At 54.1% G+C, this 57671-nt stretch carries 49 protein-coding genes, 1 tRNA gene and 3 rRNA genes (2 of these 53 only partly in view); 45 read left to right on the top strand and 8 right to left on the bottom strand.

What is annotated here, in order from left to right; all coding sequences use genetic code 11:
- From M2118_RS07350 to M2118_RS07370, 5 genes are all read left to right on the top strand, one after another.
- Positions 1-223, top strand: a 16S ribosomal RNA gene (locus M2118_RS07350) (it extends 1298 nt beyond the left edge of the window).
- A 424-nt stretch (positions 224-647) separates the two neighbouring features.
- A 23S ribosomal RNA gene (locus M2118_RS07355) occupies positions 648-3763 on the top strand.
- 133 nt (positions 3764-3896) lie between these two features.
- Positions 3897-4013, top strand: a 5S ribosomal RNA gene (rrf, locus tag M2118_RS07360).
- Together the 16S, 23S and 5S rRNA genes form the textbook arrangement of a ribosomal RNA operon.
- Positions 4014-4124: 111 nt before the next feature.
- Positions 4125-6290 carry a primosomal protein gene (locus M2118_RS07365; RefSeq protein ID WP_280795291.1) on the top strand — a complete coding sequence of 722 codons (2166 nt, stop codon included), beginning with the start codon at positions 4125-4127 and terminating at the stop codon, positions 6288-6290.
- A complete protein-coding gene (locus tag M2118_RS07370; RefSeq protein ID WP_280795292.1) occupies positions 6287-7366 on the top strand; it encodes an HAD-IIA family hydrolase in 1080 nt (359 codons plus the stop codon). Before M2118_RS07365 ends, M2118_RS07370 begins: the two co-directional genes overlap by 4 nt.
- A 58-nt stretch (positions 7367-7424) precedes the next feature.
- On the opposite strand, the gene M2118_RS07375 is transcribed toward M2118_RS07370, so the two are convergent.
- From M2118_RS07375 to M2118_RS07385, 3 genes are read right to left on the bottom strand one after another with little or no spacing between them, the layout of a single operon-like run.
- Complete coding sequence (locus M2118_RS07375) at positions 7425-9074, bottom strand: solute symporter family protein (RefSeq protein ID WP_280795293.1); 1650 nt, start codon at positions 9072-9074, stop codon at positions 7425-7427.
- Entirely contained in the window at positions 9071-9424 is a 354-nt protein-coding gene (locus M2118_RS07380; RefSeq protein WP_280795294.1) for a DUF485 domain-containing protein, read from the bottom strand. Before M2118_RS07380 ends, M2118_RS07375 begins: the two co-directional genes overlap by 4 nt.
- Positions 9425-9477: 53 nt before the next feature.
- Positions 9478-11409 (bottom strand): propionyl-CoA synthetase, encoded by a 1932-nt coding sequence (locus M2118_RS07385; protein WP_280795295.1) that lies wholly within the window; start codon positions 11407-11409, stop codon positions 9478-9480.
- Between the two features lie 240 nt (positions 11410-11649).
- On the opposite strand from M2118_RS07385, the gene M2118_RS07390 reads away from it, so the two are divergent.
- The 34 genes from M2118_RS07390 to M2118_RS07555 all read left to right on the top strand — a co-directional run bounded on the left by M2118_RS07390 (position 11650) and on the right by M2118_RS07555 (position 44457).
- Positions 11650-12312: a GntR family transcriptional regulator gene (locus tag M2118_RS07390; protein WP_280795296.1), complete on the top strand. Its 663-nt coding sequence runs from the start codon at positions 11650-11652 to the stop codon at positions 12310-12312.
- A 32-nt stretch (positions 12313-12344) separates the two neighbouring features.
- A complete protein-coding gene (locus M2118_RS07395) occupies positions 12345-13868 on the top strand; it encodes an MmgE/PrpD family protein (RefSeq protein ID WP_280795297.1) in 1524 nt (507 codons plus the stop codon).
- Positions 13868-14779 (top strand): methylisocitrate lyase, encoded by a 912-nt coding sequence (gene prpB, locus M2118_RS07400; RefSeq protein WP_280795298.1) that lies wholly within the window; start codon positions 13868-13870, stop codon positions 14777-14779. Before M2118_RS07395 ends, prpB begins: the two co-directional genes overlap by 1 nt.
- A gap of 22 nt (positions 14780-14801) precedes the next feature.
- A complete protein-coding gene (locus M2118_RS07405; RefSeq protein WP_280795299.1) occupies positions 14802-15926 on the top strand; it encodes a bifunctional 2-methylcitrate synthase/citrate synthase in 1125 nt (374 codons plus the stop codon).
- Positions 15927-16009: 83 nt separating this feature from the next.
- Positions 16010-16174 (top strand): hypothetical protein, encoded by a 165-nt coding sequence (locus M2118_RS07410; protein ID WP_280795300.1) that lies wholly within the window; start codon positions 16010-16012, stop codon positions 16172-16174.
- Positions 16122-16967 carry a TlyA family RNA methyltransferase gene (locus M2118_RS07415; protein WP_432418391.1) on the top strand — a complete coding sequence of 282 codons (846 nt, stop codon included), beginning with the start codon at positions 16122-16124 and terminating at the stop codon, positions 16965-16967. The genes M2118_RS07410 and M2118_RS07415 overlap by 53 nt, the downstream gene beginning before the upstream one ends.
- A 2-nt stretch (positions 16968-16969) precedes the next feature.
- Positions 16970-17881, top strand: a complete 912-nt coding sequence (locus tag M2118_RS07420) for an NAD kinase (protein ID WP_280795303.1) — start codon at positions 16970-16972, stop codon at positions 17879-17881.
- The gene (recN, locus tag M2118_RS07425; RefSeq protein ID WP_280795304.1) at positions 17878-19566 is read left to right on the top strand and encodes a DNA repair protein RecN; all 1689 of its coding nucleotides are present in this window, start codon (positions 17878-17880) and stop codon (positions 19564-19566) included. Before M2118_RS07420 ends, recN begins: the two co-directional genes overlap by 4 nt.
- 14 nt (positions 19567-19580) lie before the next feature.
- Positions 19581-21257: a CTP synthase gene (locus M2118_RS07430; RefSeq protein ID WP_280795305.1), complete on the top strand. Its 1677-nt coding sequence runs from the start codon at positions 19581-19583 to the stop codon at positions 21255-21257.
- Position 21258: 1 nt separating this feature from the next.
- Positions 21259-21924 (top strand): NUDIX hydrolase, encoded by a 666-nt coding sequence (locus M2118_RS07435; RefSeq protein ID WP_280795306.1) that lies wholly within the window; start codon positions 21259-21261, stop codon positions 21922-21924.
- A gap of 18 nt (positions 21925-21942) precedes the next feature.
- Positions 21943-22866, top strand: coding sequence for a site-specific tyrosine recombinase XerD (xerD, locus tag M2118_RS07440; protein WP_280795307.1), 924 nt, complete (start codon positions 21943-21945; stop codon positions 22864-22866).
- 108 nt (positions 22867-22974) lie between these two features.
- Positions 22975-23835, top strand: a complete 861-nt coding sequence (locus M2118_RS07445; protein ID WP_280795308.1) for a ParA family protein — start codon at positions 22975-22977, stop codon at positions 23833-23835.
- A complete protein-coding gene (locus M2118_RS07450) occupies positions 23822-24661 on the top strand; it encodes a segregation and condensation protein A (RefSeq protein ID WP_432418392.1) in 840 nt (279 codons plus the stop codon). The genes M2118_RS07445 and M2118_RS07450 overlap by 14 nt, the downstream gene beginning before the upstream one ends.
- Positions 24651-25283, top strand: coding sequence for an SMC-Scp complex subunit ScpB (scpB, locus tag M2118_RS07455; RefSeq protein ID WP_280795309.1), 633 nt, complete (start codon positions 24651-24653; stop codon positions 25281-25283). Before M2118_RS07450 ends, scpB begins: the two co-directional genes overlap by 11 nt.
- Positions 25267-26154, top strand: a complete 888-nt coding sequence (locus M2118_RS07460; protein WP_280795311.1) for a pseudouridine synthase — start codon at positions 25267-25269, stop codon at positions 26152-26154. Before scpB ends, M2118_RS07460 begins: the two co-directional genes overlap by 17 nt.
- Positions 26154-27242: a prephenate dehydrogenase gene (locus M2118_RS07465; RefSeq protein WP_280795313.1), complete on the top strand. Its 1089-nt coding sequence runs from the start codon at positions 26154-26156 to the stop codon at positions 27240-27242. The genes M2118_RS07460 and M2118_RS07465 overlap by 1 nt, the downstream gene beginning before the upstream one ends.
- Positions 27242-27910 (top strand): (d)CMP kinase, encoded by a 669-nt coding sequence (gene cmk, locus M2118_RS07470; RefSeq protein WP_280795314.1) that lies wholly within the window; start codon positions 27242-27244, stop codon positions 27908-27910. Before M2118_RS07465 ends, cmk begins: the two co-directional genes overlap by 1 nt.
- 20 nt (positions 27911-27930) lie before the next feature.
- Positions 27931-29457, top strand: a complete 1527-nt coding sequence (der, locus tag M2118_RS07475; RefSeq protein WP_280795316.1) for a ribosome biogenesis GTPase Der — start codon at positions 27931-27933, stop codon at positions 29455-29457.
- 9 nt (positions 29458-29466) lie between these two features.
- Complete coding sequence (locus M2118_RS07480) at positions 29467-29964, top strand: NUDIX hydrolase (RefSeq protein ID WP_280795317.1); 498 nt, start codon at positions 29467-29469, stop codon at positions 29962-29964.
- Positions 29965-29991: 27 nt separating this feature from the next.
- Positions 29992-30597: a TMEM175 family protein gene (locus M2118_RS07485; protein ID WP_280795318.1), complete on the top strand. Its 606-nt coding sequence runs from the start codon at positions 29992-29994 to the stop codon at positions 30595-30597.
- A gap of 70 nt (positions 30598-30667) precedes the next feature.
- Positions 30668-30741 (top strand) — tRNA-Pro (locus tag M2118_RS07490).
- A gap of 184 nt (positions 30742-30925) precedes the next feature.
- Positions 30926-31702 carry an LPXTG cell wall anchor domain-containing protein gene (locus M2118_RS07495; protein WP_280795319.1) on the top strand — a complete coding sequence of 259 codons (777 nt, stop codon included), beginning with the start codon at positions 30926-30928 and terminating at the stop codon, positions 31700-31702.
- Between the two features lie 54 nt (positions 31703-31756).
- Positions 31757-33085 carry an MFS transporter gene (locus M2118_RS07500; protein WP_280795320.1) on the top strand — a complete coding sequence of 443 codons (1329 nt, stop codon included), beginning with the start codon at positions 31757-31759 and terminating at the stop codon, positions 33083-33085.
- Positions 33060-33437 carry a DUF2200 domain-containing protein gene (locus tag M2118_RS07505; RefSeq protein ID WP_280795321.1) on the top strand — a complete coding sequence of 126 codons (378 nt, stop codon included), beginning with the start codon at positions 33060-33062 and terminating at the stop codon, positions 33435-33437. Before M2118_RS07500 ends, M2118_RS07505 begins: the two co-directional genes overlap by 26 nt.
- 129 nt (positions 33438-33566) lie before the next feature.
- Positions 33567-35297, top strand: a complete 1731-nt coding sequence (locus tag M2118_RS07510; RefSeq protein ID WP_280795322.1) for an amidohydrolase — start codon at positions 33567-33569, stop codon at positions 35295-35297.
- A gap of 28 nt (positions 35298-35325) precedes the next feature.
- A complete protein-coding gene (locus tag M2118_RS07515) occupies positions 35326-36849 on the top strand; it encodes an MFS transporter (protein ID WP_280795323.1) in 1524 nt (507 codons plus the stop codon).
- A 208-nt stretch (positions 36850-37057) separates the two neighbouring features.
- Positions 37058-37636, top strand: a complete 579-nt coding sequence (locus M2118_RS07520; protein ID WP_280795324.1) for a carbonic anhydrase — start codon at positions 37058-37060, stop codon at positions 37634-37636.
- Positions 37637-37716: 80 nt separating this feature from the next.
- Positions 37717-38118 carry a RidA family protein gene (locus M2118_RS07525; protein ID WP_280795325.1) on the top strand — a complete coding sequence of 134 codons (402 nt, stop codon included), beginning with the start codon at positions 37717-37719 and terminating at the stop codon, positions 38116-38118.
- A gap of 22 nt (positions 38119-38140) precedes the next feature.
- Positions 38141-38614 (top strand): heme-degrading domain-containing protein, encoded by a 474-nt coding sequence (locus tag M2118_RS07530; RefSeq protein WP_280795326.1) that lies wholly within the window; start codon positions 38141-38143, stop codon positions 38612-38614.
- A 3-nt stretch (positions 38615-38617) separates the two neighbouring features.
- On the top strand, positions 38618-39280 hold the full coding sequence (locus tag M2118_RS07535; RefSeq protein WP_280795328.1) for a LysE family translocator: 663 nt from the start codon (positions 38618-38620) through the stop codon (positions 39278-39280).
- A gap of 232 nt (positions 39281-39512) precedes the next feature.
- Positions 39513-40424 (top strand): DMT family transporter, encoded by a 912-nt coding sequence (locus tag M2118_RS07540; RefSeq protein ID WP_280795329.1) that lies wholly within the window; start codon positions 39513-39515, stop codon positions 40422-40424.
- A 178-nt stretch (positions 40425-40602) separates the two neighbouring features.
- Positions 40603-42036 carry a glyceraldehyde-3-phosphate dehydrogenase gene (locus M2118_RS07545; protein ID WP_280795330.1) on the top strand — a complete coding sequence of 478 codons (1434 nt, stop codon included), beginning with the start codon at positions 40603-40605 and terminating at the stop codon, positions 42034-42036.
- A 10-nt stretch (positions 42037-42046) separates the two neighbouring features.
- Complete coding sequence (locus M2118_RS07550; RefSeq protein WP_280795331.1) at positions 42047-42991, top strand: DMT family transporter; 945 nt, start codon at positions 42047-42049, stop codon at positions 42989-42991.
- A gap of 8 nt (positions 42992-42999) precedes the next feature.
- The gene (locus M2118_RS07555; protein WP_280795332.1) at positions 43000-44457 is read left to right on the top strand and encodes a cryptochrome/photolyase family protein; all 1458 of its coding nucleotides are present in this window, start codon (positions 43000-43002) and stop codon (positions 44455-44457) included.
- A 25-nt stretch (positions 44458-44482) separates the two neighbouring features.
- Here M2118_RS07555 and M2118_RS07560 read toward each other — a convergent pair whose 3' ends face one another.
- On the bottom strand, positions 44483-46003 hold the full coding sequence (locus M2118_RS07560; RefSeq protein ID WP_280795333.1) for a DEAD/DEAH box helicase: 1521 nt from the start codon (positions 46001-46003) through the stop codon (positions 44483-44485).
- A gap of 379 nt (positions 46004-46382) precedes the next feature.
- Between M2118_RS07560 and M2118_RS07565 the strand changes: the two genes are divergently transcribed.
- The 3 genes from M2118_RS07565 (at position 46383) to M2118_RS07575 (ending at position 48247) form a co-directional block, all read left to right on the top strand.
- Positions 46383-46868 carry an FHA domain-containing protein gene (locus M2118_RS07565; RefSeq protein ID WP_280795334.1) on the top strand — a complete coding sequence of 162 codons (486 nt, stop codon included), beginning with the start codon at positions 46383-46385 and terminating at the stop codon, positions 46866-46868.
- Entirely contained in the window at positions 46868-47563 is a 696-nt protein-coding gene (gene ftsR, locus M2118_RS07570) for a transcriptional regulator FtsR (protein WP_280795336.1), read from the top strand. Before M2118_RS07565 ends, ftsR begins: the two co-directional genes overlap by 1 nt.
- Positions 47564-47701: 138 nt before the next feature.
- Positions 47702-48247, top strand: coding sequence for a MerR family transcriptional regulator (locus M2118_RS07575; protein WP_110233520.1), 546 nt, complete (start codon positions 47702-47704; stop codon positions 48245-48247).
- 65 nt (positions 48248-48312) lie between these two features.
- Here the strand turns inward: M2118_RS07575 and M2118_RS07580 are convergent, their stop codons facing one another.
- The 3 genes from M2118_RS07580 to M2118_RS07590 all read right to left on the bottom strand — a co-directional run bounded on the left by M2118_RS07580 (position 48313) and on the right by M2118_RS07590 (position 50553).
- Complete coding sequence (locus tag M2118_RS07580) at positions 48313-49176, bottom strand: IS3 family transposase (protein ID WP_280795337.1); 864 nt, start codon at positions 49174-49176, stop codon at positions 48313-48315.
- Positions 49173-49649, bottom strand: coding sequence for a helix-turn-helix domain-containing protein (locus M2118_RS07585; RefSeq protein WP_280795338.1), 477 nt, complete (start codon positions 49647-49649; stop codon positions 49173-49175). The genes M2118_RS07580 and M2118_RS07585 overlap by 4 nt, the downstream gene beginning before the upstream one ends.
- Positions 49650-49746: 97 nt before the next feature.
- Positions 49747-50553, bottom strand: coding sequence for a ParA family protein (locus tag M2118_RS07590; protein ID WP_110233518.1), 807 nt, complete (start codon positions 50551-50553; stop codon positions 49747-49749).
- Positions 50554-50627: 74 nt separating this feature from the next.
- On the opposite strand from M2118_RS07590, the gene M2118_RS07595 reads away from it, so the two are divergent.
- The 3 genes from M2118_RS07595 to def all read left to right on the top strand — a co-directional run bounded on the left by M2118_RS07595 (position 50628) and on the right by def (position 55930).
- Positions 50628-54044: a pyruvate carboxylase gene (locus M2118_RS07595; protein WP_280795339.1), complete on the top strand. Its 3417-nt coding sequence runs from the start codon at positions 50628-50630 to the stop codon at positions 54042-54044.
- A 92-nt stretch (positions 54045-54136) separates the two neighbouring features.
- Positions 54137-55426 (top strand): MinD/ParA family ATP-binding protein, encoded by a 1290-nt coding sequence (locus M2118_RS07600; RefSeq protein WP_280795340.1) that lies wholly within the window; start codon positions 54137-54139, stop codon positions 55424-55426.
- Between the two features lie 12 nt (positions 55427-55438).
- Entirely contained in the window at positions 55439-55930 is a 492-nt protein-coding gene (gene def / locus M2118_RS07605) for a peptide deformylase (RefSeq protein ID WP_280795341.1), read from the top strand.
- Here def and M2118_RS07610 read toward each other — a convergent pair.
- Positions 55927-57671: the 3' portion of an AMP-dependent synthetase/ligase gene (locus M2118_RS07610; protein WP_280795342.1), read on the bottom strand. 76 nt of this gene lie beyond the right edge of the window; the window shows 1745 of its 1821 coding nt (coding positions 77-1821); its start codon lies beyond the right edge, outside the window; the stop codon is at positions 55927-55929. The two genes, def and M2118_RS07610, sit on opposite strands and share 4 nt — an antisense overlap.

Consider the following 57671-nt stretch of genomic DNA (forward strand, 5'->3'; position numbering starts at 1 on the left):
TCGACCTCATGAAGTCGGAGTCGCTAGTAATCGCAGATCAGCAACGCTGCGGTGAATACGTTCCCGGGCCTTGTACACACCGCCCGTCAAGTCATGAAAGTCGGTAACACCCGAAGCCAGTGGCCTAACCGCAAGGAAGGAGCTGTCGAAGGTGGGATCGGTGATTAGGACTAAGTCGTAACAAGGTAGCCGTACCGGAAGGTGCGGCTGGATCACCTCCTTTCTAAGGAGCATTTGGAGTCTTCGGACTTCCAGAGCCTCTAGCCAGACGAATGTTCTGGCGAGGTTAGCTCATGGGTGGAACATTGACATTGATTCAGAACCAAGAGGTTCGCAGTTAGTACGATCTTCGGATTTGGAACGCAGCGCTCCTGGAGGGTCTGAATATGCACGCTGTTGGGTCCTGAGGGACCGGGACACCAGGTTTTACTTGGTGAAACGAACCTCTGGACCTTTCTTTTGTTACATCACTCGTAACGAAGGAGGGGTACCGCCCGTACTTTGAGAACTACACAGTGGACGCGAGCATCTTAGATACAGACTTAATTGTCTGTATCACAAAGATCATATTGAGCGTAAATTTATTTACGTTCCGATAGATCATTGGTCAATTTTTCTAAACGAAGAATCGATTCAAACTCATGTGATTTCAAATTTCTAAGAGCAAACGGTGGATGCCTTGGCATCTGGAGCCGAAGAAGGACGTAGTAATCTGCGATAAGCCTCGGGGAGCTGATAAACGAGCTTTGATCCGAGGATGTCCGAATGGGGAAACCCCGCTGGGCCCGCAAGGAGACCCAGTGACTCCCGCCTGAATATATAGGGCGGGTAGAGGGAACGTGGGGAAGTGAAACATCTCAGTACCCACAGGAAGAGAAAACAAAAGTGATTCCGTAAGTAGTGGCGAGCGAACGCGGAAGAGGCTAAACCGATCATGTGTGATATCCGGTAGGAGTTGCATGGTCGGGGTTGCGGGACTTTTCATTTTGTTCTACCGAGCAATGAGCGTTACAAAGTTGTATAGACGAATGGTCTTGAAAGGCCAGTCATAGAGGGTGCCAACCCCGTAGTCGAAATGCAGCAATGGCGCGAGAAGTATCCCAAGTAGCACGGGGCCCGAGAAATCCCGTGTGAATCTGTCAGGACCACCTGATAAGCCTAAATACTCCCAGATGACCGATAGCGGACAAGTACCGTGAGGGAAAGGTGAAAAGTACCCCGGGAGGGGAGTGAAATAGTACCTGAAACCGTTTGCTTACAAACCGTTGGAGCACCCTTGTAGGTGTGACAGCGTGCCTTTTGAAGAATGAGCCTGCGAGTTAGTGATATGTGGCGAGGTTAACCCGTGAGGGGAAGCCGTAGCGAAAGCGAGTCTTAATAGGGCGTTATAGTCGCATGTTCTAGACCCGAAGCGAAGTGATCTATCCATGGCCAGGTTGAAGCGACGGTAAGACGTCGTGGAGGACCGAACCCACTTAGGTTGAAAACTGAGGGGATGAGCTGTGGATAGGGGTGAAAGGCCAATCAAACTTCGTGATAGCTGGTTCTCTCCGAAATGCATTTAGGTGCAGCGTTGCGTGTTTCTTGCCGGAGGTAGAGCTACTGGATGGCCGATGGGCCCCACCGGGTTACTGACGTCAGCCAAACTCCGAATGCCGGTAAGTGAGAGCGCAGCAGTGAGACAGTGGGGGATAAGCTTCATTGTCGAGAGGGAAACAACCCAGACCACCAACTAAGGTCCCAAAGCGCGTGCTAAGTGGAAAAGGATGTGGAGTTGCAGTGACAACCAGGAGGTTGGCTTAGAAGCAGCCACCCTTGAAAGAGTGCGTAATAGCTCACTGGTCAAGTGATTCCGCGCCGACAATGTAACGGGGCTCAAGCACGCCACCGAAGTTGTGGCATTGATATATATTGGTAGGCCTTCGTGGTCCAGCCATATTGATGGGTAGGAGAGCGTCGTGTGGCCAGCGAAGCGGCGGTGTAAACCAGCCGTGGAGGCCACACGAGTGAGAATGCAGGCATGAGTAGCGAAAGGGGAGTGAGAAACTCCCCCTCCGGAAGACCAAGGGTTCCAGGGTCAAGCTAATCTTCCCTGGGTAAGTCGGGACCTAAGGCGAGGCCGACAGGCGTAGTCGATGGACAACGGGTTGATATTCCCGTACTGACGAAGAACCGCCCAAACTAATCCAGTAATGCTAAGTGTCTGAATCCCCCTGATCTGAGACTTCGGTCAACGACGGGCGGGCCTAGCACACGACCCTATGCTGGTGCGGTTAGCGTATTAACAGGTGTGACGCAGGAAGGTAGTCAAGCCGGGCGATGGTTGTCCCGGTCTAAGGCCGTAGGGCGAGAGATAGGCAAATCCGTCTCTCATATAGCCTGAGAACCGATGGGTAGCACGCAAGTGCGAAATTGATGATCCTATGCTGCCAAGAAAAGCATCGACGCGAGGTTCCAGTCACCCGTACCCCAAACCGACTCAGGTGGTCAGGTAGAGAATACTAAGGAGATCGAGAGAATCGTGGTTAAGGAACTCGGCAAAATGCCCCCGTAACTTCGGGAGAAGGGGGGCCTGAGGCGTGTAGGGATTTACTCCTGAAGCGTTTGAAGGCCGCAGAGACCAGTGGGAAGCGACTGTTTACTAAAAACACAGGTCCGTGCCAAGTCGCAAGACGATGTATACGGACTGACGCCTGCCCGGTGCTGGAAGGTTAAGAGGAGCGGTTAGCGTAAGCGAAGCTGCGAATTTAAGCCCCAGTAAACGGCGGTGGTAACTATAACCATCCTAAGGTAGCGAAATTCCTTGTCGGGTAAGTTCCGACCTGCACGAATGGCGTAACGACTTCCCAGCTGTCTCAACCGCGAACTCGGCGAAATTGCACTACGAGTAAAGATGCTCGTTACGCGCAGAAGGACGGAAAGACCCCGTGACCTTTACTATAGTTTGGTATTGGTGTTCGGTGTGACTTGTGTAGGATAGGTGGGAGACTTTGAAGCTGGCACGCTAGTGTCGGTGGAGTCATTGTTGAAATACCACTCTGGTCACTCTGGACATCTAACCATGAACCGTAATCCGGTTCTGGGACAGTGCCTGATGGGTAGTTTAACTGGGGCGGTTGCCTCCCAAAAAGTAACGGAGGCGCCCAAAGGTTCCCTCAACCTGGTTGGCAATCAGGTGTCGAGTGTAAGTGCACAAGGGAGCTTGACTGTGAGACTGACAAGTCGAGCAGGGACGAAAGTCGGGACTAGTGATCCGGCAGTGGCTTGTGGAAGCGCTGTCGCTCAACGGATAAAAGGTACCTCGGGGATAACAGGCTGATCTTGCCCAAGAGTCCATATCGACGGCATGGTTTGGCACCTCGATGTCGGCTCGTCGCATCCTGGGGCTGGAGTAGGTCCCAAGGGTTGGGCTGTTCGCCCATTAAAGCGGTACGCGAGCTGGGTTTAGAACGTCGTGAGACAGTTCGGTCCCTATCCTCTGCGCGCGCAGGAAATTTGAGAGGATCTGTCCTTAGTACGAGAGGACCGGGACGGACCAACCTCTGGTGTGTCAGTTGTTCCGCCAGGAGCACCGCTGATTAGCTACGTTGGGAATGGATAACCGCTGAAAGCATCTAAGCGGGAAGCCGGCCTCAAGATGAGATTTCCATCCCTTCGGGGGAGAGGCTCGCAGCTAGACTACTGCGTTGATAGGCCGGATGTGGAAGTGGGGACTAAAGACCCATGGAGCTGACCGGTACTAATAAGCCAATAATTTGATAATCACTACACATAACCCGTTGTAAGGCTGGGTTTTGTGGCCTGTTGTTCGCGTCCACTGAGTGGTTCTCGATGTACGGTCGAGAACCTGCACATTTCGTATGTGCTCGTTTCACTTTGATATACATCAATAGTGTTTCGGCGGCCATAGCGAGAGGGAAACGCCCGGTTACATTCCGAACCCGGAAGCTAAGACTCTCAGCGCCGATGGTACTGCAGGGGGGACCCTGTGGGAGAGTAGGACACCGCCGGACTTATTTGTAAAATAGCCACCCGTTTTTACGGGTGGCTATTTTGCGTTAAGCTAGACCTTGCACCTGTTGGCGTCGCCGCAGATGCGATCAAACTACACAGAGGACTCTCTAATGAGCGATAAAAACGAAGATTTCGGCACGCCTGATCGTGCTAACCGACCCCGCCGTGAAGGCCAGGGTCCCCACAACAACCGCTCAGAGGGTTCTCGAGAAGAACGTCCCAACCGCTATGGCGTTCCCCGTGATGGACAGTCACGTCCACAGCGTGGAGACCGTCCCGCAGCTGGTCGGGGGGATCGTCCCACTTACGGCGACCGTGCATCACGTCCTGATCGTTCCGATCGTCCAGGATATGCAGATCGTGGTCAGCGAGGAGAACGTCCTGCTTATGGTGACCGTCCCCAGCGCGGTGAACGTCCTTCCTATGGCGACCGTCCTGATAGGGGAGAACGTCCCCGTTACGGTGATCGTGATGCTGCACCTCGTGGGGAACGCCCACGCTACGGAGATCGTGATGCTGCTCCTCGCGGCGATCGCCCACGTTATGGAGACCGCGACGGAGCTCCACGTGGAGAGCGTCCCGCATATGGCAATCGTGATGGTGCCGCTCGTGGGGATCGTCCTTACCGCCCAGCAGGTGACCGTCCCGCATATGGCGACCGTGGTGACAGGAATGCGCGTCCAGAACGCGGAGGATTCGGTCGTGGCGGCTCTAGCGGAGCACCGCGTGGTGAGCGTCCCGGCGGAGATCGGGGTGGCAAGCCCTCTTTCGGTGACCGCACTGGTCGTCCAGAACGTTCCGAGCGTCCTTCTTACGGTGATCGTCCTCAGCGCGGTGACCGACCTTCCTACGGTGATCGTGGTCCACGACCCGAACGTTCAGAACGACCTTCCTACGGTGATCGTCCGCAACGAGGAGATCGTCCTTCTTACGGAAACCGCGACGGTGCGCCACGTGGTGAGCGTCCCAATTACGGAGATCGTGGGCCTCGTCCAGACCGTGGGGGAGAGCGCCCTTCTTATGGTGATCGTGGTCCCCGTCCCGAACGCTCTGAGCGTCCAAGCTATGGAGATCGTCCGCAACGTGGAGATCGTCCCTCATATGGTGACAGAGGTCCACGCCCAGATCGCGGGGGTGATCGTCCTTCTTATGGTGAGCGTTCAGAGCGCCCACGCTTCGGAGATCGCGGTGGACGTCCCGACCGTGCTGGTGCTCCACGCTTCGGTGGCCGTGATTCTGGTGGTCGTGATGACCGCACTTCCCGTTGGGAAGAGCCAGAACTTACCGAAGAGCAGCGCATGGCGCGCGAACTTCGTATGGTTCGCCCTCACCACGATGACCCCTGGATTGATGACGATGTCACAGGAGATGAGCTCGACAAGGTTGCCCGCAACGAACTGAAGACTCTCACCAAGGAGAACGCAGAACGAGTTGCCAAGCACCTCGTCATGGCCGTTCGCCTGATGGATGAGAATCCTGAGCTTGCCCACCAGCACGTGCTGTCAGCAGCTCGTCGTGCTGGTCGTATTGCGATTGTTCGTGAGACCCTGGGCATAACTGCTTATGCAACAGGTGACTTTGCTCTTGCGCTCCGTGAGCTGCGAACCTACCGCCGCATCTCTGGTTCTAATGAGCAGATTGCGCTCATGGTGGATGCAGAGCGTGGTGTTGGGCGTCCAGATAAGGCATTGGAGCTTGGCCGTTCTGTTGAACGCTCCACTTTGAGTGAATCAACTCAGGTTGCACTTTCTATCGCAATGTCTGGTGCTCGTTTGGATCAAGATCAGGTTGACCTAGCTCTTGCCGAGCTGGAGATTCCTCAGTTGGATCCTTCTAAGGCATTCACCTACAGCCCTGCTTTGTTTACTGCATATGCAGAGGTTCTTGAGGAACTTGGTCGTCATCAGGAAGCTGCTGAATGGACCACCTGTGCTGAAGTTGCCGAGAAGGCTCTCGTTGCTGCTGATTTGATGGATTCTTCGGATGAAGACGAACAGGACATTGTCGTGTTCGAAGAGGAACTCGAAGGCGATGACTACGAACTCGACAATGAGGACATCGGTGATCCAGAAGGTGTCGCACTTGCAGATGTCATTAGTTCAGGCGCTTTCGAAGATGCAGACGTTGACGAGGTTGAAACCTCAGCCGAGCTAAGTGCAGAAGAAGAGGACGCGCTCATTGCTGAAGGTATCAGCCCTGATGACCTTCTTGAAGATGATGTTCGTCAGATTCTGATCGAGACTGCTCACCTGGATCCTGAGGGAGACAAGGCGTGAGCCTCTTCTCCAAAAAGCAGCCGGAACTAGGCCAGAGCCCCATTGCGGGAAAGGCTGTTGTTCTGGCTGACCTGGATGGTGTCGTCTATGCCGGTCCCGGTGCGATTCCACATGCAGTGGAGTCATTGAACGCTGTTGCCGAGCACATTCGTGTGGGATACATCACCAACAATGCGTCGAGAACTGCTGCAAGTGTCGCAGGTCATCTGCGCGAATTGGGTCTGAGTTGTTCTGATGAAGACATCGTGTCGTCACCTCAAGCAGCCATGCACTTGCTGGCTGATCTTGTGGAACCAGGAGCCACCATTTTGGTGGTCGGTGGTGAAGGTTTGACGTATGAGCTCGAGAAGAACGGTTATGTGGTTACGTTCTCTGCTGAGGACAATCCTGCTGCTGTGATTCAGGGATTTTCGCCTGATTTGGGCTGGAAACAACTTGCAGAAGCATCCTTTGCTCTGAATGCACGTCCGACTGCGGATGCTTTTGGTGGCACAGCCGCGGGTGCTGGTGAAAGCGCAGGTATTCCCTGGGTTGCCACCAATATGGATTGGACGATTCCTGTTGCCCGCGGAGTGGCACCAGGCAACGGAACGCTTGTTTCTGCCGTGCACACCGCAGTGGGACGCCTGCCAGTTGTCGCTGGTAAACCAGAACTACCTATCTTCGAAGAGGCAGCCCGTCGCTTCGGCACGGCCGCCGCTCCAGAGACTGCCCTGTTTATCGGTGACCGTCTCGACACAGATGTGATGGGTGGTAATCGTGCAGGGATGAAGACGGTGCTCGTACTGACCGGTATAGACCAAGCCAAGCAACTTCTGGCGGCACCTGCTGGTTTACGTCCCGATTACATCCTGGGCGATCTGCGTGAACTTTCTCTTCCTTATCCCACTGTGATCACGAATAAGGACGGTTCTGTCACCGTGCGCGGCGCTACCGTGCGCAAGGTCGGCATGGACCTGGCCATTGTGACAAGGGGAGAAGACAAGCTTGATCTCCTCCGGGCAGCATGCCAGGTCATCTGGGACAGTGGCCTTGCCATCTTTGGCTTCACCGTTCCAGAGGAACTCTATTCCTAACGCTTAAAGCAAGAACGCCCCTGGAAAACCAGGGGCGTTCTTGTTTGTACGGTTGTGCTTAGTGGTGAACTTCCTTCTCTGCACCGTGACCGGTGAGTGAACGAACTTCCATTTCAGCTGCAATCCAGGAGTTCTCCTTCTTGCCACCTGAGTAGGTACCGATGATACCGAGCAGGAATGCGAGAGGAATCGAAACGATACCTGGGTTGTCCAGTGGGAACCAGTGGAAGTCAACACCCTTGATCATGGAAGCGGTGAGCTCCATGGTCTTAGGGTCAACCTTGCCGGAAACCACGGGGGAGAATGCAATCAGTACGACAGAGGAAATCAAACCACCGTACATCGACCACAGTGCACCACGAGTGTTGAAGCGGCGCCAGTAGAGCGAGTAGATGATGGTTGGAAGGTTTGCGGAAGCTGCAACTGCGAATGCAAGAGCAACCAAGAACGCAATGTTCTGTCCCTGAACACCGATACCACCGAGGATAGCGAGAGCACCGATCACAACGATGGTGATGCGAGCAATCTTTACCTCAGCGTTGGGGCGAACTTCACCACGCTTGATGACGTTTGCGTAGATGTCGTGTGCGAACGAAGTAGCAGCGGTGATGGTCAGACCAGCAACCACAGCAAGAATCGTTGCAAACGCAATCGCCGAAACGATACCGAGCAGTACGGGGCCACCGAGAGCTGCTGCAAGCAGAGGAGCAGCAGAGTTAGCAGCACCTGGTGCAGCAGCGATGACAGCAGGACCAACGAGGGTCATAGCGCCGAAGCCGAGTACCAAGGTGAAGAGGTAGAACGCACCGATGAGCCAGATAGCCCATACAACGGACTTACGAGCTTCCTTAGCGGTAGGTACCGTGTAGAAACGCATGAGAACGTGAGGGAGACCAGCGGTACCGAGTACGAGAGCCATTGATAGCGAGATGAAGTCAATAGGGTTCTTGCCGTACTTGAGACCAGGCTGAAGTGGGTCGAATGGAGCCTCGAGTGCCTGAGAAACCTCAACACCCTTAGACAGGAGAGCAGACAGGTCGAAGCCGTTGAGTGCGAGCACCCAGACGGTCATGATTGCTGCACCTGCGATGAGCAGGCCTGCCTTGATGATCTGAACCCAGGTAGTACCCTTCATGCCACCTACGAGAACGTAGATAACCATGAGAACACCAACAACGCCCACGACGAGCGACTGACCAACCTGATCGTTGATGCCCAACAGCAGTGAAACGAGTCCACCGGCGCCAGCCATCTGTGCGAGGAGGTAGAAGAAGCAAACAACCAAAGTTGAAATTGCTGCAGCCAGACGCACGGGGCGCTGGTGGAGGCGGAATGACAGAACGTCAGCCATCGTGAACTTACCCGTGTTACGCATAAGTTCAGCTACCAGGAGCAAGGCAACAAGCCATGCCACCAGGAAGCCGATGGAGTACAGGAATCCGTCGTATCCAGCCAGCGCGATAGCGCCGGTAATGCCGAGGAAGGATGCTGCCGACAGGTAGTCACCTGCGATAGCCATACCGTTCTGGGTGCCACTGAATGAGCGGCCACCAGCGTAGAAGTCGTTAGCCGACTTGTTGTTACGACCTGCACGGATAACGATGATCATGGTCACAATAACGAAAGCACCGAAGATGCTCATGTTGAGGACGGGATCGCTCGCTCCTGCGTTTGCTGTATCTGCAGCGAGTACTAGTGCGTTACTCATGCGACACCTGCCTTCTGCTTAGCTTCGAGCTCGTGACGAAGTTCGGTTGCCAGTGGGTCAAGACGCTTGTTAGCGAAGCTGACGTACCACATGGTGATTCCGAAGGTCGAAACGAACTGAAGAAGTCCGAAAATCAGACCAATGTTGATAACACCGATTACAGGTGTTGCCATCCAGCTGGACGCGAAAACAGCGAGTGCTACGTACAGGAAGTACCAAGCCATAGCTGCAATGAGTACAGGAATTACGAATCCGCGTTGACGCTTGCGGAGCTCCTTGTACTTAGGGGTTTCTTCGAAGGCAGGATAGTCAATCCTGTGATGACCCTTCTCGGTCTCTTCTTTACTCACACGGCCTCCTTGCCGAAATGTGGATAAGGGGTGTTACGTGATTCCACCGGTTATCAGGCCGGTTTCATCGGTTCAGGGTGACCAACTAAGGCCACCGTGAGGTCTTCGAGAACACTAATGTCCTCAATAGTGGGTGGGACGACAAAGTCTTCACCATCCACAATCTGACGCATGGTTTTGCGCAGAATCTTTCCTGAACGGGTCTTGGGCAGGCGCTCAAGAACGAGCACATCGCGGAAGGCGGCGACAGGGCCAACCTTGTCGCGCACCAACTTGACCAGTTCAGTACAAATCTCATCGTGGTTACGGTCCACGCCAGCCTTGAGGGTGACAAACCCACTTGCACGCTGACCCTTGAGTTCATCCTTGACACCAATAACTGCACATTCAGCAACATCGGGGTGGTGAGCAAGGGCTTCTTCAAGCTGGCCCGTCGACAGACGGTGGCCAGCAACGTTGATCACGTCATCGGTTCGACCCATGACAAAGACATAGCCGTCTTCGTCCAGGTAGCCGGAATCACCGGTGGCGTAGTAGCCAGGGAATGCCTCGAGGTATGCCTTCTGGTATCCGTCCGCGCGGCCCCAGAGACCGGCAAGGGTTCCGGGAGGCATGGGGAGCTTGATGACGATGTTTCCTTCTTCGCCAGCAGCAACGTGGTTGCCCTTGCCATCGACAACTTCAACCTTGTATCCAGGAACTGGAACGGTAGAGGAGCCAGGCTTGATGGGAAGTGTTTCGATACCGCGAAGGTTAGCTGTGATGGCCCAACCGGTTTCGGTCTGCCACCAGTGGTCGACTACAGGAATCTTCAGACCTTCAGAAGCCCACTCGAGGGTTTCAGTATCGAGACGCTCACCTGCCATGAACAGGGTGTGCATGCTGGTCACGTCGTAACGAGCAAGTTCTCTGAGTTCTGGATCTACGCGCCGAATAGCACGAAGTGCAGTTGGGGCAGTGAAGAGTGCGCGGACCTTGTATTCATCCACAATGCGCCAGAAAGCTCCTGCGTCAGGGGTTCCAACAGGCTTACCTTCGTATATGACGGTAGTCGCACCAGCGAAGAGCGGTGCATAAACAATGTAGGAGTGGCCGACAACCCAGCCCACGTCAGAAGCGGACCACATCACTTCACCAGGCTTGATGTTGTAGATATTCGCCATTGACCAGGTCAGCGCAACGGCATGACCGCCGTTGTCTCGCATGATGCCTTTGGGATTACCAGTAGTACCCGAAGTGTACAGAACGTAGAGTGGGTCAGTTGCGAGAACGGGAACACACTCGGCAGGGGTTGCTGTGGCAGCGGCATCAGCCCAGTCGAGCCAGGTGACGCCATCAACGCCGTTGTAGGTCTTGATGGTTCCAGGGACATTACGACGTTCCTTCACAATCACAGTGTGAATGGAGCCCTGGGACAAGGAAAGTGCTTCGGCAACCATGGGGAGGTATTCCACCGTGCGACCAGGCTCGAGACCGCCAGAAGCCGTAACGAGAACGGTGGGGGTCGCATCATCGATGCGCACAGCTAGTTCGTTAGCGGCAAATCCGCCGAATACAACCGAGTGGACTGCACCAATGCGTGCACAGGCGAGCATGGCAATGATGGCCTGGGGAATCATGGGCAGATAAATGATGACGCGGTCACCCTTGCTGACGCCCTGGTTAACGAGGACGCCAGCGAAAGCCTTCACTTCTTCGAGAAGTTCTGTGTAAGTAAAGCGGTCCTTGACACCGGTCATGGCTGAGTCATAAATCACCGCAGTCTGTGAACCTCGACCAGCAAGGACGTGACGGTCAACTGCATTGAAGCAGGTGTTGAGTTCAGCGCCGGGGAACCAGCGGTAGACAGGAGCACCAGAAGAATCCAATGCCGAAGTAGGGGGAGTAATCCAGTCGATTGCTTCGGCGGCGTTCATCCAGAACTGTTCAGGGTTTGAGGCACTTGCTTCATATGTAGCGCGGTAGGCGCCAGTTGGTGCAGTCATTTCTCGCCTCCCCTTTGAGTTCAGACCACATCCTTGTGATCTGTTGAGTTGTGCTGCTGCTGTTTCTTTCCCCGGATACAACAGTCCCCTGGGAAATAAAACGTTAGTGATGACTGTATACACAAATCGACAAAACATCCAATATTTCGTCAACTATTGCGTGTTGAAACACCTGTGTGTATACATAAAGGAGCTTGTCTGTATACAATAAGCTCAAGTCAAACCGTCAAAGGAGACATCGTGAGAGCAAGCGATAAGGCGTACAGCAAGCTGTTCCACGAAATCGTGGATGGCGATATCGCACCCGGAACGATTCTTGCTGAGGTTGAGCAATCCACTCGCCTGGGTGTCTCCCGCACACCTCTCCGGGAAGCTCTCTCCCGCCTGATGGCTGACGGCTTGGTTGAGTCGGCTCCTGGTCGTGGCGTCGTGGTCACCGAAATCTCCCTTGAAAACATCACGGAACTCTACGAAGTACGTGAAGCACTTGAAGAACAGGCAGCACGTCTTGCAGCCCAACGCCGCGATCCCAAAGTCTTTATGCGTATTGCTGAACAGTTTGCTGATGCAGACCGCCTCATCGAATCGGGTGAAGAGGGTGTGCGTCACTACTACGAACTCAATGAGAAATTTGATGAAGCAGTGGATGCCGCCGTCAACAACGCTTATCTCGTCTCAGCTCTTCAGAACTCTCGAGTCCACCTCTCGCGCATTCGTCGTATTGCCCGGGGTAATCCTGCCCGTTTGCACGAGAGTGCAATCGAGACGCTGCTCATCATTGAGGCGATCATCGATGGTGATGCAGCTCTGGCAGCACATGCCACCCACGTGCACCTGCACAAGTCTTTGACCAATATCCGAGCCTCAGTCAAGGGGCACCTCAAATCAGTCGACGTGGCCTAAACCACACACGACGCCCCACGAAGGGAAACCCGATGAAGCTCCACAACGTCCGCGTCTACAAGAGTGAAGAAACTCTTGAGCGCAAAGATCAGCTGGCCTGGAAAATCGCCGAAGTAGCTTCTGATCCCGTTGCTGTCTCGGCAGAGGTAACTGAGATGGTGATTAACCGCATCATTGACAACGCATCTGTTGCTGTTGCCTCGCTCACACGTAAGCCTGTTGTCTCTGCGCGTTCGCAGGCACTCTCTCACCCCTCATCGACAGGTGGCAACGGCGCCAACCTGTTCGGTGAGCCACAGGATGTTCGCGTTTCACCTGAGTGGGCTGCCTGGGCGAACGGCGTTGCTGTTCGAGAACTCGACTACCACGACACCTTCTTGGCTGCTGAGTATTCTCACCCCGGTGACAACATTCCTCCCATCCTTGCTGTTGCACAGCATGTAGGTGTTTCTGGTGCTGACCTGGTTCGCGGTATTGCAACCGGTTACGAAATCCAGGTAGACCTCGTCAAGGCAATCTGCTTGCACAAACACAAGATTGACCACGTTGCTCACCTAGGTCCCTCAGCTGCGGCTGGTATCGGAACAATGTTGAAGCTTCCTACCGAAACCATTTATCAGGCTGTTGGTCAGGCACTTCACACCACGACCGCGACTCGTCAGTCACGTAAGGGTGAGATTTCTTCCTGGAAGGCACACGCTCCAGCATTCGCAGGAAAGATGGCTGTTGAGGCTGTCGACCGCGCAATGCGCGGCGAGACCAGCCCCACACCCATCTACGAAGGTGAAGACGGCGTCATCGCGTGGATGCTTGATGGTCCTTCTGCTTCATACGAAGTGCCACTTCCTGAAAAGGGCGAAGCCAAGCGTGGAATCCTCGACACCTATACCAAGGAACACTCAGCTGAGTATCAGGCACAGGCTCTGATTGACCTTGCACGCAAGCTCCACAATGAGCACCCCGAGGCAACCAACCCTGAGAACGTGAAGTCTGTTGTCATCCACACCTCACACCACACGCACTATGTCATCGGATCGGGTGCAAACGACCCACAGAAGTATGACCCCACAGCAAGCCGTGAGACGTTGGATCACTCGATCCCTTACATCTTCACTGTTGCCCTGCAGGATGGCGCCTGGCACCACGTGGACAGCTACGCACCTGCTCGCGCAGGTCGTGCAGACACCATCGCACTGTGGAACAAGACCACCACGTTGGAAGACGCTGAGTGGACTCGTCGCTATCACTCCGAAGACCCTGCTGTGAAGGCATTCGGTGGCCGCGTGGAGATCACCCTCAACGATGGAACAGTCATTGTGGACGAGCTCGCAGTTGCAGATGCTCACCCACTCGGTGCGCGTCCCTTCGCTCGTGAGCAGTACATCAACAAGTTCCGCATTCTCGCTGACGGTGTTATCGAAGATGCAGAGGTTGAGCGCTTCTTGGCGCTCGTTCAGCGCCTGCCAGAACTCACCGCTGAGGAGATCGGTGGCCTGACAGTGACCGCTCAGGCTGGCGTTCTCGCTTCCGCACCACTTCCCCAAGGTCTGTTCTAATGCTGTATGCCAAGACAACACCTGCAGAGAAGCGTCGTCTTTTCCGTGAGCGTTTAGCAACCGGCGAACTCCTGCAGTTCCCTGGAGCTTTCAACCCACTCTCGGCCAAGCTCATTCAGAGCAAGGGATTTGATGGCGTATATATCTCTGGTGCTGTCTTGGCAGCAGACCTTGGTCTGCCTGACATTGGCTTGACCACACTGACTGAGGTTGCTGGTCGCGGTCAGCAGATTGCGCGCATGACCGATCTTCCCGCTCTGATCGATGCAGATACAGGTTTTGGCGAACCCCTCAATCTGGCTCGCACCGTGCAGACACTCGAAGATGCTGGTGTTGCCGGCCTACACATTGAGGACCAGCACAACCCCAAGAGGTGCGGCCACCTCGACGGCAAGAACGTTGTAGATGACAACACTGCCATCAAGCGCATCAAGGCAGCTGTGGATGCACGTCGAGACGAGAACCTTCTCATCATGGCTCGCACAGACATTCGTGCAGTTGAAGGCCTTGATGCGGCAATCGATCGCGCCAAAATGCTGGTCGATGCTGGCGCAGATGCCATCTTCCCTGAAGCTATGAAGGACCTCAGTGAGTTCGCCGCCATGCGCGAAGCTCTCGATGTTCCTGTGCTGGCCAACATGACTGAGTTTGGCAAGAGCGAGCTTTTCACCACACAGCAGCTCTCAGATATCGGTATCAACATCGTGATTTACCCTGTTTCGCTGTTGCGACTGGCGATGGGATCCGCTGTTCGCGGACTTGATTCACTCAACGAAACGGGTTCATTCCAGGCATCTGTGCCTGAGATGCAGACCCGTGCAGCTCTCTACGAAACTCTCGACTACGAGGAATACAACCACTTCGATTCAGGAATTTTCAACTTCGACCTGAGTACCCACACCAAGCACTAGCACTCTCTGTGAGGAATACGACATGACTGAACAACCCCAGATCTTCAAAGGCCTTGCCGGTGTCGTCGTTGACGCCACCGCTGTTTCCAAGGTGAACCCGGAAACCAACTCGCTGCTCTACCGCGGATACCCCGTTCAGGAACTTGCTGCAAGCAAGAGCTTTGAAGAGGTCGCATGGCTGCTCTGGCATGGCGAGCTCCCTACCGCCGCAGAGCTGGCTGGGTTCCAGAAGTCGGAGCGCGCACAGCGCGCACTCGATGCCAATGTGAAGCGCGTCATTGACGAGCTTCCCTTGACCGCACACCCCATGGATGTCGTTCGCACCGCAGTGAGCGTCATTGGTGCTTCTGACCCCAACACAGATGATTCTTCACCCGAGGGCAACCTCGCCAAGAGCATCACCTTGTTTGCCAAGCTTCCTGCGATTGTGTCCTATGACCAGCGCCGCCGCCGTGGCGAGGGTGTCATTGAACCTCGCGAAGACCTTGATTACTCTGCAAACTTCCTCTGGATGAGCTTCGGCGAGATCCCAGATGACATTGTTGTGGATGCGTTCCGCGTCTCGCTGATTTTGTATGCAGAACACTCCTTCAATGCCTCTACCTTCACCGCTCGTGTGATCACCTCGACACTGTCTGATCTCTACTCGGCAGTAACCGGCGCAATTGGCGCGCTCAAGGGACCACTTCACGGTGGTGCCAATGAAGCAGTGCTTCACATCTTCAACGAGATTGGTTTCGGACCTGACTCCGCTGCTCGCTCAGAAGCATGGCTTGAACAGGCTTTGGTAGAGAAGCGCAAGATCATGGGCTTCGGACACCGCGTCTACAAGAAGGGCGACTCTCGCGTTCCCACCATGCGTAAGTCCATGGTTGAACTCATTGAGTACTACAACCGCCCCGATGTTCTAGACCTCTACGAAGGCCTTGAGGCAGCGATGACGGAGAGGAAGGGAATCCTTCCCAACCTCGATTACCCCTCTGGGCCCGCGTATCACTTGATGGGTTTTGACACCTTAACATTCACCCCAATTTTCGTGGCAGCACGAATCACCGGTTGGACTGCGCACATCATGGAGCAGCTCCAAGCAAACGCACTGATCCGCCCGTTGTCGGCCTACAACGGCGTGGATGAACGTCACCTCTAAACACATTGAGGTATCAAGAAAACCTTGTGGGATCGTCTCTCCCGCAAGGTTTTCTTAACTTAACCGTGCGATAACCTTGAACTATGAGCACTCCTGAAAACCCCCAGAGTCCCGCAGACGGCGAATTGGTCTCTGCTCTCTCGGTCGTTGAAGGACAGCCCTTAGAAACTCGAGCCGAGGGTTACGCCAAGCTCTATGACGAGCTGCGTGCACAGCTCGAAGGCGGCGACATTCCCGCCCGTGACTAGTCAACGTCTGGACGCCGCCCTCGCAGAGCGCGGCCTGGCGCGTTCGCGCACACATGCAGCAACCCTCATTGCTGAAGGTTTTGTTCGTGTGGGTGGCAAAGTCGTGAACAAAGCTTCAACCAAGGTTGACGAGACTGTCGAGCTCAGTGTTGATGGTGCAGATCACTATGTTTCTCGTGCGGCACACAAACTCATTGCCGGGCTAGAAGGCTTCGGCATTGATGTGAAGGGCCGCAATGCCTTTGATGTGGGTGCCAGCACAGGTGGATTCACTCAAGTGCTTCTCGAGCGCGGAGCAGAGCTCGTTGTTGCCCTTGACGTGGGCCACGGTCAGCTCTCACCTCGTATTCGTTCAGATGAGCGTGTGCTTGTCGTTGAAGGGGTCAATGCCAAGAACCTTGACCAGAGTCAACTCTCTGGCTTAGTGAAGCGTGACTTCACCGCAGACATCGTTGTGGCTGATCTATCTTTCATCTCCCTGACTCATGTCATGGCAGCGCTCAAAGCGTGTGCAACATCCACTGCTGACTATGTTTTGCTGGTCAAGCCACAGTTTGAAGTTGGTCGCACCGGTGTCAAAGAAGGCATTGTGACCAACCCTGCTCTGCGTGAAGATGCAGTGATGGCGGTGCTGTGGTCGGCCTTCGATAATGGCTTAGGTGTCTGTGGCATCTTGTCCTCCCCAATCCTGGGGGGAGCGGGTAATCACGAGTATGTGCTCTGGCTCCGTGCGGATAGTCAGTCGAATCCGTCAGAATGGACTCAACAGGTTCACCAACTGGCAGGAGCATGACAATGAGCGCAGCACAACGCTTCATTCTCGTTGTCTCTCACGCTGCCCAGCAGGCAACCCTTGAGGCTGCCGTTGAGGTGTGTCAGCAGATTCAGTCTCAGGGTGCCGTTCCTGTGTTGCGTGAACTCGAAGTAGCTCCTGTCCTCGAGTTGGCCCCAGAACTCACCTCGCTCATGACGCTTGAAAAAGATGTTGCTGTTACTCAGATCGAATGCGCCATTGTTGTCGGCGGAGACGGGACCATTCTTCGTGCCGCAGAACTGCTTCGTGGTGCATCGGTCCCCATGCTGGGTGTGAACACAGGACACGTTGGTTTCTTGGCAGAAACCGAACGTGACTCTATTCCTCAGACTGTTGCACGTGTTCTTGCGAAGGATTACCAGGTAGAAGAGCGATCCACGCTTTCGGTTCGTGTCAAGGTGGCCAATGAGGTTGTCTTTGAAACCTGGGCGCTCAATGAAGCAACTGTGGAGAAGGCAAGCCGTGAGCGCATGCTCGAGGTCGTCATCGAGGTTGACCGCCGACCGCTCTCCAGCTTTGGTTGCGATGGTGTTGTGATGAGCACACCCACAGGTTCAACTGCGTACAACTTCTCAGCCGGTGGCCCTGTCGTCTGGCCCACCGTAGACGCCATGGTTTTGGTCCCACTTTCTGCGCACGCCCTATTTGCTCGTCCTCTTGTGGTGGGTCCTGAGTCAGTCTTTGCCGTGGAAATCATTGAACGTCGCAGCGGTCACGGTGTGCTGTGGTGTGACGGTCGTCGTACACGCAATCTGCCACCAGGTGCTCGTGTGATTGTGAAGAAGTCACCCACGCCAGTTCTACTTGCGCGCTTCCATGCTGAAGCTTTCACGGATCGTTTGGTGGAGAAGTTTGACCTTCCCGTCACTGGATGGCGAGGACCGGGCGAGTGATCGAAGAGATTCGCATCCGAGACCTCGGAGTGATCTCTGAGGCTGTTCTTCCGCTTGGCCCTGGATTTACTGCCATCACGGGTGAAACTGGTGCTGGTAAGACCATGGTTGTCACCGCGCTGGGTCTGTTGCGAGGAGAGCGTTCTGACTCTTCGGCAGTTCGCAATGGTAGCGACACCGCTTGGGTGGAAGGTCGCTGGATTCTCAAAAACCCAGAAGCCATCACCGATACAGTGAACGACGCCGGAGGTCTTATCGAAGGTGACGAGCTCTTACTTGGCCGTTCTGTTTCGGCGGAAGGACGTTCCCGTGCTGTTGTTGGGGGACGCAGCACACCAGTAGCTGTTCTTGGTGAACTGGGAGAACTGCTTGTTGCCGTGCATGGGCAGTCAGACCAGGTTCGCCTTCGTTCAGCTTCAGCGCAGCGTGAAGCTCTGGACCGCTTTGCCGGGGCACAATTTGCTGAAGTTCTGGGGGAGTATGCCCACGCGTTCCGTCGCTGGAAGAACAACGCAGCAGAGCTGGCAGAGATTACTGCTCAGCGTGATGCCCGCACGCGCGAAGCGGAAGAACTTCGTCTGTCCCTGTCTGAAATTGAGGCAGCTGCGCCTCAGCCCGGTGAAGATGACCAGCTCACCGCGCTCGCTGAACGCCTGACCCACACCGAGGATCTCCGTGTTGCAACAGCTTTGGCCCGCGAAGCGCTCTCGTCTGAAGAGGGGGACGGAGGAGATGCTCTTGCCCGCGTGGACGCGGCCAAGCGTCAGCTGGAAAAGATGTCAGATGTTGACCCTGTGCTGGCTGGCATTGCAGAGTCGTTGGCTCAGCTGTCCTTCCAACTCCACGACGTCACCGGTCAACTATCCAGCCACCTTGCCAATCTCGAGGGTGAGGGCGAGCGCGATCTGGATGTCATCCAGAGCCGTCGCGCTGAACTGAACGCCTTGATTCGCAAATACGGCCCCAATCTCGATGACGTGATTGCATTCTTGGAATCAGGTAGCCGCCGTTTGAGCGAACTCGAAGGTGACACTGATCGCATCACTGAGCTCGCTGAAGAAGTAGCTGCTGATCACGCACTTGTTGTGCGCGGCGCAGATGCACTGCACGACCTGCGCGAAACTGCTGCCGTGAAGCTCTCTGCAGCAGTTACGGAAGAATTAACTGCCCTGGCGATGCCCGATGCGCAGTTGTTTGTGCGGGTGACGAAGAATGAGGAGCTCACCCTCCACGGTTACGACACAGTGGAGCTGTTGCTGCGCCCTCACCCCGGTTCTGACCCTCGCTCCATTTCCAAGAGTGCATCTGGCGGTGAGCTCTCTCGCATCATGCTTGCGTTGGAAGTCGTCATTGCCGGACAAGATTCTGTTCCCACTTATGTCTTTGATGAAGTGGACTCCGGTGTTGGTGGCGCATCGGCGATAGAGATCGGACGACGCCTAGCCCGTCTGGCAGAAAAATCTCAAGTAATTGTCGTAACTCACCTGGCTCAAGTGGCCGCTTTTGCCAACAATCACCTGCGTGTGGTCAAGGACACCTCGGGTGAAGTCACCGAAAGTAGCGTGCACACTCTGCGTGGAGCAGACCGTGAGGCCGAGATGGCACGTCTGCTCTCTGGATTGCCAGATTCAGAAAATGCATTGGCTCACGCCCGCGAGTTGATTCAGTTAGCTGCCCAGCGCTGATAAGCTCTAATTCCGTGGTGAATACTTCGGGAAACAACGTAACCAAGCACATTTTTGTCACCGGGGGCGTTGTCTCGTCACTCGGTAAAGGCCTGACGGCGGCTAGCCTCGGCAATCTTCTCACCGCACGCGGTCTTCGCGTTGTGATGCAGAAGCTCGACCCTTATCTCAACGTGGATCCCGGAACGATGAACCCGTTCCAGCACGGTGAAGTTTTCGTCACCGACGATGGCGCAGAAACCGACCTCGACATCGGTCACTACGAGCGCTTCCTCGACATCAACCTCTCACAGGCTGCCAACGTCACCACTGGCCAGATCTACTCTCAGGTCATTGCTAAGGAACGTCGCGGCGAATACTTGGGCGACACCGTTCAAGTCATTCCCCACATCACCGACGAGATCAAGCGTCGTATGCGCCTGCAGGCAGAGGACATTCCTCAGCCAGATGTCATCATCACCGAAATCGGTGGAACCGTCGGTGACATCGAATCTCAGCCATTTATCGAGTCTGCCCGTCAGGTTCGTCACGAACTCGGCCGTAAGAACGTCTTCTTCGTTCACGTTTCCCTCGTTCCGTTTATGGGAGCCTCGGGAGAGCAGAAGACCAAGCCCACTCAGCACTCTGTTGCAGCGCTTCGTTCTATCGGTATTCAGCCCGATGCTCTGGTGCTTCGCTCTGACCGTCCCGTCACCGAAAGCAACAAGCGCAAGATCGCGTTGATGTGTGACGTTGATGAAGACGCCGTTGTGAACGCCGTTGACGTTCCCAGCATCTATGACATCCCCACCATGCTGCACACCCAGGGCCTCGATGCTTACATCGTGGAGCAGCTGGGTCTGGACTGCAACGAGGTTGACTGGTCGCACTGGTCACCGCTACTCGAGGCAGTGCACGACCCTGCACACGAAGTCACCATCGGTTTGGTTGGAAAGTACATCGACCTGCCTGATGCTTACCTCTCCGTTTCTGAAGCACTACGTGCTGGTGGCTTTGCTCACCGCACCAAGGTGAACTTGCGTTGGATTCCTTCCGATGATTGTGAAACCCATGAAGGTGCTGCCGAGAACCTCTCAGATCTCGATGGAATTTGTGTTCCTGGTGGTTTCGGTATTCGCGGAATTGAAGGCAAACTCGGTGCGCTGAAGTTTGCTCGCGAGAACGGCATTCCCACCTTGGGCCTCTGCCTCGGTCTGCAGTGCATGGTCATTGAATATGCACGCAACCTTGCTGGTCTGCCAGATGCTTCTTCCTCAGAGTTCGACCCTGAAACCAAGACCCCTGTGATCGCCACCATGGCGGAACAAGTCGACATCATCAACGATGGCGATTTGGGTGGAACCATGCGTTTGGGTCTCTACAAGGCAGCTCTCACACCTGGATCTCTCGCAGCAGCGGTGTATGGCTCTGAACTCATTGAAGAACGTCACCGTCACCGTTACGAAGTGAACAACACCTACCGCCAGCAGATTGCTGACGCTGGTCTGTCCTTCTCGGGTACGTCACCTGACGGTCAACTGGTGGAGTTTGTTGAACTTCCTCGTGAGGTTCACCCTTACTACATCGCAACCCAAGCACACCCTGAACTTCGTTCACGCCCCAATAACGCTCACCCCCTGTTCGCAGGTTTGGTTGAAGCATCGCTGGAGCGCCAGAAGGCAACTCGCCTGTTCGACATCGAAAAGGCCTAACGTGTCTGACACCAACGCGGAAGGTCTGGTTGACCAGCCTGCCGAGGTGACAATCACCGAACGCGAAACTGTGTTCACCGGTCGTGTGTGGAACATCGAGCACGAACGTTTTGAATACAACGGACACGTTATTGCTCGTGACTACGTCGATCACACAGGTGCAGTTGCTGTTATTGCGTTAGACGATAACGACCGCTTCATTGCCATCCAGCAGTACCGTCACCCCATTCGCACTCGCGAATGGGAGATTCCGGCAGGACTGCTGGATATTGCTGGAGAAAGTGCACTTCTGGCAGCGCAGCGTGAACTCGCTGAAGAAGTAGATCTGCAGGCGGACTCGTGGTCAGTGCTCTCGGATTACTACACCTCACCTGGTGGCTCGAATGAGATCGTGCGCATTTTCCTTGCTCGTGACCTTCACAACACTCCTGTTCCTTTTGAACGAAGTGAAGAAGAAGCAGACATGGAATTGCGCTGGGTAAGCCTCGATGAAGCTCATGATGCGGTTCTCTCCGGAAACGTGAGTAACTCGATTTTTCAGATAGCAGTGTTGAACGCTTTTGCTTCTCGGGCACGTGGCTGGGACACCCTACGTCCCGGAGATGCTCCCTGGGCAATGCGCGAACACCGCGATGCTTCCGGCTCGGGAGCTTCCTGGCAGGCCTAAGCCAGTGCAGTACTGACCATGAACCTGCAACGAGCACGCGATAACTACCTGAGATATGTCGCCATTGAGCGCGGACTCTCTCAGAACACGGTTTCTGCCTACACGCGCGACATCGATGCGTATTTAGCGTGGTTGGGGGAGCGGGGCACAACCGAGGCGGATGCAATTACGTTGCCCGATGTGAGTGCCTATGTTCAGTGGTTGGCCACCCGCAGCGAAAGCCCGTTGACGTCTTCTAGTCAGTCCCGCACCCTCAGCTCCATCAAGGGATTCCACAAGTTCCTGGTGGAAGAGAACATTGTGGAGCACAACGTCACTGCAGATGTGAACCCCCCTAAACTCCCTAAGCGCCTCCCCAAAGCCATCACCGTCGAACAGATGTCGGCATTGATTGCCGCCACCGACGGTGAAGATGAAGTCCGTGTGCGAGACAAAGCGCTCTTGGAGCTGCTTTATGCCACGGGTGCGCGTATTTCTGAGGCCGTGGGGCTCAACGTGGATGATGTCACCGTGAGTGAAGGCATGATTCGCCTGCGCGGTAAAGGCGGAAAGCAGCGCATCGTTCCAGTGGGTTCATTCGCACAAGCAGCGCTCGATGCCTATTTAGTTCGCGTGCGCCCGGGGTTCTCGGCTCGAGGAAAGTCCACGCCCGCTCTGTTCTTGGGCCCTAGAGGAGCGCGTGTGAGCCGCCAGATGGCTTGGCTCATCATTCGTGAGGCAGGGGAGCGGGCACAGCTCGATATTGAGCTCTCGCCGCACACTTTTAGACACTCATTTGCTACCCACTTGTTAGCCGGTGGAGCAGATGTTCGTGTGGTGCAAGAACTACTGGGACATGCCTCGGTGGCAACGACTCAGATCTATACGCTGGTGACTGCAGATACTCTTCGTGAGACCTACATCACGGCGCATCCACGCGCACAGTCCAGCGCACAGAAGTAACCACAGAAATTCCGCCCCAGAACTAGCTAGAATGGGCATCACGGCAGTTCAGTGACGATCGTTTCTCATTGCCCATATTTTGCTCAATCTCACAGTGGGGACACTCGAGTGGTTACGTACAAGAACGGCGTGAAAGTCGGCCCAACTGGACGTCCCTTGAAAGACTTCCCCGTTCCAGCTCCGTTGACTTCTCACGGTCCTGCACGCATCATCTCCATGTCCAACCAAAAAGGTGGCGTGGGCAAGACCACCACGAGCATCAACCTGGCTGCAGCTTTGGCAGAATACGGCCGCAAGGTCTTGGCCGTGGACTTTGACCCACAGGGTGCTCTCTCTGCTGGTTTGGGTATTCAGACCCACGACGTCCCCACCATCTACGACCTCATGCGCGGGTCGGTCAAGGACACCAAGGCAGCTATTCAGCACTCCAAGGTCCCAAACTTGGACGTCATCCCAGCCAACATCGACCTCTCTGCTGCCGAAGTTCACCTCATTAACGAGGTTGCACGAGAGCAGATCCTTGCTGGTGTGCTGCGCCAGGTGAAGAACGACTACGACGTCATCTTCATTGACTGCCAGCCTTCTCTCGGCCTCTTGACTGTGAACTCGCTCACCGCGGCTCACGGCGTCATTATTCCTTTGGCCACTGAGTTCTTCGCTCTGCGCGGTGTTGCATTGCTCATTGAAACCATCGACAAGGTCAAGGAACGTTTGAACCCTGCCATCGAGCTCGATGCCATTGTTCCCACGATGTTTGATCCCCGCACTCTGCACTCGCAGGAAGTTATGGAGCGTGTTGTGGAGACTTTCGGTGACAAAGTAACTGACACCGTCATTGGGCGCACAGTGAAATTCCCTGATGCTTCAGTTGCAGGTGTTCCTATAACTGAGTTTGCCCCTGAGCACGCTTCCGCGAAGGCTTACCGCCAGCTCGCTCGTGAACTGATCGAACGCGGTGTCGTCGCTTAGCGAAGCCACCACTGACGCTGTCGACGCACCTGAAGAGGTCGTCGACGGCGGTTTTCGTGTTGCCGTGGGTGAGTTCGAAGGTCCCTTTGACCTGCTGTTAAGCCTGATTTCCAAGCACGAGCTCGACATCACAGAGATATCCCTCAGCGTCGTGACCGACGAATTCATTCAATACCTCAAGACCTTAGATCTCGAGAAAGAGCTTGACGCTGCCACCGAGTTCCTCGTCATCGCTGCCACGCTCCTTGACCTCAAGGTTGCTGGGCTTCTTCCTCAAGGTGAAGTTGTCGATGCAGAAGACGCAGCTCTCTTTGAAGCCCGAGACCTGCTCTTTGCCCGACTGTTGCAATACCGCGCCTTCAAGGACGTGGCTAAGTGGTTCAGCGAGAACCTCGACGCGGAATCAACCCGTCACATGCGCACAGTGCGCTTGGAAGATCGTTTCCGCAAACAGGTTCCTGAACTGATCTGGAACACCAGTGTTGACGACTTCGCGGCGTTGGCCATGCTGGCCATGGCGCCGCGTGAGATCCCCGTGGTGGGACTCGATCACCTGCACGCACCACTGGTGAGTATTCGTGAGCAGGCAGCCACTGTGGTGACCAAGCTACGTCAAGGAAAGCCCATGACCTTCCGTGAACTCGTGGCAGACGCAGCTGTTGCCGGGGTCATCGTGGCGAGATTCCTTGCAGTGCTGGAGCTCTACCGCCACGCAGCTATTACTTTTGCCCAGGATGAACCCTTGGGAGATCTGACAATCGAATGGACCGCCACTAACTGGTCCGATGAGAACCTCGCCAACTTGGGGGCTGACTATGACCGCTAATGAAGAAATTGTTGAAGAAGTGACAGTCGAAGACGTTGTAGATGCCACCGTTGCCGAACACGTGCCTGTGGTGGATGTAGAGCGTGCCATCGAGGCGATTCTCATGATCGCGGATGAGCCACAGTCCATGGTCTCTATCGCCACCGCCATGAGTGTCCCCGTCAAAGCTGTCAAGCAGGCCATTGAGAACCTGGTGAACGACTACAACGGAGCCAACGGGGGAGTTGAGCGCGGTTTTGAACTTCGCGAAGTAGGCGGCGGATGGCGCTTATATGTTCGTGAAAGCTATGACCACGTCGTTGCAGACTTCGTTCTGACCCAAAACCCCACCAAGCTGTCTCAAGCAGCACTGGAAACTCTGGCTGTTATTGCTTACAAGCAGCCCATTAGCCGTGGTCAGATTGCCCAGATCCGTGCTGTGAACGTGGATTCGGTTGTGCGCACTCTCCTGAGTCGTGGTCTCATCACTGAAGTCTCGAGTGACGCTGAGACAGGTGCGATTCTGTATGGCACCAGCGACTTGCTCCTGCAGCAGTTGGGTATCAACTCACTGGATGAGCTTCCGCTCATCTCGCCACTGTTGCCAGACGGCCAGGAAGGCTTCGATGTCGACGCTTCGTAGTGGAGATCCATTACCCGAAGGGCTCAAGAACGCAGACCGTCCTCCGATTGAGGATTGGGATGCTGCTGCAGTCCCTGAAGGTATTCGCATCCAGAAGGTGATGGCTGCAGCTGGGGTTGCTTCTCGTCGTGTTGCAGAAAACATGATTGCCCAGGGCCGTGTGGCAGTTAACGGGCAGTTAGTGACCGAGCCAGGGCTTCGTGTTGATCCTGAAGTTGATGAAGTCACCGTGGACGGTATTCCCGTGCAGGTTGACACCTCTAAGCGGTACTTGATTCTGAACAAGCCAGTCGGTGTTGTCAGTTCCATGGCAGATGACCGTGGGCGTCCGGATCTATCCGATTTCACCCGTGACTACGAAGAGCGCCTGTTCTATGTAGGGCGTTTAGACCAGGACACTAGTGGTTTGCTCATTCTCACCAATGATGGGGACCTTGCACATGTCCTGGCTCACCCGTCCTTTGGTGTGCACAAGACCTACATCGCAAAGGTACGTGGCAAGGTCACTCCGCAGACCTTGTCCAAGCTGACCACAGGCTTTGAACTCAGTGACGGCTTCATTCAGGCAGATAAAGCACGTTTGTTATCTGCCTCGAACAATGGGGACTCCTCCATTGTGGAAATCACGCTCCACTCGGGACGTAACCGTATCGTGCGACGCATGCTCAAAGAGGTGGGACACCCAGTCCTTGAGCTGGTGCGCCGCGCCTTTGGCCCCCTCAACCTCGGCACTTTGCCAGCTGGTCACATGAGGGACCTTACTAAAGTTGAGCTGGGTGCTGTGCTCGCACTGTCACGCTCAAACACTGAAGAATTACCCGAATACACCGAGATCGACAACGACGACATGAGCGAAGGAGATGACAACTAATGTCAGATACCAACGCCGTGCGCTTGGACGCCCAAGTCCGTATCGTCGGAACGGGATTACTTGGTGCCAGTATCGGTCTCGCACTGCGCTCGCAGGGGATTGACGTCGCGCTCGCCGACTCATCTCCCAGTTCCGTTCACCTCGCTTCTGACCTGGGGGCGGGACGTCCAGCACATGCTGATGACCAACCCAAAATCATTGTGGTGTGTGTGCCACCAGATGTCACCGCAGATGTCATTGAGACAGAGCTGAAAGCTTTCCCTGGGGCAGTTGTGACCGATGTGGCCAGCGTGAAGCTTTCACCGCTTCACCAGTTACAGGCTCGTGGTGTGGACATCACTCACTATGTTGGCGGTCACCCACTGGCTGGCCGTGAACGCGGCGGGGCAATCTCTGCTCGTGGCGACCTGTTTATTGGTCGTCCCTGGGTTGTCTGCCGTGATGAAGAGACTCCCGCGTGGGCTTTGGCACTCGTAGAGGACCTCGTTCTGGACTTGGGTGCAGTTCCCATTGAAATGACCCCTGAAGCACACGATGAAGCGGTGGGCTTGGTTTCACATGTGCCACAGATTGTTTCGAGCCTGATGGCCAAGCAGCTCGAAGGTGCCTCCGACGACGCAGTGCGTCTTGCTGGCCAGGGCGTGCGCGACGTGACTCGTATTGCAGCAAGCTCGCCAGAGCTCTGGATTCAAATTCTGGGTGCGAATAAGGATTCCATCGTGGGGGTTCTGGAGAACTTACAGAAGGATCTCCAGAACGTGACTGATGCCCTGCGTGATGTGAATGCTCCAGGTGCACGAAAAGTCATTGCCGAAGAAATGGCGGCAGGTAATGCCGGAGTCGCCCGCTTGCCCGGCAAGCACGGCCAGAACAAGCGTTACGCACAGATTGTTGTGCTGATCGATGACCGCCCAGGGCAATTGGCGCAGCTGCTGACAGAACTCGGCGAGCTCAACATCAACTTGGAAGATCTTCGCCTAGAGCATGCTGAGGGTGCACAAATGGGAATGGTCGAGTTCTCGGTCGTCCCTGAGGTGCGCGACACCCTCGTGAGCGAACTGGAAAAACGAAACTGGAGAGTGGCCTAATGAGCACCCCCATAGTTGTAGCAATTGATGGCCCCGCAGGAAGTGGAAAGTCCTCAGTTTCGAAGGCAGCAGCCCGCAAGCTGGGCTTTGCCTACCTCGACACCGGTGCTGCTTACCGCGCAGTGGCCTGGCACGTTCTCAACGAAACTGTTGACCCTTCTGATGAAGCAGCTGTAATCGAGTCGCTGGAAGAATTTGGATATGTCATCAGTACCAACCCTGATGAGTACTTTGTCCATGTCAACGAACAGGACATCACTGACGCTATTCGTGAGCCTCGCATCACGGATGTGGTGAGCAAGGTTGCCAAGATTCCTGTGGTTCGTCAGTATTTGGGAGACCTCTTCCGCCACATCATGGCCACCACTGACAAACCAGGCATTATTGCTGAGGGACGCGACATCACGACCGTCGTTGCTCCTGATGCTCCTGTGCGAATCCTGCTTACTGCCAGTGAAGAAGCTAGAATGGCAAGGCGGTCTGCGGAACTTCCACAGCAATCGCAAGATCAAACGGCGTCTGCACTGCGTGCCAGGGATGCAGCCGACTCGCGTGTATCTGACTTCATGACCGCCGCCGATGGCGTTGTGACCGTCGATTCGACTGACTTCTCATATGAGCAGACGATTGATGCGGTCGTAGAGGTTATTCGTTCACGCACGTCGTAAGCCGTGCGAAGGAGAAAATAATGGCTGATAACAAGCCCACCGACGAAGAATTCTTCGACGACGAATTAGAACAAGATGGACTTTCCGAGCGTCTGGAAGACCTCGATGAAGAACTAGCCATTGCCCGCGCCGCTTCGCTGCGCGCAGGCCTTGAAGACTATGACTTGGACGAGGAAGACTTTGAGCTTCTCGACACCGTCACTGAAGACCCAGACAAGATCACCTACCTTCCAGCACTTCCGGTATTGGCCGTGGTGGGACGCCCCAACGTGGGCAAGTCTGCACTGGTTAACCGCATTATCGGCCGCCGTGAAGCAGTAGTGGAAGACACCCCTGGTGTGACCCGCGACCGCGTGAATTACAAGGCAGAGTGGATGGAACGTCAGTTCACTCTCGTTGACACCGGTGGCTGGGAGCCAGACGCCAAGGGCATTAACGCGTCTGTCGCTGCACAAGCAGAGGTTGCAATCGACCTCGCGGATGCTGTTTTGTTCGTTGTTGACGGAAACGTCGGTGCTACAGCAACCGACGAGCACGTTGTGAAGCTCCTCCGCAAGACCAAGATTCCTGTTTATCTCTTGGCAAACAAGGTCGATGACGCTCGTCAAGAGCCCAACATTGCGACTCTCTGGTCGCTCGGACTCGGCGAGCCCTATCCCGTTTCTGCTCTCCACGGCCGTGGCGTTGCTGACCTTCTTGACATGGTTATTCCTAAGCTTCCTGCTGTCTCTGCAGTCGCAAAGCAGGAAGTGGGCGGTCCTCGTCGCGTTGCGATTCTCGGACGCCCCAACGTGGGTAAGTCTTCGCTGCTCAACAAAGCTGCTGGTGAAGAACGCGTCGTCGTCAACGACCTCGCGGGAACCACCCGTGACCCAGTTGATGAGCAGGTAGAGATTGCCGGCAAGGTCTGGCGCTTCGTCGACACCGCTGGTATTCGCCGCCGTGTTCACTTGCAGCAGGGTGCTGACTTCTATGCAACATTGCGTACCAGTGCTGCACTTGAAAAGGCTGAAGTTGCTGTCGTCATGATTGACGTCACCGAGCCCATCTCGGAGCAAGATGTTCGCATTATTGACTTGGTACTCGAGTCTGGACGTGCACTCGTGCTTGCTTTCAACAAGTGGGACATGCTCGATGATGATCGACGCCGTTACCTCGAGCGTGAAATTGAACTCGACTTGGCACACGTTGCCTGGGCCCCTCGTGTGAACATTTCTGCACGAACTGGTCGCCACATGGAGAAGCTGGTCCCCGCTCTCGAGCGTGCTCTTGAGTCATGGGATACTCGTATTCCTACCGGTAAGTTCAACGCGTTCTTGGCTGAGCTCACCGCAGCGCATCCTCACCCCCTTCGTGGTGGAAAGCAGCCACGTATTCTCTTTGGTACGCAGTCCTCGACTCGTCCACCTACTTTCGTACTCTTCACGACAGGCTTCCTGGACCCCGGTTACCGCCGCTACATCCAGCGTCGTCTTCGTGAGATCTACGGCTTCGAAGGTTCACCCATCAACGTCAACATGCGTGTGCGCGAAAAGCGGAAGCGTTAGTCTGACCCCATGGGCACAATCCCACCCCACCTGCCACCGCCGCATTTGCGCGACCCCGGTGACGCGTGGGCAGTGGGACCTGACGGCACCAAGTACTGGGGTGCCTTTGGTGCTGCCGGGCTTCTTGTGTGGCACAGAGATGCCGGCATTCTGTTGCAGCACCGCGCCGAGTGGTCGCACCATGGCGGCACCTGGGGTATTCCTGGTGGAGCAATCCGACAAGGGGAGGATGCTGTAGCCGGTGCTCTTCGTGAGGCGAATGAAGAGGCCGGTGTTCCTGCTGAACTAATCACCGTTCTCTTCACAGAAGTCCTTGACTTGGATTTCTGGAGTTACACCACCGTTGTCGTGGAATCTTCAGAAGTCTTTGAACCCGTGATGGGGGACAGCGAGAGTGAAGCCCTCGCGTGGATTGCGCTGGATCAGGTTGAATCCTTTGACCTCCACCCTGGCTTTGCAAAGTCGTGGCAAGCGCTCAAAATCAAGCTGGAAACGTTAGCTGGCTAAAACTGCTTCACAATCTAGAGTTGAGTCATGGCTACTAACCGCGGATTTGATCGAGTTGTCAATTTCTCTGACGCCGTTGTGGCTATTGCCATCACCATTCTTGTTCTGCCGTTGGTCGATGAAGCCAGCAGCATCGGACATGGCAACGTCAATCATTTCTTGATGGGCATAGGCCCTCAGGTTTATGTCTTTGTACTGAGTTTTGCTGTGATTGCCTACTACTGGTTCTTGCACCACACCTTCTTTGAGCAGCTTCAGCAGGTGGATAGGCGCATCATGCTGTTGAACACACTGTGGCTGTTTGGAATCGTCTTTATCCCGTTCCCCACGGCATTGATAGTTGACTCCAACGGTCCTGCTGGCTGGGCGACCCTGATCTACATGATGAGCATGCTCTTTCTGGCAATCATTCAGCTGGCCATGAAAATGTATGTTCTCAAGCACAAAGACTTGTTGGCAGAGGGAACCATCGCTATTCGCGGATATATCGGATCTCAGATCATTGTCATCTTGCTGTTTATTGCCGTCATCATTGCGGCAGTCTTCCCGAATATTGGGCTGTGGGCATTGACGCTGTTGTGGGCGACTCCTCTGTTTGTTGCTCCTGTCAAGAAGCTTCAACGATCTCACTAGAGCGTGCACAAGCACCTATTCAAAACCGATAAGATTAGTAAGTTGTCTTCGTGAGAAATCACAGAGATTACGGGCTGTGGCGCAGCTTGGTAGCGCACTTGACTGGGGGTCAAGGGGTCGCAGGTTCAAATCCTGTCAGCCCGACTCAAACGAAAAAGCCGCTCAAATTGAGCGGTTTTTTTGTTTCCTCGTTTCGATTCAAGGTCGTTTCGGGGATTGAAAGCTTTGAAACGAATCCTGACTATTGTTCGTGACGTTAGGGATGTTTTGCAATCCGAGAGATGCCCTTCAATCAAGTAAGGTAAAACTACCTCGTGTTGGGATAGTCGTGAAGAATTTAAGTCTTGCTGTTGCCGCAGTAATAGTTGCGCTTGTTCCCCTTGTTTTCAGCGGTACTGCTCATGCTTCAACCGCATGTTCACCCCAGCCCATAGCTACATTCCTGAATGGTTCGTTTGAAGATCCTTTACAAAACTCAGGCGGGGTTTACGTTAACGATGGTCTCGTTCCGGGATGGCATTCAACAGATTCGACCGCCGGACAGCCAATCGAATTGTGGATCGATGGATTCATTGGTGAAAATGCCTCTGAAGGGCAACAGTTCCTTGAACTCGAGGCAACCGATGCCGCAACCGTTTACCAAGACTTTGCTACAACTCCGGGTCAGGTCATTTCTTGGAGTTTTGATCTTTCACCACGTTTGAATTCTTCAGACGTAGCTGAAACTTATGTAAAAATCGGTCCATCATCTGGTGCGTTGGTAGATCAAGGGTTGCAGCGGGCAAATGTCATTGGCTGGACAGCAAAGTCGGGGACATATGTTGTCCCTGCTGGTCAGACGCTCACACGTTTTGCCTTCTTTTCTGACCCCACCACTTTTCAGTTTTACGATGTCAACTTGGGGCGTGTACTCAGGGGTGAAACTCACATCGATAATGTTGTGCTGACAATTCCAGTATGTGTCCAAGTTGCAAACTCTCAAGAGCCACTTTTGGCTTCGACTGGGCAACCCATTGGGCAATTTGTCTTTTTGTTATTGGGGCTGCTCTTTTTGGGTGGTTCCCTATTTGTCTTTGGTCGCAGAAACCAGTCGGAGGGCCGTTAACCGCTCGCTTTTGTCTAGTAAATACCTCGTAACCAAATAGATAGACTCGCATGCGTGACTGAAACCAAACGCCGCTTCGTCGATTTGACGCCGCTCAAGGTTTCTCCCGCTTTCGCCAGGCTCTGGATTGGCGCTGGTCTTTCTGGCATTGGTGCGCAAATGACCATCATGGCGGTGGGGTTGCAGATCTTCGACATCACTCACAACACCTTCATGGTGGGTCTTGTCGGCGGTATTGCGCTGATTCCTATGCTCTTTGCAGGGCCATGGGGTGGCATGCTCGCGGACAGTCAAGACCGCAGAACGGTCATATTGGGTGCCATTACCGTCTCGTTCATTTCAACAATCGGTTTGGTCGCTCTCTCCATCACAGATGCTGGGCTTGAAGCTGAGGGCTCTAGTGTTGCTGTGTGGCCGTTTTATGTTTTTACGACCATTAGCGCCATGGCCTACATCATCTCCGGTGCTGCCCGGATGGCGGTCTACCCACGCATTCTCAAGCTGGAAGATGTTCCCAAAGCCAATGCCTTGAGCGGTATTTCCATGGGTATCCAATACACCGTGGGACCTGCACTTGCTGGTGTTTTGGTGGCAACCTCTGGCTTCACTGTCACCTTTGTGGTGGACATGATTCTGATGCTCGCTGGATTCTTCGGTGTCTTTACCCTGCCCAAGATTCCACCTCTTCATGATGCAGTGGCAAAGGGCTGGGATGGCATCAAGCAGGGCTTAGCTTTCCTGCGTTCTGCTCCGAACATTCGCACCAGTTTCCTCTTCGACATCATCGCTATGGGGCTTGGTCGCCCCTATGCGGTTCTACCAGCTGTAGCGGCCACTGTGATTGGCGGAGGTCCCACCACGGTGGGAATCCTGACGGCAGCCGCAGCGGTGGGAACATTCTCGACAAGCTTGCTTAGTGGTCCCGTGGCTCGGATCAACCGATTCGGACTGGCCATTGGGCGCGCAATTACTGTTTATGGTGCATTCATTGCACTCTTTGGTGTGGTGGTGCTGGCGGGTATTTTGGGTGCTTTCGGCAAGGTGGGCAACACCTGGTCTGAGGTCAGTGTGCTGGGTCTGGGCCTTGCAGCTTTCTGCTTCGTGGGCATGGGCGCTTCGGATGAAGTGTCTGCCATCTTCCGTTCAACTATTTTGATGACAGCTGCTCCTGATGAGATGCGTGGTCGTTTACAGGGTGTGTTCTATTCCGTTGTTGCCGGTGGACCGCGCCTGGGGGATCTATTCACGGGACTCATGGCAGTTTCCATTGCTCTCTGGGCGCCTGCGCTCATAGGTGGACTGGGCATCATTGTGTTGATTACAGTTCTACTCAGAACAAACCAGAGATTTAGAAACTATGACAACCGGACCCCTGAGCTCTAGGCAACTGGCGAACATGCAGCGCCTGTTCGCAACGCCCTTTGCGGAAATCTATTCGCTGTATGTCACCAAGGTTCAGCGAAAGAATCGATCTGAGGCAGAGCTTCGTACAGTGATGTCATGGCTGACGGACCTGGATGGAACTCAACTCGATCAGGCAATTGCCTCAGGGGAGAGCCTTCAAGAATTCTTCGCCCGTGTAACCGTTCACCCCAACGTAGTTCTCATTACAGGCAGCGTCTGCGGGGTCAAGGTGCAGGAAGTGGAAGATCCACTCATGCGTAATATTCGCTACATGGACAAGTTGGTCGATGAACTAGCCCAGGGCAAGGATCTTGAAAGAATTCTTCGATAACTCTCGGCTTTTCTAGGAAGAGTTAGTGCTGTGTCTCTGGGGTTTTGGCAAAGAACCACATAGTCTGAAGTTACAGAATTAGACAGATAGTCCATCTGCCTTCTGTGTTTCCCACAAGGAGTAATTTCCATGGCAGTTGACCTCATTATCACCGCGTCCTCCATCATCACGATGGACCCACAGAACCCTCGTGCAGAAGCAGTAGCTGTTGACAGCGCAGCTGGAACGATTGCGGCAGTGGGAACACTAGCTGACCTCCAGGCAGCCAATGGTGGAGTTGCGGTGAAGGATCTCGGTGACACAGTCTTGATGCCTGGTTTGATCGACCCTCACAGCCACCCTGCACTGAGCGGTCTCTCAACACAGGAACCAGCTCACTGGATTGCTCCTTATGTGGGATACCCCACCTATGCAGATGTCACTGCCTACTTCCAGAAGATGGATAAGGAAACACCTGCCGGCATTCCCCTCATGTTCAACGGCCTAGACCGAATTCTTCATGGCGCACCTGAGTTGACCAACACCGACCTCGACGTGTTCTTCCCCGACCGTCCCGTTGTCGTAATGGACAACTCTGGTCACGAGGCCTACTTCAACACGGCAAACATCAAGGCACTCGGCTGGGTGGATGGCAAGCCTCCGGCAGATCCCACTGGAGCAAGCTTCGGCCGCAACGCCGATGGAACCTCTAACGGCCGTGCTTATGAAGTAGCTGCACTGTTCATCGCAGGTGCACCGGTACTTGCAGCACTGGCACAGCACCCCTTGAAGCCTGTTGCCGAGTGGTACAAGTTGATGTCGACAAACGGCATCACATCGACCTCAGAGCACACTTATCAGGGCAACCAGCTCAAGGCATACATTGCGATGGCAATGGCCCCAGACAGCCCTCTGCGAATCTCGCTGTATCACATGAGCATCGAGGCGGATTGTGACCAGCCAGTTCAGACTCCTATTCCTGAGAACAAGCTCAAGAAGCAGGGAATCAAGCTGTGGGCTGACGGTTCCCCTTGGGTTGGAACAATTGCTGCGTCCTTCCCCTACCTCGATAACGACACCACTCGCAATGCTGCGATCAAGATTGGTCCGGGTGGTGAAGGTGAAATGAACTACACCCGAGCACAGCTTGACCAGATCCTGGACAAGCTGGTTCCCAGTGGATACCAGATGGCTTTTCACTGCAACGGTGACGTGGGTATGGACGTCGTACTTGATGCTTATGAGCATGCACTGAGCAAACACAAGCTTCTTGGCACTGACCACCGTTGGCGCATTGAGCACATGGGTGCGTGCCGGGCAGATCAGTTTGACCGCGCAGCACGCCTAGGTGTTGGCCTGTCCATGAGCCCCTTTCAGTTCATCTACTGGGGAGACAAGCTTGATGGCGAAATGTTCCCCTCTGAGATTGGTTCTCAGTGGCAGTCCGTTGGTGACGCATTCCGTTCGGGTGCGGTGGTCTCCTTCCACAACGATGGTTCGGTAAGCCCACCCATTCCTCTGCTGAACTGGCAGGCAACCACCACTCGCCAGACTGCCTCCGGTCAGGTCCATGGCGCCAACCAGGCAATTAGCTTGGATGACGCCATCAAGGCTCACACCGTCAACGCCGCTCACATGCTGGGCCGCGACCACGAGATTGGGGCGATTGAAGTAGGCAAACTTGCTGACTTTGCTGAACTCTCTTTTGATCCATATCAAGCAGATCTTCACAAGCTCACCGAGCAGGTCAAGATCTTGGGTACCTGGGTTGGCGGCAAGAAGATTGACCTCGACGCCTTCATGTCACAGATTGAGACAATGGACCCCACCGAACACAAGGACCTTCCTGCACACGTTCACGCAAGCAAGAAGTGCTGCTAACGCAGCACTGACCGATTAGGTTTCTTTCATGTCTCAGACAACCTCGACCGCAACAAAGGCCGGGGGAGTAACCCTTGCGCTGATTTACTTGGGTTTTGTTGCCGCTATTCAGGGTGCCGATCCCAACATCGCTTCCACTGCGTTGTTATCAGCTGGAAAAGATCTGAATTTTGGGTCGCTGGATGCTTTAGCTGCTTCGGTGAGTACCCTCGCCCTTGCGGCAACAGTCATCACCGTCGGAATGTTGGCAGATCGGCTGGGGCGCAAGAAAGTCATCTTCGCCACAATGCTGCTGGTTATTATCGGTGACAGCTTGGTCGCCATCTCTCAAGATCCTGTGATGTATATCCTTGGTCGTGCGTTGACTGGTGTGGGACTAGGCGGTGTCTATGGTGCGTCGTTTGCCTATGTGAAGTACTTCGGTGAGAAGTCAAAGGGTGGCCTAGCGGTAGCTCTCGGAACATTCTCCGCCTCGATTGGTTTCTTCGCTCTGGTGATTACCTTTGCTGGATCAACAATGGTTGGTGTGGGATGGCGCGAGGCGTTCTTGGTTATTCCTGCCGTGACTGCTGCTGCGCTGCTTTTCGGTTTGTTTATCTTGCCTAAAGATGAGAAGTACCCGACTCCTGAGCAGCCCTGGGATGCATTGGGCCAGATCATTCTTGGCCTTGCAGTTGTGGGAACTCTCTATGGCATCTCTCACGCTGCCGATAGCTTGATGTCACCCCTGACAATTGTTCCAATAGTGGTCGGGGTTGGCCTGTTTGTTCTGTTCTACTTCCGTGAACGTTCACAACCAGAAAAGCGATTCTTTCCCATTGTTCTGCTCAAGCACCCCCTGTTCTTGGCTGCCATTGGGGTGGGGTTCCTTTACAACTTCTCAACGGGCTTTGGCTTGCTGTCATTTAGCAACCTTTTTCAGTACCAACTGAATCTCAAGGGACTAGGGCTGTCTTTAGCTCAGCTTCCCTACCTCCTGCTTGCGATTCCGACAGCACTTGTGGTGGGCAAGCTCATCGGCAAAAAGATCGTTACCGTCCAAATGTCTGCACTTATAGGTGCATTCATCGCGGCGGCCGGTGGAGTTCTCTTCGCCGTTACAGCGTTGAGTTCACCTAAGTCAGTCATGGACTACCTTCCTGCATTGATTGTGCTGGGTATTGCTGCTGCGGTTCCTGCGGTCGCCTATGGTGGCATGATTCTCGACGAAGCTGATCCAGAACACTACGGTGTTGTTTCTTCCTCTCGAAGCACGATTGGTCAGTTTTGGTACTCGCTCGGTCTTGCCTCTTCCGCAGTTGTCATTGACTCTCTTGCTCGACTCTACGTTCAGGAGAAACTTGGCTCCACTGCCTTACAGCAGCTCAACACCTGGTCTGCCTCGGGAGCAAAGCCCACCGACACGTCGGTTTTCCCAACCGCTATTGAGGGATTCACTCAAGGATTTGCAGTGTTGATGATCGCCTACGCCATCATTATGGTGCTAGTCGGTTTTTCTGTCCTTATCCTGGGCAACAAGGCAGACAAGCAAAAGGCAGCAGCCGCCTCGTAATATTTGCGTTTATTTACTTCACCAACATGACCTCGGGGAAACCAGAGCCCTTGTTTTTACTGGGTTGAGTGCGTAACAAAGCTGTTTATCGCTGTCATATTTATTCGCATTTCGACATAAAGCGACGTAACAATTCAGATGTCATTACCGTTACAGACACCGGAAGAGAACTTCCGGAATTCTTCCAACACTCACGAGGTAAAGAATCATGTCTGTACTGAACGAAGTACTTGCCGCAAACGAGGCATACGCTGCCGATTTCGGCGCTAAGGGTGAGCTCGCTCTTCCACCAGCGCGTGGATTTGCCATTCTGACGTGCATGGATGCTCGTCTTGATCCCGCAAAGTATGCAGGCTTGAGCGAAGGCGATGCACACGTTATTCGTAACGCTGGCGGACGCGCTTCTGATGACGCAATCCGCTCACTTGTAATCTCCTACAAGCTCCTCGGAACCAAGGAATGGTTCGTGATTCATCATTCGAACTGTGGCATGGAGTTCTTTAACGATGAGGTGATGCGTGGCCTTCTGGCTAATAGCCTTGAAACTGCTGCACTCGGTGCGGAAGGTTTCTATGACGTTGGAACCGGTCCAGGATCTGCAGAGGCAAAGTACATTGACTGGCTGACTATCTCTGACCAGGCTCAGTCTGTAACCGAAGATGTTGCCCGCATCAAGAACCACCCGCTGGTTCCCGCCGGAATTCCTGTGTATGGCTACATCTACGATGTTGTAACCGGTCGCCTCGTCGAAGTTCCTTCTGCGACTGCAGCAGGTATAGCTTCATAGTTCTTTTGGACACAGCACAGACCGCCCCAGACGGATTGGGGCGGTCTGTTGTTTAACCTCAAGCCAGATATCGTTAATCCATGACTTATGAGCGCACCCTTATTTCTTCTGGATCTGTTTACGAACCCGTAGTTGGTTACTCGCGTGCTGTACGAGCAGGGGACTTTGTCTTTATCGCTGGAACCACTGCCGGTGCACCTGAAGGTGCAATTGGAGGAACTGACCCAGCTGCTCAGACCCGCGAAATTTTCAAGCGTATTGCTCTTGCTCTCGAGCAAGCAGGAGCCACATTCGGTGACGTTGTTCGCACTCGCATCTACCTCACCAACATCGCTGACTTTGATGCTGTGGGCAAGGTTCATGGTGAATTCTTCGGGGACATCCGTCCTGCTGCAACCGCTGTTGAAGTAAGTGCTCTTGCAGCACCAGACATGCTTGTCGAAATTGATGTCGACGCCATCATCGGTTCTGCCGCAAAGTAATTCCAGCCACTAGGTTGAGAACATGTCAGATTCTGAACTCCTCGCAGACGTTGCTGAGTTAGAACGTCAATGCGCAGAACTTCGTTTTGACTCATTGAGTCACGAAGATGCTCTGGCGTTAGGTATGGATCTGGCTGCTCGTGCAGAAGAGCGGAACTGGCCACTTGCAGTTTCCGTTTTTCTCGGAGATCAACACGTCTTTAGATATGCCTGCCCTGGAACCACTGCAGAAAATGATGACTGGATTGAGCGCAAGCGCAAGACAGTTTATAAATTCCAAGAATCCTCGTTCTTGGTTGGTCAGCGGTTGATCGCTGAAGGAAAAGAATTTCACGCAGAAACAGGTCTAGATCAGTCCTTTGCTGCACATGGTGGCGGGTTCCCGCTATTCATCGGCGATGTGTTCGTGGGCGCTGTCATTGCCAGTGGGATTCCTCAACAAGATGATCACGCCATAGTCATTGAGGCTTTGAACGCAGCACTCAACGACGAGTAATCCATGTTGGATTACGCTGTCCTGCCAGCATTTCTCGTCTCGGCATTGGTGATCATTCTCTCTCCTGGTGCAGACACCTTTTTGATGTTGCGCTCTACCTTGCGCGGGGGAGTGAAAGCTGGTTTCCTCACCATGCTTGGCATATATGCCGGAATTACTACCCTGTCGATTTTGTTGATCTCAGGGGTTGGTTTGGTTATTGCACGAGCACCAGGCGCATTGTTTTGGCTCAAGATAGTAGGCGCGCTGTATCTGCTGTTCCTTGCAGTGCAATCCCTGCGCGCCGGTATCAAGCTGGTTTCTCAGAACAAGGCCGGAACGTATTCGCCGGTCGATATTGAGGCTGCTGGAGTGAAGGGCAAGGCAGGGCCTTTTGTTCTCGGTTTTCTCACAAACGTGACAAACCCCAAGGTGCTGATCTTTTTCCTTGCGTTCTTCCCGCAGTTCTTAGGTAAGGCAGAAAGTGTTCCGCTTCAGCTGGTTTTCTTATGTCTGATCTTTGTCGTGGTTTCTGCCGTGTGGCTCACTACGTTGGTTTTTGCTGCATCGGCAATGAGAAAGGTGATGACCACCACAGGTTTCACCATTGCCATGGAATTTGTCGTGGCAGGAGTATTTGCTGTGTTGGCCATCACCTTGTTGGTGTCTGGCTTGAGTGTGCACTAGTCACACAGAAGGCTAAACCTCTTTGTAGTTTGCCTTAGCGGTGGCTTTGTCTTTTTTGTCAGCACGCTTTTCTTTGAGCGACTTAGCAGGTGCTGTCTTGCCGCTGCTCTTCTTTATGTTTTTCTCAGCCATGGTCTTTCCCTTCGTAGGGAGCCGCAATGGCTCTTGGGCTGAGCCTACGCCCGAAGTCTGGATGCAAGCCGAACGCGCCCAAGCCTCCTAGAGTGAATAAGTGAACTTCTTCAGCCACAACAAAGCAGACATTCTGCTCCTGGGTGTTGCCGCAGTATGGGGAAGTAGCTACTTAGCAACCAAAGTTCTCACTGAACACGGCAGTGTCTTTGCCATTCTCTCGGCACGTTTCCTTATTGCATCCGTCATCATGTTGGGGGTCTGGGGGATATCCAAGAACCGCCGACTGGACCGGCGTGGATTTCTGATTGGCGTCTTCTTTGGGCTCACCCAAGCTGGAATTCTGAGCTTAGAAACCTGGGGCGTGAAACTCACCAGCGCAACCAATGCCGGCCTCATCATCAGTATGACGATTGTGTTCACGCCCATCTTGGAATCCCTGTGGCTCAAGAAATGGTTGCCACGAAGTTACTTCATCGCCGCCACTGTTGCTGTCGTGGGTGTGTTGTTATTGGTTTCTGGAAACGGATTCCAAACCCCCAACTGGGGCGATGCCCTCATGCTGGGTGCTGCAATTGTGAGGAGCATTCACGTCACAGCGCTGGGGCAACTCACCACGGGTTATAGCTACAGCTCGGTCAGTGTGACTTTTGTGCAGACAGTTGTCTGTGCTGTGGTGTTCACATCAGCTGACGTTCCCGGAGTGATTGCAAGCTATTCAACGTTCACTGCTCTTGATTGGCTCGATCTGTTCTATCTGGCTGCAGCGTGCACCGTGTTCGCCTTCTTGGTTCAGCTCTGGGCTGTCCGCAAGACTTCTGCAGCACGTGTGAGCCTGCTGCTGGGAACAGAGCCTATTTGGGCTGTGGTCATTGGGGTCTTCCTGGGTGCTGAACTATTGGGATGGCTCGGTGTGCTGGGAGCAGTCCTCATTATTGGTGGAAGCTATCGTGCTCAGGGCATTGAACTCAGGCATCGAGTGGTTCCTCTTCTGCCCAACGGTCCTGCCTAGTTCGCCACGCTCCCAAAGGGTGGAAGTAAACACCCGCACTTTGGTGCAGTCTCAATTAGGCTTGAACTACTCCCTCCCCGGAAGACGCAGACGTCCCCGGTACAAACTGAATACCCCAGTCGAACGCTCGAGATAAGCGTGAGGCCTTTTCAACAGTTTCAAGGGAGAACCTCTGGTTATGGCACCACACAATGACGCCACCTGGACCGACCGTCAAGCAGTAGCTGAACAGCTGATCCCGCTGATCGGTGCTTTGTATCGTGACAACGGTGTTGTCACCTCTATTCACGGTCGCCGTCTCATCAACTCGTCGCCTCTGCAGATTGTGAAGGCCCACCGTTATGCCCGTCACGTGGATGGTCAAGAACTCGACATCAATCGCACACTCGAACTTGTTCAGGCCATCGTTGCGCTGAACCCAGGTCCCGCTTCCATCAACGTGGCCGGAATCCTTGCTGATCAGGCAGGTTCTGGAAATTCCATCGCTGACTTTGCTGCCACTGAACTTGCTCCTGTAGCTGGCAAGGGAAAGCCTGCAACTGCAGATGACGCCAAAGACGTGGTTCTCTATGGTTTCGGCCGTATTGGTCGCCTTCTCGCTCGTATTCTCTTGGGTAATGCCGAGAACGGTCGTGGTCCAGTCCTCAAGGCAATCGTTGTTCGTAAGGGTGATGACAAAGACCTCACCAAGCGTGCTTCTCTATTGCGCCGTGACTCTGTGCACGGACCCTTCAATGGCACCATCACCATTGATGAGGAAAAGAATCTGATTATTGCTAATGGCAAGCCCATCCAGGTCATTTACTCCTCTGACCCCACCACCGTGGACTACACCGCGTATGGCATCAAGGACGCCATCTTGGTGGACAACACTGGTCGCTGGCGCGATGAGCCAGGACTTGCTCAGCACCTTGAAGCCAAGGGCATCTCCCGTGTTGTTCTGACCGCGCCAGGCAAGAGCCCCTTGAAGAACGTGGTTTATGGCATCAACCACGACACCATCACGGCAGATGACAAGATCATCACCGCCGCGTCCTGCACCACCAATGCCATCACTCCTGTGCTCAAGGTCATCAACGATGCATACGGCGTTGAATACGGTCACGTTGAGACAGTTCACTCGTATACCAATGACCAGAACCTCATTGATAACTTCCACAAGGGTGACCGCCGTGGTCGCTCGGCAGCAATGAACATGGTTATCACCGAAACTGGTGCTGCTAAGGCAGTGTCCAAGGCTCTACCTGAACTCGAGGGCAAGCTCTCCGGTAACGCCATCCGTGTTCCCACCCCCGACGTTTCGATGGCGATCTTGAACTTGACGCTGGGCAAGGCAGTCGATCGCGACACCCTCAACAAGGTGCTTCGTGATGCTTCATTGAAGTCGAACCTTCGTAACCAGATCGACTACATCGAATCACCTGAAGTTGTTTCAACTGACTTCGTCGGTTCTAACCGCGCCGGAATTGTGGATGGCCTTGCCACCATTGCTAACGGGAAGAACATCATTCTCTACGTTTGGTATGACAACGAGTATGGCTACAGTCACCAGGTTGTTCGTGTGATTCAGGAACTAGCAGGTCTTCACCCGCCAAAGTTCCCTTCTCGCTAGTCTGAGAGCTATGAAAACAACACCCCACGCCAGCTATGGCGGGGGTGTTGTTGCTTTACTGCTTGCCTGCACCTTCTGGGGAACGACTGGGATGGCCGCCAGTTTCATTCCTGGCATCAACCCCATCGTGATCGGCGCCAGCACCATGGGTATTGGTGGGCTTATCTTGGGGGCAACTGCCTTGCCGGGTGTGCGGATGGTCTGGAAGAACATCGGTGCGGTGCCGCTAGTCATTCTGGGCGCCCTCGGCTTGGCTGTGTACAGCACAGTGTTCTACATCGGAATGAGCTGGGCTGGTGTTGCTCTGGGTAACGTCATCGCACTCGGGTCTGCACCGCTTTTTGCGGGGTTGATTGAGTGGGGCGTGGATAAGCAACGCCCCAGTGCTCGCTGGCTTATTGCCACTGCCATCACTGTTGCTGGTGGAGCAATGCTCGTTTCTGGCCGAAACTTTGGCGAAGACGGTGGGGGAGTAGTTCGCGATTCTTCGATGGTGACTCTGGGGATTGTGCTGGCACTCGTTGCAGGCTTTGCCTACGCCCTCTATACCTACATGGCCAACAAGCTCATGAAGCCTCATGCTGATAGACCGCAGGGAATGGGGCACCGTCCCGTCATCTCAACGATTCAGTTGGTTTCAGCAGCGCCTTTGCTCGTTATTTTGATTGCGCTTTTTGTTGCAGATCCTGGTCAATTCCAGAATCAACCTCTTGCTATTCCTGTGATGGCATATCTCGTTCTGTTTCCGACAGCGGTCGGTCACTTACTTCTTGCAGTTGGCTTGGGAGCGATGCCCGCTTCACGTGCTGCGGTTTACACACTCTTTGAACCAGTCGTCGCAGTCGTGATGGCAGTTGTGGTGGTAGGTGAAGTCATTGCACCCATTGGTTGGCTTGGTCTAGTCGTCGTTCTTTTAGGGCTCCTTGTCCTCACGACAGAGTCCCGAAGCCGATGAGGTGGCTGATGGCGGATCAGCTTGGTCCGCACTTTGATGACGGGGGAGAGATTCTTCTCATCGAAGCCAAAGGAGTTCTAGCCAGACGCCCCTATCACTGGGCTAAAGCACATCTCATTCTGAGCGCGCTACGTCATCGACAAGCAGAGCTCGGTTCTCGAGTTCGCTACGTCCGCGCTGATCACTACCGTGATGTGTTGAAGCCTCTCCTGTCTCAAGGTGAGCCGATTGACATGGTGAACCCCACCAGCTGGGGTTCGCGGGCACTCGTTGCCGAACTGGGTATTCCCACAGTTCCTAGTAGAGGGTTTGTCAGTAGCGAAGAATTCTTTGCACAATGGGCACACGGCAAGAAGCTGGGAAGTCTGAAGCTCGAGAATTACTATCGCCATTGGCGGGACTCCACCGGAATCCTGATGGAGGGTCCGCAGCCTGCAGGTGGACAATACAACTACGACCACGACAACAGACAACCACCTCCCAAAGGTGCAATGAACCTCGGTTTACCAGCACAGTGGGCCCCTGTTGAGGATGAGATTGACGCTCAGGTTCGTGCTGATTTGCTGGCGTGGAGCGAAGCTGGCGAAATCAGGCTTCTTGGCCGTGATGGTCCTCGGCGCTTTGCTGCAACACGGGATGAAGCGCTAACGGCGTTGGCAGAATTTGTTGAGACGCGCCTGATGGACTTCGGCCCCTTCGAAGATGCAAGTCTGCAAGGAGATGACGTGATGGCGCATTCCATGCTGAGTGTTCCCATGAACTTAGGTCTTCTTCATCCACAAGAAGTCATAGATGCGTGTGTTGCTGCCTATGATCGCGGAGAAGCGCCCCTGGGGAGCGTGGAAGCGGTAGTTCGACAGATTGCCGGTTGGCGTGATTGGGTGTGGCATCTGTATTGGCACCTTGGTGAGGACTATGCCGACACAAATAACTTCCTCGATGCGAATGTTGATCTGCCAGAACAGTTCTGGGACCTGGACGGTGAAGGTATAGATGCTTCTTGCATGAAACATGTGCTGACAGCAGTAGGCGACAGCGGCTATGCCCACCACATTCAGCGCCTGATGATGTTGGGCAACTGGTCACTGCAGCGTGGGTATAACCCACAGCAACTCAACAACTGGTTTATTGATGCCTTTGTTGATGGGACACCGTGGGTGATGCCCGCCAATGTGATCGGCATGAGTCAGCACGCAGATGGAGGCTTGGTGGCAACCAAGCCCTATTCATCTGGCGGTGCTTACATCAACACCATGACCGACTTTTGTCAGGGGTGTCCTTTCAATCCCAAGATTCGGTTAGGGGAGAATGCCTGCCCATTTACTGCAGGGTATTGGGCGTTCCTTCATCGGGTAGAGCCTAAAATCCGAACAAACCACCGCATGGCTCAGCCCCTTGCGGGGATGCGTAAGCTCAGCGATATAGATGCTGTGGTTCAACAAGAAAAGCTTCGCACTCAGTGGTGAGTGCGAAGCTTTTTGTGGAAAGTGTTTAGCGTCCTTGCGGACGTGCACTGCGTTGGCGCTGACCAGCACCGGTCGGGCGTGACCCTGCGGAAGCAGCTGCACGCTGTCCGCCACCTGCGGCTGAGCCATAGGAGCGAGCTCCGCCGTTTGTGCTGGGCTTGTTTGCCCCGGTACGGCGAGTGCCGTTTTCGTTTGCTGGAGGGCGTCCCGAACGGTCACGAGCGGGCTGGCCATCACGGCCTACGCGCAGCGGGCGACCATTAACGGTTCCGGCAGCTTCGCGTAATGCACGCTTGCGCTGGGCGTTCTTTCCGTTGGAGTTTCCGCCACCACCCTGAGGCTTTGCATCACGCGGTTGTGGCTTGACGTATTCAGCAATTTCACCAGTGAGCTCAAGGACTTCTGGAGAGTTCGCGGTGACCTTCTGGGGAACAACCTGGATGTCTGCCTTCTTCAGAAGCGATGCGAGATCCTTCTGTTGGGTTGGCAGACAAATGGTGACAACGTCACCCTCAGCACCAGCACGAGCCGTGCGGCCAGAGCGGTGCAGGTATGCCTTGTGTTCCATGGGTGGGTCGACGTGAATGACGAGTTCGACATTATCTACGTGAACTCCACGAGCTGCAACGTCTGTGGCGACGAGAACCTTGACGTTACCCTCACCGAATGCAGCGAGGTTGCGGTCACGCTGGGGCTGAGACAGGTTTCCGTGAAGATCGACTGCAGGAATACCTGCGTCGGTTAGAGCCTTGGCCAGCTTCTTGGCATGGTGCTTGGTGCGCATGAACAAGATGCGGCGGCCGGTACCTGAAGCAAGCTTGTAGACAAGGTCCTTCTTGGCATCATTGCCGCTTGTTTCAAACACGTGGTGGGTCATCTGGGCAACGGGGGAGTTAGCCTCGTCTACCGAGTGGAGAACTTCGTTGTGGAGGAACTGGTTAACCAGTTTGTCCACACCGTTATCCAGCGTTGCTGAGAACAGCAGGCGCTGTCCGCCAGTGGGGGTTGCCTTCAAGATCTTGGTAACAATAGGCAGGAAGCCGAGGTCTGCCATGTGGTCAGCCTCGTCGAGTACGGTGATCTCGATGGCATCAAGGTGCAAGAAGCCCTGCTTCATGAGGTCTTCCAGACGACCGGGTGTTGCCACCACGATGTCAACGCCAGCCTTGAGGGCAGCGACCTGACGGGCTTGTGAAATACCACCGAAGATGGTGGTCACACGCAAGTCGTAAGCATCTGCCAGAGGAACCATGGTGTTGGTGATCTGGGTTGCCAGTTCACGGGTGGGTGCCAGAACGAGTCCCAAGGGGCGACCGGGGCGACGACGACCACCAGCAAGGGCGCCACCCAGACGAGCAACCATAGGGATACTAAAAGCCAGAGTCTTACCAGAGCCTGTCTTTCCGCGACCAAGAACGTCACGTCCAGAAAGAGTGTCAGGAAGGGTATCGACCTGTATGGGGAATGGGGAATCAATACCTGCTGCAGTTAATGCTGCAACGAGTGGAGCGGGAACGCCCAGGATGGAGAAAGTCTTTTCAGACATGTGGATTATTACCTTTGAGTAATTTCCCGGCATGCATGGCAACAGCCAATATCAATGAATAGTGAGGTTCCGTATGGAACTGCAGCTCAACATCGAAACCGGGATACATGGCGAAGGCATCTGATGATGCATCCGTTCGCCGAAGAAAAATGTCAACCGATTGAGGTGAGGGAAGCGTTCTATCGACGCAGGGAACGAAACATGTCGTTCACAAGATGTCTTTAGTCTAGCTCATGGCGCTGTTGCGTGGTTTTCCGACTGGTGCTTTCTACTTAATGTCAACTTAACCGGCCTCATTTTCCATCTAATGGTGTTAAAAATTCTCGTGTTTGGTCTGAGGAAAAAGTCCACTAATGTTGACAAGTACGAAAGGGGAAAAGTGAACGATTCACTCAATGGCGATGACGCCACCAACGTCCCCTCTTCGACCCCCGGTCCAGATCAAACTGCCACTTTCTCGCAATCCTTTATTGATCAGGTCAAAGCTTTAGAAGCTGTTGATGTCACTCCGGAAGAGCAGGAAGCCATTGCTTCTCTTCTCAGTGGAAGTGCACTGCTCATTGTTCGCCGTGGCCCAAGCCAGGGAGCTCGCTTCCTGCTTGATGTTGATGTGACCACCTGTGGTCGCCACCCCGACTCTGACATTTTCTTAGATGACGTGACAGTGTCTCGTCGTCACGCCGAGTTCCGTCGCAACGGAGCACAGTTTGAAGTTCGCGACCTCGCATCGCTGAATGGAACCTATTACGAAGGAGAACGCGTGGAACGCCATGCTTTGACAGATGGTGATGAAGTGCAGGTTGGAAAGTTCCACCTCACCTTCTTTGCTTCACGTGTAGACCTGGCTCGAGGTGTTTCGGCGTAATGGCAACAGCAGCACGTAAAGCACCCGCTACCCGCGGCCTGCTCAGCATCGGTCAAGTTCTGGCCAAGGTATCTCCAGATTTCCCAGACCTCACCCCGTCGAAGCTTCGCTTCCTCGAAGAGCAAGGTCTCATCACTCCCGAGCGCACCCCTTCTGGGTACCGTAAATTCTCGGTTGAGCATGTTGATCGTCTTCGTCTGATCCTCACTATGCAGCGCGATCACTACCTTCCCTTGAAGGTTATTCGCACTCACTTGGATGAGATTGATGCAGGTAACACACCTGCGCTTCCAAACGCTCAGAGTTTGTCTGCAGATTCTTTGCTGTCAACACCTACTCGTTACACCCGTGAAGAATTTGTTCGCGCCTGTGGTGCAAGCATGAACTTGCTCCAGGACGCGGTTTCTGCAGGCATGCTTGAACCAGCTGATTCTTATAGTGAAGAGCACATCGTTGTTTTCACTGCTTTGGTAGAACTCCAGCGTTCTGGCATTGAGCCTCGACACCTGAGAACTATGCGTGCTGCTGCTGAGCGAGAGTACTCACTGATCGAGCGCGCATTGGTTCCTGTCAGCCACCGTCAGGATGCGGCAAGCCAGGCACGTTCTATCGAACGAGCACACGAGATTTCCCGCCACATTGAGATCGTTCGTTCTCAGATGTTGCGTCAAGTAATTACCCAGCAATCCCGATAATTTTAGGATTGCGACACGCCCAAGGGCGTGTGATGCTTTAAATCCCAGACACGATTAACAACTGTCTGTAAGTTTGGGGATACAAACTTTCAACAACAACTTGAACTTTAAGGTTGTTGCATTTAGTAAGGGCCGGAAATGAACGAACTGAACCGCAGCGACGACGCTCGCTACGAGCTTGATGTCCTGTTCAGCGACGGTATGCCTGAACGTGACGAGAATGCCGGTTACCGCGGTGCTGAAGCAGCTAAGGCAGCGGGCATCACCTACCGCCAGCTCGACTACTGGGCGCGCACCGAACTTGTTGTTCCCACCGTGCGTGACGCATCAGGATCGGGATCACAGCGTCTCTATGGTTTCCGTGACATCTTGGTTCTCAAGTTGGTCAAGCGTCTTCTCGACACCGGTATTTCTCTCCAGCAGATTCGTGCAGCTGTTGATCAGCTCCGTTCCGCTGGTATTTATGACTTGGCTCAGACCACTCTCATGAGCGATGGCGCGAGCATCTACCTCTGCACCACGAATGACGAAGTTATTGACCTCGTCAGCCGCGGACAGGGTGTATTTGGTATTGCTATTGGCAAAGTCTTGCGCGAAGTTGAGACCAGCTTGGTTGAGATCACCTCAGCTGCAACTGATGCAGCAGATGAGCTTGCAGCTCGTCGTGCGCGCAAGGTTGGTTAGTAGACCACTACAGACTTAACGAAGAAAGCCCCCGCATGATGAACTGAACCCCTTTATTGGGACAGTTAATGAGGAGTCGGCTTCAAGTCTCTAATGGTCTGAGTTCGGTAGTCAACCGGACTCAGGCCATTGAGCTTTAACTGGACCCTTTCGTGGTTGAACCAGTGAATGTATTTCTCTAGTTCTGCCTTGAACTGGGTCATGTTTGTGAATGTGTGTTGACGTAGGAATTCTTCTTTGAAGTGTCCGAAGAAGTTTTCTGCAACGGCATTGTCGAGGCAGTTACCTTTGCGTGACATTGATTGAGTAATGCCGCGTTGTTTCAACGCTTGTTGATATCTGATGTGTTGGTAATGCCATCCCTGATCTGAATGCATTACCAACCCAGTGCCAGGCTTCAACTGAGCAAAAGCCTTCTCCAACATTCCCGTGACCAGACCCATCACTGGCGAGGGAGCCAGTTCATAAGAGATCACTTCCCGGTTGAATAAATCGATCACCGGTGAGAGATATTGCTTCTGGCCAAGAACATAAAACTCTGTAACGTCCGTGACCCACTTCTTTGCAGGCTGACCTGCATCAAAGTTTCTCGCCAACACGTTCGGTGCCGCCTTGCCGACCTCGCCCCGGTAGGACTTGTATTTCTTGCGTCTTCGAACTTGGCATGTGCGGCCCTCTTGCCGCATCAGCTTCAACACCGTCTTCCCACTCAACTGGATGCCATGCTTAGCCGCAAGAACGGCGCGAATGCGCCGATATCCATACGATTTGTAGGAATTATCAAACACGTCATGAAGCAGCGGTCGAAGCTGCTCATAACGATCCTGTGGCGTGTGTGAACGGTGGCGATAGTAGGTGGAAGCAGAAAGCCCCACCGCCTTCAAAACAGCTCGCGTGGGGAATTTGTGCTCCAGCTCAGAAACGATCACAGACCGGACAGACGTCGATCTTCCTCCTGGGCTAGAGCCACCCATTTTTTTAGAATCTCGTTCTCCATCTCCAAAAACGCAAGCCTCTGCTCAAGCGTTTCCGGACGAGAGTCTTTCCGCGGTCGCCCTATAGCTTTCGCCGAAAAAATCTCAGGACCGCCTTCACGATAAGCCGAGATCCATTTGGTTAACATGCCTCGATTAGAAATCTCAAACTCGGCAACAACCTCAGTTTTTGAAGCACCAGCGAGAAACTTCTCAACCGCAGCAACCTTCACCGCTGCCGGATAGAACTTCTTTCCCATAACTGTCGAGTCTAAAAGTCGACCCTGCAAATATCGATCCTGCCAATGCCGAACCGAATCCAGATTCAAACCCAAATGCGACGCAACAGCTTTATAACCAAAACCCGCATCGAAAAGCTTGGCAGCTTCGATGCGGGTTTCGAGTGAATGAATAACCTTGCGGTCCATGAACTAATCCCTTCAAAGTAGAGACTCTTAATTACGAGTCCCACTTTTGGGGTTCAGTTCAATGAGCGGGGGCTTTCTTGTTGTCAACGAATGTCGGCTATGACTTGGGGGCGTATTCGCCGATTTTTCCAGCGCGAGAGATGCGGTTGAGCAACTGATCAAAGTTGCGTGCCATATCTGCAGCTGCTTCGCCTGGCCAAGCGTGTACGGGACGTGCTGCGCCCTGTGCCTGTTGAAGCGAAGTGCGCTCGGGCAACTGTGGCTGAAGAACAAGAGGCCCAAACATGTCGCGAAGTTCCTGAATGCGGAACTGGTGTTCTAGGGACTGTGCGCGGACACGGTTGATGATCAAACCGAGTGGCTGCAGACGGGGGCTGAGTCCTCGACGGACTTCTTCAATGGCGCGCAATGCGCGGTCCGCTGCTGCAACGGAGAACAAACCTGGTTCGGTCACGACTACTACACGGTCAGAAGCCGCCCACGCGGTCCTGGTGAGCGCATTAAGGCTTGGAGCACAGTCGATAAGGACGAGGTCGTATTCGTCCTCTACAGTCGCTAGAGCCTCTTCTAGGCGCCACACTTCACGTGCTGTGGGGTGAGGGCCATCAAAGTTGACTGCTGAAGGGCTTCCGATCATGACATCAATGGGTGCATGTCCAGGAGCAGACCAGCCCGCAGGAGCAATTGCCTGACGAACGGTCTTGAGCTTGGGGTTAGCCAATACATCAGCAACGTTGAGATGATCGCGGGTATCAACGCCGAGACCAGTAGAAACGTCGGACTGGGGGTCAAAATCGACCACGAGAGTGCGCAAATTGGCGGCGAACGCAGCGGATGCCAAACCGAGGGTGACCGTTGTTTTACCAACGCCACCCTTCAGGGAGCTAATACTGACGACGTGCATTAGCACCACGATACCTTCTGTAGGCTGGGAGTACCTAACTACGAACCGATGCTGGCGGCATTCGAAGGGGTCATATGTTCAAGAAAATCCTGGTTGCAAACCGTGGCGAAATCGCCATCCGCGCCTTTCGTGCGGCTGTAGAGCTCGGAGCCAAGACAGTTGCTGTTTTCCCTGAGGAAGACCGCAGTTCTCTGCACCGCCAGAAGGCGGATGAGGCTTACCAGATCGGTGAACCAGGTCATCCTGTTCGAGCATATTTGGATGTTTCCGAGATCATTCGTGTGGCCAAACTATCCGGCGCAGACGCGATCTACCCAGGTTATGGATTTCTGTCTGAAAACCCTGAACTAGCACAGGCAGCAGCAGATAACGGCATTACCTTCATCGGACCTCCTGCCCGCGTATTGGAAATGGCGGGAAATAAGGTCACGGCTAAGGATCACGCCATTGCGGCCGGTGTTCCCGTTTTGAAGTCCACTCAGGCAACCACTGATATTGATCACTTGCTTTCGGAAGCAGCTGATATTGGATTCCCCATCTTCGCCAAGGCCGTAGCCGGTGGTGGTGGACGTGGCATGCGTCGCGTGGAAACCATGGACGAACTTCGCCCCGCACTTGAAGCTGCAATGCGCGAAGCAGAAAGCGCTTTCGGCGATGGACGCATGTTCCTCGAGCAGGCTGTTCTTCGTCCTCGCCACATTGAAGTTCAGATTTTGGCTGATAGCCAGGGCGAAACTATTCACCTTTTTGAGCGCGACTGCTCAGTGCAGCGTCGCCACCAGAAGGTAGTGGAGATTGCTCCTGCTCCGAACATTTCGGACGAACTGCGAGCAGATCTGCACCGCGATGCCATCGCATTCGCCCGTTCTATTGGCTACCAGAACGCAGGAACCGTAGAGTTCCTCGTTGACACTGCAGGCGAGCGGGCGGGTCAGCATGTTTTCATTGAGATGAACCCTCGCATCCAGGTTGAGCACACCGTGACTGAAGAGGTCACCGACGTTGACCTCGTGCAGTCACAGATGCGCATTGCTGCAGGGGAGTCCCTCGACGACCTCGGTCTGCACCAGGAAAGCATTCACGTACGTGGTTTTGCTCTTCAGTGCCGCATCACCACCGAAGACCCTTCGCAAGGATTCCGCCCCGACACGGGCAAAATCACCACCTACCGCTCACCCGGTGGAGCAGGTATCCGTCTTGATGGTGGAACCGTCAGCCCAGGCTCGCAAATCAGTCCCCACTTCGACTCCATGCTGGTGAAGCTCACCTGTCGTGGCCGTACATACACTGCTGCGGTTGACCGCTCACGTCGTGCTTTGGCGGAATTCCGTATTCGTGGTGTCTCTACCAACATTCCGTTCCTACAGGGTGTCCTCGATGACGAGCAATTCAAGGCCGGAGACCTCTCCACTAGCTTTATCGATGAGCGTCCTCACCTGCTCACCGGTCGTGAGTCCAAGGACCGTGGAACCAAGATCCTCAACTGGGTTACTGATGTCACGGTCAACAAGCCCAATGGTCCACGACCTGCTGGTGCTGACCCAATGGCAAAGCTGCCACGTATTGACCTGAGTATTCCTGCTCCTTCTGGTAGCCGCCAGGCACTTCTCGAATTGGGTCCCAAGGGATTTGCTCAGGCATTGCGCCAGCAGAAAGCTGTTGCTGTCACGGAAACAACCTTCCGCGATGCGCACCAGTCCCTTCTGGCCACGCGTGTTCGCACTAAAGACCTCGTCAACGTTGCTCCCTATGTTGCGCGTATGACTCCTCAGCTTCTCTCGGTTGAAGCATGGGGTGGTGCAACCTATGACGTTGCTCTTCGTTTCCTCGGTGAAGATCCTTGGGATCGTCTCGCAAAGTTGCGTGAAGCACTTCCCAACGTCGCTATCCAGATGCTTCTTCGTGGACGCAACACAGTGGGATACACCCCGTATCCAGAAGAAGTCACCAAGGCTTTCATTCAGGAAGCTGCTGCTACTGGCGTTGACATCTTCCGCATCTTTGATGCGCTGAATGATGTCAACCAGATGCGCCCTGCTATCGAAGCTGTACTGGAAACTGGCACAACCGTTGCGGAAGTAGCTGTCTGCTACACCGGCAACTTGCTGGATCCAGCAGAAGACAAGTACACCTTGGATTACTACCTTGGACTTGCCGACGAGATTGTGGCTGCAGGAGCACACATTCTTGCGATCAAGGACATGGCTGGATTGCTCCGCCCTGCTGCCGCGGCCAAGCTTGTTGCTGCTTTCCGTGAGCGTTTTGACCTTCCCGTCCACGTTCACACTCACGACACTGCAGGTGGTCAGCTTGCAACACTGCTCGCTGCTGCTGCTGCCGGCGCTGACGCTGTTGACGTTGCATCTGCGCCCATGTCCGGAACCACGAGCCAGCCCAGTGCCTCTGCTCTTGTTGCAGCATTGGCCAACACTGAGCGCGACACCGGTTTGAACCTGGACAACGTGTGTGACCTCGAGCCCTACTGGGAAGCTGTTCGCAACATTTACAAGCCATTTGAGTCAGGTCTACCTGCACCAACTGGCCGTGTGTACCACCACGAAATCCCCGGTGGCCAGCTCTCCAACCTGCGCCAGCAGGCTATTGCGCTGGGCCTCGCCGATGATTTCGAACTTGTCGAAGACATGTATGCCGCTGCGAACAAGATCCTGGGCCGCGTACCCAAGGTGACTCCCTCTTCCAAGGTTGTGGGCGACCTCGCGTTGCATTTGGCAGCGGTCAAGGCAGACCCTGCAGACTTCGAGGCTAACCCTCAGAAGTACGACATTCCTGACTCGGTCATTGGCTTTATGGCTGGCGAACTGGGAGACATCCCGGGTGGATGGCCTGAGCCTTTCCGCACCAAGGTTCTTGAGGGTAAGACCATCAACATTCAGGTTGCTCCGCTCACAGAAGAAGACCACGCTGGCTTGGCTGGTGGATCGGCTTCACGTCGGTCAACCCTGAACCGTTTGCTCTTCCCCGTTCCCACCAAGGCATTCGAACAGGTTCGTGAGACTTATGGTGATGTTTCTGTTCTCGACACAGTGGACTACCTCTACGGTTTGGAATCTGGCAGCGAGCACGTTGTTGATCTCGGCCGTGGTGTTCGTCTCTATGTAGGGCTCGAAGCCATTGGTGGAGTAGACCCCAAGGGTATGCGCACGGTCATGACGACACTCAATGGTCAGCTCCGTCCTGTCTTTGTTCGTGACCGCTCTGTCGAAATCAGCACCAAGAGTGCAGAGAAGGCAGATCTCACTGAAGCCGGACACGTCGCAGCGCCATTCGCTGGTGTTGTCACGGTCAAGGTTGAAGCTGGACAGACCGTAGCTGCAGGAGACCCTGTCGCATCCATCGAAGCTATGAAGATGGAAGCGGCGATCACTGCAACCATCACAGGTCGTGTGGAGCGAGTGTCTTTCCAGAAGTCTCAGCAGGTTGAAGCTGGTGACCTCATCGTGGTCATCACTCCAATTACTCCTGCGAACTAGTCGCCCTAGTCAACGAAGGTTCCTATTCCCCGAACAGGGGAGGGAGAATTCGGTAGACTCACACAGTTACACCACGACTGAAGGATTATTGAGTGAGCACGGAAGAACCACAGAAAGCAGTAAAAAAGCCTGCTGGTAAGAAGTCCACAGGAGTAAAGAAAGAATCTCCTGAGCGCATTTCAGACGTAACAGCAGCTGCTCCACGAGATGTTGAGCAGGCACCAGAGGTTTCGACCATCAGTCTTCCTGCTATTCCGGTTTCGCTCACCAGCTCAACTGAAGCCGACATGGAAGCATCATTGCGTGCTGTGTTCAGTGGTGAAAACCCCACCGTTTCTGTTCCTGAGGAACCCGTTGTCATCGCTGAGGTTGACGAAGTAGTAGTTGAAGTTGAGTCTGTTGATACCGGCTCTCTTCCCACTCGTCGTGATCGTCTTTCAGGCGAGCCTGCAACTAAGCCTGAGCCCGTTTCCATGCTCACTCCTGAGCGTGTACTTGATGCAAAGAAGAAGCGCGACAAACCAACCGAAGGCTGGAACAAGTTCGTCTATGACATCACTTTCCACGGTGTGAACCTTGGGGACTCTCCTCTGACACGTCACCGTAAAGCCTTGGACGCGAGCATTGGCCGTCCCCTCACCGGTGGCACCAAGTTTGTCCCAGTGCTGACACGTAAGGGCGGTGTGGGGAAAACCACCACCACAACCCTGCTGGGTATGGCTATGGCACTTGTTCGCGAAGACCGCGTTCTTGCCATCGACGCTAATCCTGACCGTGGAACTCTTGCTGAGCGTTTCAACAAGACCACAGAGAAGACAGTCCGTGACTTGGTCAATGATGCAGCAAAAATCCTCACGTTCAATGATTTTTCTGAATACGTCAACCGCGATAAGACACGTTTAGATGTCTTAGCGTCAGATACTGACCCTTTCCTTTCGGAAGCATTTGGCGCCAACGATTACAACATCGTCTCTGACCTTGCTAGCCGCTATTACTCGATTGCCTTGACTGACTGTGGAACCGGAATTATCCACTCGGTAATGGGCGCAACACTCAAGCGTGCTGATGGCTTGGTCATCGTCTCTGGCGGCTCCTTCGACGAAGCTCGATTGGCTTCTGAGACACTGACCTGGCTTGAATCGAACGGTTATGGTGATCTGGTCAAGAACTCGATTGTGGCCATTAACACGGCGACTCAAGGAACTAACTTGATCAAGCTTCGTGAGATTGAAGATCACTTCAAGTCTCGTGTGCGCGAGACAGTTCGTATTCCTTATGACGCCATGCTTGCTGCTGGTTCCTACATCGACTTCAAGAAGCTCAAGCCTGAAACACAGGAAGCAGCCCGCCAGCTCGCTTCTCTGGTTGTTGACGGCCTCTAAGCCTTCACCATCATGACCGAACGTCCCATTCGGATCTTTGGGGATCCCGTCCTCAAGACTCCCACGGAAGAGATTCTGGTTATCGACGAGAAAATTCGTTCTCTCGTTGAAGATCTGATTGATTCAGTCAAAATTCCTGGGCGTGCAGGAGTAGCTGCAACACAAATTGGTGTGGGACTTCGGGCTTTCAGCTACAACGTTCATGGTGACATTGGCTACATCTTGAACCCTCATGTCGTTGAGACCAGCGGGGAGCTCGAGCTCGTCGAGGAGGGCTGCTTGAGTGTTCCCAACCTGTGGTTCAAGACCCCTCGTTACCCTTACGCAAAGGTCGAAGGAATCGATCTCGAGGGCAACCAAGTCGTTCTAGAAGGTGAAGGCCTCATGGCGCAGGCACTGCAGCATGAATGTGACCACTTAGATGGTCTGGTGTATCTGGACCGTTTGGATCAGCCCACGCGTAAAGAAGCGATGCGCCAGGTTCGCGAAAGCGACTGGTTTTAGTCAACAGCTCCTGAAGCGCCGGCATACATTCCTTCAATTTCGCTAGCAAAGTCCTTCACGATGACATTGCGCTTGATGCTCATCTTGGGAGTCAGGTGACCTGATTCTTCAGTGAACTGAATGGGCAAAATAGCGAATTTGCGTATGGATTCTGCTCGAGAAACCCGAGCGTTAGCGCGGTCAACAGCTGCTTGAACTTCCGCAATAATCGCGGGGTTGGTTGCTGCTTCAGCAATGCTCATGCTGGGATCCATTTTGTTGTTAGTCAGCCACATGGGCAGCATTTCAGGATCCAGAGTGATCAGAGCAGAGATGAATGGCTTGGCGTCACCAACGGCAACAACCTGACTAATCACTGGGTTGGCGCGAATCGGGTCTTCCAAGTAAGCGGGTGCAACGTTCTTTCCACCAGCGGTGACAAGAATTTCTTTCTTGCGTCCCGTGATGGTGATGTATCCGTCTTTATCGATTTCTCCGATGTCACCGGTCTTGAACCAGCCGTCATGGAATGTATCGGCAGTTGCTTGAGGGTTCTTCCAGTATTCCTTGAAGACGTTGATACCAGCGGCTTCAATTTCACCATCTTCTCCTAGGCGGACAGAGCAGCCAGGAAGAGCTGGTCCAACCGTGCCAATCACAAACTTGGAAGGCAGGTTGATAGAAATAGGTGCCGTTGTTTCGGTGAGGCCATAGCCCTCCAGAACAACAAGACCAAGTGCGTGGTAGAAGTGACCTAAACGGTCACCCAGCGGCGCAGAACCACTGATGGCGTAGGTGCAGCGGCCACCGAGAGCTGCGCGGAGCTTGGAAAGTACCAACTTATCCAGAACTGCAAACTTCAGCTTGAGGCCCAGAGGAATGTGCCCAGCCATCTCTGCCTTGGAATATTCAATGGCAGTCTTCGCGGCAGCACGGAAGATGTTTCCCTTGCCGCCTGCTTCGGCCTTCTGTTCTGCTGAGTTGTAGACCTTCTCGAACACTCGGGGGACTGCGAGCAGGAACGAGGGCTTGAAGGACTGCATAGCGGGTAGAAGCTGAGAAGTGTCTCCCTGGTGACCAACCTTTACGCCACCTTCAATGGCGAGGATGGAAATAAAGCGAGCAAAGATGTGGGCCGTAGTAATAAACAGCAGGGTGGAAGCTTGGGGGTTAACCACCTCGGGGACAGCAGCGCGGGCATTGCGTGAAAGCTCCAAAAAGTTGGAGTGTGTCAACACGCAGCCCTTGGGCTTGCCGGTCGAACCCGAGGTGTAAATCAGAGTAGCGAGGTCGCTGCCGTGGAGAGAGGAACGACGTTCTTCAACTTCTTCGTCAGAGATTTTGGTACCTGAGATGACGAGAGCATCGAGATCCCCAGCATCGATCTGCCAAACGGATTGAACATAAGGAGCATCGGAGCGGATTTCTTCAAAACGCTTGAGGTGATCAGGGGTTTCCACGATCAACGCAACAGCTTCAGAATCTTCCAAAATCCACTGAATCTGGCTCGAAGCACTTGTTTCGTAAATGGGCACGAGTGCAGCGCCTGCAAACCACATGGCAAAGTCAACGAGAGTCCACTCATAACGTGTCTTACACATCAGGCCAACGCGGTCGCCTGGCTTAATTCCCTGGGAAATGAATCCCTTCGCAAGGGCAATCACTTGTTCTAGGAACTCGGAGGACGTGACATCCTTCCAACCGCCATCTACGGGAAGTGAGAAGAGAGCTCCATTGGGAGTTTCACGCACTCGATCAAGCA

Origin of the sequence: Aurantimicrobium minutum (assembly GCF_029892845.1) — a bacterium.
Taxonomy (GTDB): Bacteria; Actinomycetota; Actinomycetes; order Actinomycetales; family Microbacteriaceae; genus Aurantimicrobium; species Aurantimicrobium minutum_B.

What these genes read in the sequence shown, in the direction of transcription:
- M2118_RS07415 (WP_432418391.1), top strand. Translation starts at nt 16,122, where the DNA reads ATGACGAGCTGCGTGCACAGCTCGAAGGCGGCGACATTCCCGCCCGTG.
- M2118_RS07460 (WP_280795311.1), top strand. Translation starts at nt 25,267, where the DNA reads ATGTCGACGCTTCGTAGTGGAGATCCATTACCCGAAGGGCTCAAGAAC.
- M2118_RS07525 (WP_280795325.1), top strand. Translation starts at nt 37,717, where the DNA reads ATGACTTATGAGCGCACCCTTATTTCTTCTGGATCTGTTTACGAACCC.
- M2118_RS07505 (WP_280795321.1), top strand. Translation starts at nt 33,060, where the DNA reads ATGACAACCGGACCCCTGAGCTCTAGGCAACTGGCGAACATGCAGCGC.
- cmk (WP_280795314.1), top strand. Translation starts at nt 27,242, where the DNA reads ATGAGCACCCCCATAGTTGTAGCAATTGATGGCCCCGCAGGAAGTGGA.
- M2118_RS07590 (WP_110233518.1), bottom strand. Translation starts at nt 50,553, where the DNA reads ATGCACGTCGTCAGTATTAGCTCCCTGAAGGGTGGCGTTGGTAAAACA.
- prpB (WP_280795298.1), top strand. Translation starts at nt 13,868, where the DNA reads ATGCTGTATGCCAAGACAACACCTGCAGAGAAGCGTCGTCTTTTCCGT.
- M2118_RS07420 (WP_280795303.1), top strand. Translation starts at nt 16,970, where the DNA reads ATGAGCGCAGCACAACGCTTCATTCTCGTTGTCTCTCACGCTGCCCAG.
- M2118_RS07465 (WP_280795313.1), top strand. Translation starts at nt 26,154, where the DNA reads ATGTCAGATACCAACGCCGTGCGCTTGGACGCCCAAGTCCGTATCGTC.
- M2118_RS07560 (WP_280795333.1), bottom strand. Translation starts at nt 46,003, where the DNA reads ATGTCTGAAAAGACTTTCTCCATCCTGGGCGTTCCCGCTCCACTCGTT.
- M2118_RS07395 (WP_280795297.1), top strand. Translation starts at nt 12,345, where the DNA reads ATGAAGCTCCACAACGTCCGCGTCTACAAGAGTGAAGAAACTCTTGAG.
- M2118_RS07595 (WP_280795339.1), top strand. Translation starts at nt 50,628, where the DNA reads ATGTTCAAGAAAATCCTGGTTGCAAACCGTGGCGAAATCGCCATCCGC.
- ftsR (WP_280795336.1), top strand. Translation starts at nt 46,868, where the DNA reads ATGGCAACAGCAGCACGTAAAGCACCCGCTACCCGCGGCCTGCTCAGC.
- M2118_RS07535 (WP_280795328.1), top strand. Translation starts at nt 38,618, where the DNA reads ATGTTGGATTACGCTGTCCTGCCAGCATTTCTCGTCTCGGCATTGGTG.
- M2118_RS07530 (WP_280795326.1), top strand. Translation starts at nt 38,141, where the DNA reads ATGTCAGATTCTGAACTCCTCGCAGACGTTGCTGAGTTAGAACGTCAA.
- M2118_RS07545 (WP_280795330.1), top strand. Translation starts at nt 40,603, where the DNA reads ATGGCACCACACAATGACGCCACCTGGACCGACCGTCAAGCAGTAGCT.
- M2118_RS07365 (WP_280795291.1), top strand. Translation starts at nt 4,125, where the DNA reads ATGAGCGATAAAAACGAAGATTTCGGCACGCCTGATCGTGCTAACCGA.
- M2118_RS07375 (WP_280795293.1), bottom strand. Translation starts at nt 9,074, where the DNA reads ATGAGTAACGCACTAGTACTCGCTGCAGATACAGCAAACGCAGGAGCG.
- M2118_RS07575 (WP_110233520.1), top strand. Translation starts at nt 47,702, where the DNA reads ATGAACGAACTGAACCGCAGCGACGACGCTCGCTACGAGCTTGATGTC.
- M2118_RS07550 (WP_280795331.1), top strand. Translation starts at nt 42,047, where the DNA reads ATGAAAACAACACCCCACGCCAGCTATGGCGGGGGTGTTGTTGCTTTA.
- M2118_RS07385 (WP_280795295.1), bottom strand. Translation starts at nt 11,409, where the DNA reads ATGACTGCACCAACTGGCGCCTACCGCGCTACATATGAAGCAAGTGCC.
- M2118_RS07510 (WP_280795322.1), top strand. Translation starts at nt 33,567, where the DNA reads ATGGCAGTTGACCTCATTATCACCGCGTCCTCCATCATCACGATGGAC.
- xerD (WP_280795307.1), top strand. Translation starts at nt 21,943, where the DNA reads ATGAACCTGCAACGAGCACGCGATAACTACCTGAGATATGTCGCCATT.
- M2118_RS07480 (WP_280795317.1), top strand. Translation starts at nt 29,467, where the DNA reads ATGGGCACAATCCCACCCCACCTGCCACCGCCGCATTTGCGCGACCCC.
- M2118_RS07555 (WP_280795332.1), top strand. Translation starts at nt 43,000, where the DNA reads ATGGCGGATCAGCTTGGTCCGCACTTTGATGACGGGGGAGAGATTCTT.
- M2118_RS07485 (WP_280795318.1), top strand. Translation starts at nt 29,992, where the DNA reads ATGGCTACTAACCGCGGATTTGATCGAGTTGTCAATTTCTCTGACGCC.
- M2118_RS07585 (WP_280795338.1), bottom strand. Translation starts at nt 49,649, where the DNA reads ATGGACCGCAAGGTTATTCATTCACTCGAAACCCGCATCGAAGCTGCC.
- M2118_RS07520 (WP_280795324.1), top strand. Translation starts at nt 37,058, where the DNA reads ATGTCTGTACTGAACGAAGTACTTGCCGCAAACGAGGCATACGCTGCC.
- scpB (WP_280795309.1), top strand. Translation starts at nt 24,651, where the DNA reads ATGACCGCTAATGAAGAAATTGTTGAAGAAGTGACAGTCGAAGACGTT.
- M2118_RS07410 (WP_280795300.1), top strand. Translation starts at nt 16,010, where the DNA reads ATGAGCACTCCTGAAAACCCCCAGAGTCCCGCAGACGGCGAATTGGTC.
- M2118_RS07405 (WP_280795299.1), top strand. Translation starts at nt 14,802, where the DNA reads ATGACTGAACAACCCCAGATCTTCAAAGGCCTTGCCGGTGTCGTCGTT.
- der (WP_280795316.1), top strand. Translation starts at nt 27,931, where the DNA reads ATGGCTGATAACAAGCCCACCGACGAAGAATTCTTCGACGACGAATTA.
- def (WP_280795341.1), top strand. Translation starts at nt 55,439, where the DNA reads ATGACCGAACGTCCCATTCGGATCTTTGGGGATCCCGTCCTCAAGACT.
- M2118_RS07515 (WP_280795323.1), top strand. Translation starts at nt 35,326, where the DNA reads ATGTCTCAGACAACCTCGACCGCAACAAAGGCCGGGGGAGTAACCCTT.